Origin of the sequence: Agrococcus versicolor (genome assembly GCF_039531815.1) — a bacterium.
GTDB classification, from domain to species: domain Bacteria; phylum Actinomycetota; class Actinomycetes; order Actinomycetales; family Microbacteriaceae; genus Agrococcus; species Agrococcus versicolor.
Genome location: NZ_BAAAQT010000006.1, coordinates 605,667 through 655,460, shown reverse-complemented (window position 1 = coordinate 655,460; position 49,794 = coordinate 605,667). Strand labels below are relative to the sequence as shown.

General features: G+C 73.6%; 41 protein-coding genes and 2 tRNA genes. 20 read left to right on the top strand and 23 right to left on the bottom strand.

Annotated elements, in window-relative coordinates:
• Window positions 1-389: 389 nt before the first annotated feature.
• Window positions 390-1,088, top strand: a complete 699-nt coding sequence (locus tag ABD249_RS11435) for a M23 family metallopeptidase (protein ID WP_344343626.1) — start codon at window positions 390-392, stop codon at window positions 1,086-1,088.
• Between the two features lie 106 nt (window positions 1,089-1,194).
• Here the strand turns inward: ABD249_RS11435 and ABD249_RS11430 are convergent, their stop codons facing one another.
• The 5 genes from ABD249_RS11430 to ABD249_RS11410 all read right to left on the bottom strand — a co-directional run bounded on the left by ABD249_RS11430 (window position 1,195) and on the right by ABD249_RS11410 (window position 4,493).
• On the bottom strand, window positions 1,195-1,965 hold the full coding sequence (locus ABD249_RS11430) for a hypothetical protein (protein WP_344343624.1): 771 nt from the start codon (window positions 1,963-1,965) through the stop codon (window positions 1,195-1,197).
• 11 nt (window positions 1,966-1,976) lie between these two features.
• A complete protein-coding gene (nrdH, locus tag ABD249_RS11425) occupies window positions 1,977-2,225 on the bottom strand; it encodes a glutaredoxin-like protein NrdH (RefSeq protein WP_344343622.1) in 249 nt (82 codons plus the stop codon).
• 344 nt (window positions 2,226-2,569) lie between these two features.
• Complete coding sequence (locus ABD249_RS11420; RefSeq protein WP_344343620.1) at window positions 2,570-2,887, bottom strand: hypothetical protein; 318 nt, start codon at window positions 2,885-2,887, stop codon at window positions 2,570-2,572.
• Window positions 2,884-3,243, bottom strand: coding sequence for a P-loop NTPase family protein (locus ABD249_RS11415; protein ID WP_344343618.1), 360 nt, complete (start codon window positions 3,241-3,243; stop codon window positions 2,884-2,886). Before ABD249_RS11415 ends, ABD249_RS11420 begins: the two co-directional genes overlap by 4 nt.
• A 356-nt stretch (window positions 3,244-3,599) precedes the next feature.
• The gene (locus ABD249_RS11410; RefSeq protein WP_344343616.1) at window positions 3,600-4,493 is read right to left on the bottom strand and encodes a hypothetical protein; all 894 of its coding nucleotides are present in this window, start codon (window positions 4,491-4,493) and stop codon (window positions 3,600-3,602) included.
• Here ABD249_RS11410 and ABD249_RS11405 point away from each other — a divergent pair.
• Complete coding sequence (locus tag ABD249_RS11405; RefSeq protein WP_344343614.1) at window positions 4,461-4,892, top strand: hypothetical protein; 432 nt, start codon at window positions 4,461-4,463, stop codon at window positions 4,890-4,892. The two genes, ABD249_RS11410 and ABD249_RS11405, sit on opposite strands and share 33 nt — an antisense overlap.
• A gap of 353 nt (window positions 4,893-5,245) precedes the next feature.
• Here ABD249_RS11405 and ABD249_RS11400 read toward each other — a convergent pair whose 3' ends face one another.
• The 5 genes from ABD249_RS11400 to ABD249_RS11380 form a co-directional block, all read right to left on the bottom strand.
• A complete protein-coding gene (locus tag ABD249_RS11400) occupies window positions 5,246-6,253 on the bottom strand; it encodes an LLM class flavin-dependent oxidoreductase (RefSeq protein ID WP_344343612.1) in 1,008 nt (335 codons plus the stop codon).
• Window positions 6,254-6,286: 33 nt separating this feature from the next.
• Window positions 6,287-7,468, bottom strand: coding sequence for an acetyl-CoA C-acyltransferase (locus ABD249_RS11395; protein ID WP_344343610.1), 1,182 nt, complete (start codon window positions 7,466-7,468; stop codon window positions 6,287-6,289).
• Window positions 7,469-7,511: 43 nt separating this feature from the next.
• The gene (locus ABD249_RS11390) at window positions 7,512-7,925 is read right to left on the bottom strand and encodes a VOC family protein (protein WP_344343608.1); all 414 of its coding nucleotides are present in this window, start codon (window positions 7,923-7,925) and stop codon (window positions 7,512-7,514) included.
• Between the two features lie 79 nt (window positions 7,926-8,004).
• Window positions 8,005-8,340 carry a DUF7882 family protein gene (locus ABD249_RS11385; RefSeq protein ID WP_344343606.1) on the bottom strand — a complete coding sequence of 112 codons (336 nt, stop codon included), beginning with the start codon at window positions 8,338-8,340 and terminating at the stop codon, window positions 8,005-8,007.
• 47 nt (window positions 8,341-8,387) lie between these two features.
• Entirely contained in the window at window positions 8,388-8,663 is a 276-nt protein-coding gene (locus ABD249_RS11380) for a hypothetical protein (protein WP_344343604.1), read from the bottom strand.
• A gap of 297 nt (window positions 8,664-8,960) precedes the next feature.
• Between ABD249_RS11380 and ABD249_RS11375 the strand changes: the two genes are divergently transcribed.
• The 8 genes from ABD249_RS11375 to ABD249_RS11340 all read left to right on the top strand — a co-directional run bounded on the left by ABD249_RS11375 (window position 8,961) and on the right by ABD249_RS11340 (window position 18,125).
• Entirely contained in the window at window positions 8,961-9,050 is a 90-nt protein-coding gene (locus ABD249_RS11375; protein ID WP_144717453.1) for a potassium-transporting ATPase subunit F, read from the top strand.
• Entirely contained in the window at window positions 9,050-10,741 is a 1,692-nt protein-coding gene (gene kdpA / locus ABD249_RS11370) for a potassium-transporting ATPase subunit KdpA (RefSeq protein WP_344343600.1), read from the top strand. The genes ABD249_RS11375 and kdpA overlap by 1 nt, the downstream gene beginning before the upstream one ends.
• Window positions 10,738-12,891 (top strand): potassium-transporting ATPase subunit KdpB, encoded by a 2,154-nt coding sequence (gene kdpB, locus ABD249_RS11365; protein WP_344343598.1) that lies wholly within the window; start codon window positions 10,738-10,740, stop codon window positions 12,889-12,891. Before kdpA ends, kdpB begins: the two co-directional genes overlap by 4 nt.
• 9 nt (window positions 12,892-12,900) lie before the next feature.
• Complete coding sequence (gene kdpC, locus ABD249_RS11360; protein WP_344343596.1) at window positions 12,901-13,512, top strand: potassium-transporting ATPase subunit KdpC; 612 nt, start codon at window positions 12,901-12,903, stop codon at window positions 13,510-13,512.
• A 108-nt stretch (window positions 13,513-13,620) separates the two neighbouring features.
• The gene (locus ABD249_RS11355) at window positions 13,621-16,113 is read left to right on the top strand and encodes a sensor histidine kinase (protein WP_344343594.1); all 2,493 of its coding nucleotides are present in this window, start codon (window positions 13,621-13,623) and stop codon (window positions 16,111-16,113) included.
• Window positions 16,110-16,823 carry a response regulator transcription factor gene (locus tag ABD249_RS11350; protein WP_344343592.1) on the top strand — a complete coding sequence of 238 codons (714 nt, stop codon included), beginning with the start codon at window positions 16,110-16,112 and terminating at the stop codon, window positions 16,821-16,823. Before ABD249_RS11355 ends, ABD249_RS11350 begins: the two co-directional genes overlap by 4 nt.
• On the top strand, window positions 16,820-17,668 hold the full coding sequence (locus tag ABD249_RS11345) for an SDR family NAD(P)-dependent oxidoreductase (RefSeq protein ID WP_344343590.1): 849 nt from the start codon (window positions 16,820-16,822) through the stop codon (window positions 17,666-17,668). The genes ABD249_RS11350 and ABD249_RS11345 overlap by 4 nt, the downstream gene beginning before the upstream one ends.
• A 253-nt stretch (window positions 17,669-17,921) precedes the next feature.
• Window positions 17,922-18,125 (top strand): cold-shock protein, encoded by a 204-nt coding sequence (locus tag ABD249_RS11340; RefSeq protein ID WP_344343588.1) that lies wholly within the window; start codon window positions 17,922-17,924, stop codon window positions 18,123-18,125.
• 75 nt (window positions 18,126-18,200) lie between these two features.
• On the opposite strand, the gene ABD249_RS11335 is transcribed toward ABD249_RS11340, so the two are convergent.
• A complete protein-coding gene (locus ABD249_RS11335) occupies window positions 18,201-19,772 on the bottom strand; it encodes an FAD-dependent oxidoreductase (RefSeq protein WP_344343586.1) in 1,572 nt (523 codons plus the stop codon).
• A 77-nt stretch (window positions 19,773-19,849) separates the two neighbouring features.
• Here ABD249_RS11335 and ABD249_RS11330 point away from each other — a divergent pair, with 77 nt between their 5' ends.
• Both ABD249_RS11330 and ABD249_RS11325 read left to right on the top strand, forming a co-directional pair.
• On the top strand, window positions 19,850-20,404 hold the full coding sequence (locus ABD249_RS11330) for a helix-turn-helix domain-containing protein (RefSeq protein ID WP_344343584.1): 555 nt from the start codon (window positions 19,850-19,852) through the stop codon (window positions 20,402-20,404).
• A gap of 132 nt (window positions 20,405-20,536) precedes the next feature.
• Entirely contained in the window at window positions 20,537-22,564 is a 2,028-nt protein-coding gene (locus tag ABD249_RS11325; RefSeq protein ID WP_344343582.1) for a bifunctional metallophosphatase/5'-nucleotidase, read from the top strand.
• Between the two features lie 63 nt (window positions 22,565-22,627).
• Here ABD249_RS11325 and ABD249_RS11320 read toward each other — a convergent pair whose 3' ends face one another.
• Complete coding sequence (locus ABD249_RS11320; protein ID WP_344343580.1) at window positions 22,628-23,236, bottom strand: TetR/AcrR family transcriptional regulator; 609 nt, start codon at window positions 23,234-23,236, stop codon at window positions 22,628-22,630.
• A 128-nt stretch (window positions 23,237-23,364) separates the two neighbouring features.
• Window positions 23,365-23,826, bottom strand: coding sequence for a GNAT family N-acetyltransferase (locus tag ABD249_RS11315; RefSeq protein WP_344343578.1), 462 nt, complete (start codon window positions 23,824-23,826; stop codon window positions 23,365-23,367).
• Between the two features lie 345 nt (window positions 23,827-24,171).
• Between ABD249_RS11315 and ABD249_RS11310 the strand changes: the two genes are divergently transcribed.
• From ABD249_RS11310 to ABD249_RS11275, 8 genes are all read left to right on the top strand, one after another.
• Window positions 24,172-24,525, top strand: a complete 354-nt coding sequence (locus tag ABD249_RS11310) for a DUF6804 family protein (protein ID WP_344343576.1) — start codon at window positions 24,172-24,174, stop codon at window positions 24,523-24,525.
• A 38-nt stretch (window positions 24,526-24,563) separates the two neighbouring features.
• Window positions 24,564-24,890, top strand: a complete 327-nt coding sequence (locus ABD249_RS11305) for a glutaredoxin family protein (RefSeq protein WP_344343574.1) — start codon at window positions 24,564-24,566, stop codon at window positions 24,888-24,890.
• A 44-nt stretch (window positions 24,891-24,934) separates the two neighbouring features.
• Entirely contained in the window at window positions 24,935-26,008 is a 1,074-nt protein-coding gene (locus tag ABD249_RS11300) for a 3-oxoacyl-ACP synthase III (RefSeq protein ID WP_344343573.1), read from the top strand.
• A 16-nt stretch (window positions 26,009-26,024) separates the two neighbouring features.
• Complete coding sequence (locus ABD249_RS11295) at window positions 26,025-28,814, top strand: alpha/beta fold hydrolase (protein ID WP_344343572.1); 2,790 nt, start codon at window positions 26,025-26,027, stop codon at window positions 28,812-28,814.
• Window positions 28,811-29,779, top strand: coding sequence for an NAD-dependent epimerase/dehydratase family protein (locus ABD249_RS11290; RefSeq protein ID WP_344343571.1), 969 nt, complete (start codon window positions 28,811-28,813; stop codon window positions 29,777-29,779). Before ABD249_RS11295 ends, ABD249_RS11290 begins: the two co-directional genes overlap by 4 nt.
• Window positions 29,780-29,834: 55 nt before the next feature.
• Window positions 29,835-29,907: transfer RNA gene (locus ABD249_RS11285), tRNA-Leu, on the top strand.
• Between the two features lie 246 nt (window positions 29,908-30,153).
• Window positions 30,154-31,770, top strand: coding sequence for an Ig-like domain-containing protein (locus ABD249_RS11280; protein ID WP_344343570.1), 1,617 nt, complete (start codon window positions 30,154-30,156; stop codon window positions 31,768-31,770).
• A 124-nt stretch (window positions 31,771-31,894) separates the two neighbouring features.
• Window positions 31,895-32,197: a DUF427 domain-containing protein gene (locus ABD249_RS11275; RefSeq protein WP_344343569.1), complete on the top strand. Its 303-nt coding sequence runs from the start codon at window positions 31,895-31,897 to the stop codon at window positions 32,195-32,197.
• A gap of 246 nt (window positions 32,198-32,443) precedes the next feature.
• Here the strand turns inward: ABD249_RS11275 and ABD249_RS11270 are convergent, their stop codons facing one another.
• The 10 genes from ABD249_RS11270 to ABD249_RS11225 form a co-directional block, all read right to left on the bottom strand.
• Window positions 32,444-33,319, bottom strand: a complete 876-nt coding sequence (locus ABD249_RS11270; RefSeq protein WP_425546329.1) for an oxygenase MpaB family protein — start codon at window positions 33,317-33,319, stop codon at window positions 32,444-32,446.
• Between the two features lie 203 nt (window positions 33,320-33,522).
• Window positions 33,523-33,599 (bottom strand) — tRNA-Pro (locus ABD249_RS11265).
• Between the two features lie 74 nt (window positions 33,600-33,673).
• On the bottom strand, window positions 33,674-34,171 hold the full coding sequence (locus ABD249_RS11260; protein WP_344343565.1) for an NUDIX domain-containing protein: 498 nt from the start codon (window positions 34,169-34,171) through the stop codon (window positions 33,674-33,676).
• A 371-nt stretch (window positions 34,172-34,542) separates the two neighbouring features.
• Window positions 34,543-36,033 carry a S10 family peptidase gene (locus ABD249_RS11255; RefSeq protein ID WP_344343563.1) on the bottom strand — a complete coding sequence of 497 codons (1,491 nt, stop codon included), beginning with the start codon at window positions 36,031-36,033 and terminating at the stop codon, window positions 34,543-34,545.
• A gap of 97 nt (window positions 36,034-36,130) precedes the next feature.
• Complete coding sequence (locus tag ABD249_RS11250) at window positions 36,131-36,913, bottom strand: 4'-phosphopantetheinyl transferase superfamily protein (protein WP_344343561.1); 783 nt, start codon at window positions 36,911-36,913, stop codon at window positions 36,131-36,133.
• Complete coding sequence (locus tag ABD249_RS11245) at window positions 36,910-37,707, bottom strand: ABC transporter permease (protein ID WP_344343559.1); 798 nt, start codon at window positions 37,705-37,707, stop codon at window positions 36,910-36,912. The genes ABD249_RS11250 and ABD249_RS11245 overlap by 4 nt, the downstream gene beginning before the upstream one ends.
• Window positions 37,704-38,693 (bottom strand): ATP-binding cassette domain-containing protein, encoded by a 990-nt coding sequence (locus ABD249_RS11240; protein WP_344343557.1) that lies wholly within the window; start codon window positions 38,691-38,693, stop codon window positions 37,704-37,706. Before ABD249_RS11240 ends, ABD249_RS11245 begins: the two co-directional genes overlap by 4 nt.
• Complete coding sequence (locus ABD249_RS11235) at window positions 38,690-38,899, bottom strand: MbtH family protein (protein ID WP_344343555.1); 210 nt, start codon at window positions 38,897-38,899, stop codon at window positions 38,690-38,692. The genes ABD249_RS11240 and ABD249_RS11235 overlap by 4 nt, the downstream gene beginning before the upstream one ends.
• Window positions 38,896-49,359, bottom strand: a complete 10,464-nt coding sequence (locus tag ABD249_RS11230) for an amino acid adenylation domain-containing protein (protein WP_344343553.1) — start codon at window positions 49,357-49,359, stop codon at window positions 38,896-38,898. Before ABD249_RS11230 ends, ABD249_RS11235 begins: the two co-directional genes overlap by 4 nt.
• 83 nt (window positions 49,360-49,442) lie before the next feature.
• On the bottom strand, window positions 49,443-49,673 hold the full coding sequence (locus ABD249_RS11225) for a hypothetical protein (RefSeq protein ID WP_344343551.1): 231 nt from the start codon (window positions 49,671-49,673) through the stop codon (window positions 49,443-49,445).
• Between the last annotated feature and the right edge of the window lie 121 nt (window positions 49,674-49,794).

The following is a 49,794-nucleotide window of genomic DNA, read 5'->3' as shown; positions in this document are numbered from 1 at the left end:
CATCTACTCCCGCGACGCAGGCGCCACCTGGGCGAACGTCGCGCTTCCGAGCTGACATCACAGCTCGACCGATCCACCACTGCGCATCTGCGGGCCCTGCCCGAGATCGATCCCGACGCGCCACCGCGTCGACGGAAGGTACGACCTACGTGAACACCCCACCCCACGACCAGCCGCGAACCCGCCGCGAACGACTCGACCGCGAAGCGGCGACAGCCGCAGCACTTGCCACCATCACCCCCCTCCCGACAGCAACGAGACGCCCGGCGGACACCACCACCCAACGCCCGAGAGTCGTCGCGGCATCTCGGCCGGCGGGCGCGTCCAGGCCGCACCGGCGGCGCCCAGCACGGCGTCGCCTCGTCGCTGGTGCAGCGTCGACCATCGCCATGGCCTTTGCGCTCACCGCGACGATCCCCGCAATGGCAGGCCCCGGAATCACCGACACTGCCGAGCTGCCGTTCTCGTCCTCCGCCAGCCAGGAGGTGCTGATCGATCAGGGACGGACTGACGTCATCGTCGAGAGGTTCGAGTTCGAGGTTCGTCAGGACCTGGAAGCCGCAGCGCAGCTCGACGAGGCCGAGGTGCAACGCCTCGAAGCAGCCCAAGATTCGGAGTCTGTCGACGACGTCGACGGCGGCCTCTCCACGTCCTACCTGCAGACACCGTTCCCGAGCCGATCGGACCTCCCGATCTCGAGCCCATTCGGCCCCCGCTGGGGCCGCTTCCACATGGGTGTCGACATCCCACTAGCCCTCGGCGAGCCGATCTACCCCATCGCGAACGGGGTCATCACTGCCGTCTTCCAAGGCAACCACCCCGGCGGAGGCGGCTACATGGTCATCGTCGAGCACAACATCGACGGGCAGATCTACGAATCCTGGTACGCACACATGCAAGCCGGCTCCGTCGACGTCCAGGAGGGCGACGTCGTCACGCTCGACACGCTCGTCGGAGCCGTCGGATCCACCGGCAACTCCACAGGACCGCACCTTCACCTCGAGGTGAAGAACCCCGACGATATCTCCATCGACCCCCTGCGGTGGATCACGACGCGTGAGGAGATCCTGCCGCCGGCTGGCTACTGACACCCCACCGTCCGATCGCAATCGCACGAGAACCTCGGACGGCAAGCGGGCCACAGCACCTGCCCCGCAAACATTCCCCTCATCGGGACACACGAGCCGCCTGCGATCACCGGTCCACCGGCTCCGGCGTCGGGTCCGAACGTCCGCGGAGGCTGGCGACGTCGGCTCCCGCGCCGAGCTGCGCGTGGATCGCGTCGTGCTCGCTCATGTCGCTCGTGTCGACCGCATCCATGCGCGCGAGGATCGCCGCTGCGCGATCGGCAGGGTTCATCGCCTGCACGTAGAGGCGGTCGGCATCGCGTTGCGCCTGCTGCAGCTGCGGCAGCATCGCCGCGCGGCCGTGGTCGACGCCGAGCATGTAGATCGCCATCACGTCGTACGGCACCTCGTGCAGCTCGAGGGTGCCGCTGACGAGTCCCTGCCATGCCGCTTCGAGGTCGATCTGCTCGACCTGCGCCGCTCCCCCGTCGCTGGTCGTCGACGTCGTGGTGGCGACGGCACGTGCTCGAGCGCGACCGCGCGGTGCGATCGTGACGTCCTGGCCGATGACGTCGTAGCCGATGACGGCCGGCTGGGTGATGGTCCGGTTGATGCCACCACGGGCGGTGGTGCCCCATGGCTTCTCGGTGACGTCGCCGGCGAACACGATCGCGACGTTCCCCGCCTCCGCTGCCACCTCCGCGATCCGCTCGGCGCGCTTGCCGGTGACGCGCACGCGGTATTCGGTGGGCGGTGTCTTGTGCCAGGCGCCGGCATCGTCGCGGTAGTCGCCGGAGACGAGCACGCGCAGGTACGCGTACGCGCGGCCGGTCTTGTCATCGTGGGCGAGCGTCGGTGGCTCTGCCAGGTTGCCGGATGCGGCGATGAACGTACCCATGCTCCTGCTCCCTAGGCGGCCGTGGCCGGCAGGCGGTCGATGAGGTCGGGGCGGAAGCCCGACCAGTGGTTTTCGGGCTCGTCGTCGACGACCACGACGGGTGCTGCGCGGTAGCCGAGCTCTTCCACGACGTAGAGCATCGCTGCCTCCACCTCGGTCACGTCGACGACGCGGTACTGGATGCTCTTCGCGTCGAGTGCTCGGTAGGTCATGGTGCACTGCGGGCACGCTGGCTTGCTGTACACGGTCACGGTGGTCATCTGTCCCTCAACCCCAATCGTTCTTTCGCCTTCGCGGTGCTGTGCACCGTGGCGACCGGAGGGAGTGGAGCGCGGAACGCTCCGAACGCCCGAGCGCATGCGAGGCCCGACAGGGCGGCCCGTGAGGGTCGGGGTTCGTGCGTGGGCAGCGTGCAGCGACGGGAGGGAGTTACGCTCCGCGGAGCGCGAAGGCGAACGAACGAAGAAGCGCCGGCGCAGCCGGCTCGATCCGGCCGGCCTTGCCGGCTGCCGCAGTCCGCTGCGGCGCCCCTCGTTGCCATGGCCTCACTCTGCCGCGCGTGCATGGTCGTGGGCTGGCACGGGGAGGGACCGTGCTTGTCGCGTCAGGAACGCGCCTCGAGCACGGCGAGGCCGGCCTCGAGCGCTCGGAGGACCATGTAGTGCTTGCTGCGGTCGTCGGCGGCTGCGAGCCGCTGCAGGCGGACCGGGAGGTCCGAGTCCGGGAACCGGACGAGCATCGTCAGCGAGACGCGGCTGGCCTCCTCGTCGATGGCCGACGTCGGCGCCGGCCGGGCCGGGCCGTCCAGTGTGACCGGCTTGGGCGTCGCCGCGGCGGGCGCGGGCTCCGGTGCCGCACCCTCGGCGAATGCGGCGATCGCCGCGGCGCGATCTTCCTCGGGCGTGCGCCTCTTGATGGTCATGCCTGCTCCCCCATTCCGGCCTGGAGCTCTGCGGTCAGTTCCAGGATCTCTGCGCGTGCCTTGGCGTTGTTCCACTCGACCACTCCCCTGCCCTCACCGATGACGTCGCGGTATGCATTCCGCTCGTGGATCTGCGTGCTGAGCGGGCGCAGCCCGGGGTAGTCGCTGAGGTAGTCACCTGCCTCGCCCTGCTCGGTGCCGAAGGCGTACGTCGGCACCTGGTTGAGCAGGGAGCGGGCGTCGAGACTCGGATTGAGGTCGCGCGCCTGCTCGACCACCTCGCTCATGTGCGGGAGCGTGTCGAGGTCGAGCTGGCTAGGGCGGACGACGACGAGCAGCTGGTCGGCCGCGATCATGCCCGTGGGCATCTCGCGGCTGTCGTGGCCGGCGACCTCGCTCAGATCCTGGACCTGCTCGAGAAGGCGCGGAAGATGATGCCCCCGGGGCAGCCCACCAGCTAACCTCCAGCGCGCTTAGCGTCACACCGGCGCCAACACCTACGCCGATACTTTCGGTACGCCGCTGGATGATTGACCGCCGACCGGAAGCGATCGTTCGCGGCACGCCATGCGTCTCAGAACCAATGGTGTCGCGCCGTCCTACGGCACACAGTTGCGAGGCGTGGTTACGAGACTCACAGGCACCGAAGAATGCCGGCGTTCAACGGGACGGCTGGGAGAGCGTTCTGGTCACTACGAGACGTCGCGTAACTCTAGGGAGACGAGACGCTCGGACTCTCATCGAGCCTGGCGAGGATGCGGTCGAGCCCTGGGGCCCAGCTGCCTGGGATGTAGAGCGGTCCGCCGAGCATGGACGATGCGATTCGTCGCAGCTCGTTCGGGGAGTCCCAACCAATGGAGGCTTCATCTTGACGTTGCTGATCGTGGAACGCGACGGTGCTTGTCTCGATGCAGAGATTGCGCACCGCCGACGCTGCCCAACCGCCACGCGTCCCAAACTTCTTGCTCCAACGGCCAAGCTCGCGACGTTGGAGAGATCTCGCAAGAGCGACGGCATCGACGTCTTCTGCGTCGCGGATGCGCTCCAGCACGGAATCGAGTTCTGGATCGCGCTCCTCCGTGCGCCACCGATATCGGAGCAGAGGCGAGGTGGCGACTTGCCCGCTAATCCAATCGTCACCCTCCACCGCGGCCTCGTTCGCCGAAAGGACGGTTCGCCCCGGCGTCCGCTCGCCCATGGCGTCGCACAGGAAGTAGTCCGTCGGCTGCTCCGGGATGAGGGTTGCGGCGATCGGACCCCACAGATGACGGGGTGCGACCTCGACACCCGTGCGCTCGAGCGATCCGTAGGTCGTGCTGCCATCTCCGCATCGATGGTTCAGCCCGCCGAACATCACGAGTGCGGCACCCGCCCAACCCGTCCCATCGTCGAATGTGACGATGACGCCGCGCTCGACGTCACCAGAACGGTCGGGTTCCGAGAAGACAAGCCCGAACTCCACCGGTTCAGCAGCGTCCTGGGTACGACGACGGAACATCGCCCCAGCGTGCCACGCCAACGGTCTGCAGGCGACGCCCGCAGGCGAGAGGAGGCCGCGTGCGATCATCGGCACATGGACGATGCTGACGCCGCCGCCCTTGAGCATGAGCGCCGCGTCTTGGATCGACTCGAGGAACGCGCTCGCGTGCTCGTCGGCGATCGTGGGACCGTCGAGCGCTTGAGCTGGTCGGATGTCATCTGGGTCGTCGACATCACCCCCGCGAACCTGAATGCTCGACGAATCAGAATCGTGGCCGAGCAGCGCCTTCTCGTGAGCGTAGGCGACCGCGGCGGTCAGTTCGAGCTCAGCTACAGCGCGGACGACGAAGCCTTCGCCGCACAGGTCATCGAGTCCGTGATCGCCGGACGGGTCTACGAGACCCTTGGGGTGTGGGGAACGACGACGCACGTCGAGTTCGAAGATGGCCAGCGCACGTCCGAGACGGCTATCGCTGTCTGGAAGCGCCCCGGCAGGTCGAAGCGCCGACCCTACGAGCCGTATTGACGGGGACGCTCATCACTCGACGCGCGGCAAACAAGCCACCCGCCGCCACGCGCGCGCAAGCTACCTTTCAACGCCGTCGGCTACGGTCGGGCGCATGCGATCCGGTCGTCGCGACCCTCTTCCAGCGAGAGCGCTCCTAGCCGCTGAGCGCCGTGCGGCCCCGCGGCCGCGCCAAGAACGTCGCCAGAACCCCGTTCCGATTGCTTCGCGTACTGAAACCCGCGGAGCTTCTCGCACGGCATTCTGATCGTCACGCCGACTGGACACCGAAGACGATGAGCACGAGGCTCCACGCGACGGCAGGACCCGCCAGCGCCTCGAGCGACACCGGCGAGCGAGCCGGTCCGGTCGCGCTAGACCGACACGGCCGCGCGGGCGCCGGCGAGCAGGTCGAGCGCGCGCACGCGCTCGTCGGTGCGGGTGCCGTGCACGGCGAGCATGACCTCGTCGGCCGACGCCTCCTGCGCGAACGCCTCGATGGCAGCCATGGCGTCCTCGCCCGTGCCGACGACGGAGCGCCGCATCATCGCGAGGATCTGCCTGCCCTGCGGCGACTCGGCGAGCACGTCGAGGTCCTCGTCCGACAGCGACTCGGCCGCCGCGACGCCGCGCAGCAGGAAGCCGCGCACCCGGCTGCGGCGCACGACGGCCTCCATCTCGAGCGCCTCCTCGCGCGTGGGCGCGACGATGGCGTTGAACGCCGCGATGACGAAGGGCTCGGCGAGCTGCGCCGACGGCTGGAAGGACTCGCGGTAGACGCGCACGGCCTGCAGCAGCAGGTCGGGTGCGAAGTGGGAGGCGAACGCGTACGGCAGGCCGTAGGCGGCGGCGAGCTCGGCGCCGAAGAGCGACGAGCCGAGGATCGTGATGGGCACGTTCGTGCCGGCTCCCGGCACGGCCTGCACGCCGTCGACGATCGACGCGCCCGACAGGTACCCCTGCAGCTCGCGCACGTCGTGCGGGAACTGCTCGGCGGCGCGCGGGTCGCGACGGAGCGCCTGCACCGTGCGCTGGTCGGTGCCCGGCGCGCGTCCGAGGCCGAGGTCGATGCGGCCCGGGTGCAGCGCGGCGAGGGTGCCGAACTGCTCGGCGATCGTCAGCGGCGAGTGGTTGGGCAGCATGACGCCGCCCGAGCCGAGCCGGATCGTCGAGGTGTGGGCGGCGACGTGGGCGATGAGCACCGACGTCGCGCTCGAGGCGATCTGCGGCATGTTGTGGTGCTCGGCGTACCAGACGCGATCGAAGCCGTGCCGCTCGGCGGCCTGGGCGAGCGCGACGCTGCCGTGCAGGCTGTCGGCGACGGACTCCTGCTGGCTGACGGGAGCGAGGTCGAGGATGGAGAGGCGCACGTCATCGGTCAACGTGCGCCCCCCGCCCCTCATTCCACGGACGCGTCAGAGCGCCTCGAGCACGACGGCCGTGCCCTGCCCGCCGCCGCCGCAGATGCCGATCGCGCCGAGCGATCCCGTGCCCGCCTCGTGCAGGCGCCGCGCGAGGTGCCCGACGATGCGCGCGCCGGATGCGCCGATGGGGTGGCCGAGCGCGATCGCTCCACCGTTCGCGTTCACGATCTCCGGGTCGATGCCGAGCTCGCGCGTCGAGACGATGCCGACGGCGGCGAACGCCTCGTTGATCTCGACGGCGACGAGGTCGGAGGCGGCGGCGTCGATGCGGCCGAGCGCCTGCAGGATCGCGTTCGACGGCTGCGCGTGCAGCGAGACGTCGGGTCCGGCGACGAACCCCGTCGCGCGCACCTTCGCGAGGCCGGCGATGCCGTGCTCGGCGGCGTAGCGGCTCGAGACGAGCACGACGGCGGCGGCGCCGTCGGTGATCTGCGACGCGTTGCCTGCCGTGATGGTGCCGTGCTCGCGGTCGAACGCGGGACGCAGGCCTGCGAGGGACTCCTCGGTCGTGTCCGGGCGCACGCCGTCGTCGGCGGAGACGAGGACGGTCTCACGCCCCTTCCGCACCTCGATCGGTGCGATCTCGTCGTCGAGGCGGCCCGCCTCCTGGGCTGCGGCCAGCCTGCGGTGGGATGCGGCGGCGAATGCGTCCTGCTGCTCGCGCGTCACGCCGAGGCCCTCGTTGAACGACTCCGTCGAGGCGCCCATCGAGCGGCGCTCGAAGGCGTCGGTGAGCCCGTCGTGCTCCATGGTGTCGACGAGCTCGAGGGCACCGAAGCGCGACCCGGTGCGCATGGGTGCGGCGTGCGGGGCGAGCGACATCGACTCCTGGCCGATCGCGAGCACGACGTCGGCCTCGCCGAGCTGGATGAGCCGGTGACCCGCGACGACGGCCTCGGCGCCCGAGAGGCACACGGCGTTGATGCCGAGCGCCGGCACCGTCATCGGCACGCCGGCGGCGACCGCCGCCTGCCGCGGCGGGTTCTGCCCCACGGCCGCGGGCAGCACCTGGCCGACGATCACGGTCTGGACGGACTCGGGCGAGACGCCGGCCTTCGCGAGCGCCGCGGCTCCCGCGTGCCCTCCGAGGGCCGTCGACGTGGTCTGTGCGAGCTGCCCGAGGTAGCGGGCGAACGGGGTGCGGGCGTATCCGGCGACGATCGTGTCGATCATGGCTGCTCCTTCGCAGTGGCGGTGGAGCCAGCCTACGACCGCGCTACTCGGTGGGCTCCGGCACGACGTTCACGAGCCACTGCACGCCGAAGCGATCGACGAGCATGCCGAAGAGGTCGCCCCACGGCGCCTGCTGCAGGTCCTCGAGGATCGTCGCGCCCTCGGCGAGGCCCTCCCACCACGAGCGCAGCAGCAGCTCCTCGTCGCCCGAGAGCGACACCTGCTGCGTGCCGCGATCGATGGGCATCGCGTCGGCGATGTCGGCGCCCATGATCGTGTGGCCCTGCTCGGTGCGCAGCTGCGCGTGCATGACCTTCGTCGCCTCGTCGGGCGAACCCATGCCCGACTCGCCGAACGTGCTCGACTCGAGCGAGCCGCCGAGCACGTGGTGGTAGAACGCCATCGCCTCCGCGGCCGTGCCGGGGAAGGACAGGTAGGGGTTGAGCACCGTCGTCATGGTCGACCTCCTCGTCGTGCCGCCATGGTGCACCCGCGCGGGGGTGCGGCGCCACCCGTCGCGCCCACGGGCGCCGAGGTCACCGCTCGGGCGGGGCCTCGCCGCGATGGATCGCCTCGGCCTCGGTCTCGGACACGAGGACCAGGCCGCGCGCGGTGTTGGCCATCTCGGCGAGCACCTCGAGCCACACGGGGTTCAGCTGCGGCGGCCGCGAGCCCGCGAAGCGGAACTCGAGCGGCACCGACGGCGACAGCCACAGGCTCACGCGGCCGGAGCCCGAGTCGGGCTCGACCGTCCACGACACGAGGAACGCCTCCTGACGGCGCAGCTTCGACGCGATCACGGTCTTCAGATGCGCGAGCATCCGATCCTCGATCTGGTACTCGGTCGCGCCGGCGTAGGTGAGATGTCCCATCGCGCCCACGGTAGCGGCAGCGACGGCGCTTCGACAGATGCCGCGCGCTAGCGGCCCTCGCCCTCCTCGTACCACTGCGCCGCGGTGTCCTCGTCGCCGCGTGCGGGCGCCTCGCCGCTCCACTGCTCCGCGGCGTCGGACGTCGCCTCGTCGGCTCCCCCGGCGTCGCCGCCCGTCCACTGCGACGGGACGTCCTGCTCCGCGCCGCCGTGGTGCGAGCCGTCGCCGGCGTCGGCCTCCCACTGCTCCGCGCGGTCGCGGTGCCCGCCCGCGGCGGCCTCCGTCGTCTCGTCCTCGGTCCGCCCTGCGTGCTCGTCGCCCATGGTCGACCTCCTCTGCTGGCGACGGTACGCGTCGAGCGTCGAGCCGTCCCGCGCTTGACATGCGGCGCACCGAGGTCGTGAGGATGCGCGCGCAGGGCGTGAGGGAATCGTGAGGATCGCCGCGGCGCGGCTCGCCGAGGCGTTGGATCGCCTCCGGTGCCAGGCACCCGCGTCCGCAGATCCCGGCGCGTCCCGCACAGCAACGGAGTCACCCACGATGCTCGACCTCATCGTCGTCGCGAGCGCCATCGCGATCTTCGCCCTCCTCGGGCTCGCCGTGCGGGGGGTCGAGCGGCTGTGATCGTCTTCGAGATCCTCGCCGCCGTGCTCGCCGTCGCAGCGATCGGCATGCTCGTCGCCGCCCTCGTCCGCCCGGAGCGGTTCTGATGGACGCGACCGCCTCCGCCTGGCTCTCCGGCGGGCTCAGCCTCCTCACGGTGCTCGTGGCGCTCGCGCTCGTGCACCGCCCCCTCGGCGACTTCCTCGCGCACACCTACACGTCGAAGCGGGATCTGCGCATCGAGCGCGGCTTGTACCGCGTGATGGGCGTCGACTCCTCGTCGGAGCAGACGTGGCAGGCCTACGCCCGCGCCATCCTCGCCTTCTCGCTCGTCGGCCTGCTCGCGGTGTACCTGCTGCAGCGGCTCCAGACCGTGCTGCCCTACTCGCTCGACCTGCCTGCGGTCCCGGAGGTGCTGTCGTTCAACACGGCGGCGTCGTTCACGACGAACACCAACTGGCAGTCCTACTCGCCGGACGTGACCCTCGGCTACACGGTGCAGCTCGCCGGCCTCGTCGTGCAGAACTTCGTCTCGGCCGCCGTCGGCATGGCCGTCGCCGTCGCGCTCGTGCGCGGTCTCGCGTACCGCCGCTCCGGCACCATCGGGAACTTCTGGGTCGACCTGACGCGCGGCACGATCCGCGTGCTGCTGCCCATCTCGCTGCTCGGCGCGCTCGTGCTGCTCGCGGGCGGCGTCATCCAGAACCTCGCCGGCTTCCAGGACGTCGGCACCCTCGCAGGCCTCACGCAGGTGCTGCCGGGCGGTCCCGTCGCATCCCAGGAGGCCATCCGGCTCATCGGCACGAACGGCGGCGGCTTCTTCAACGCCAACTCGGCGCACCCGTTCGAGAACCCGGCGGCGTGGACCAACGTGCTGCAGATCCTGCTGCTGCTGCTCATCCCCTCCGCGATGCCGCGCATGTTCGGCACGATGGTCGGCGACAGGCGGCAGGGCTACGCGATCGTCGCCGTCATGGGCGCGCTCTTCCTCGCGATCTGGGCGGCCGCCATGGCGTTCGAGATCGGCGGGGCCGGCACGGCGCCGCAGCTCGCCGGTGCTGCGATGGAGGGCAAGGAGGCGCGCTTCGGCATCGCAGGCTCGGTGCTGTTCGGGATCGCCACGACCGGCACGTCCACCGGTGCCGTGAACTCGATGCACGACTCGTACACCGCCCTCGGCGGCATGATGCCGCTGCTGAACATGATGCTCGGCGAGGTCGCCCCCGGCGGCGTCGGAGCCGGGCTGTACGGCATCCTCGTGCTGTCGATCATCGCCGTGTTCATCGCGGGCCTGCTCGTGGGACGCACGCCCGAGTACCTCGGCAAGAAGATCACGGCGACGCAGATCACGCTCGCGAGCCTGTACATCCTCGTCACGCCCGCGCTCGTGCTCATCGGCACCGCGCTGTCGTTCGCGATCCCCGCCGTGCGCGAGGACGTCGAGGGCACGTCGATCTGGAACCCCGGCGTCCACGGCCTCACCGAGGTGCTCTACGCCTTCACGTCCGCCGCGAACAACAACGGCTCCGCATTCGCAGGGCTCACCGCGAACACCGACTGGTTCAACTCGGCGCTCGGCGTCGCGATGCTGCTCGGCCGGTTCCTGCCGATCATCCTCGTCCTCGCGCTCGCCGGCTCGTTCGCCGCGCAGGACCACGTGCCGGCGACCGCCGGCACCCTGCCCACGCACAGGCCGCTGTTCGTCGGCCTCACCGTCGGCGTCATCATCCTCGTGACCGCGCTCACCTACTTCCCGGTGCTCGCGCTCGGTCCGCTCGCAGAAGGGCTGGTCGCATGACCACCGTCACCCAGGTGCCCGAGCAGGCACCCGCCTCCACCCCCGCGCCCAAGCGCGCCGGCATCGGCTGGGATCAGGTCCGCCAGGCCATCCCCGGCGCGTTCCGCCGCCTCTCGCCGCGACATCTCTGGCGGAACCCCGTCATGCTCATCGTCTGGGCAGGCGCCGTCCTCACCACGGCGATCGCGATCGCCGAGCCCTTCCTGGGCGGCTCCGGGGACTCCGGCGGCACGCAGGTGCCCGGGGCGTTCACCGCGATCATCGCCGTGTGGCTGTGGCTCACCGTGCTCTTCGCGAACCTCGCCGAGGCGATCGCCGAGGGCCGCGGCAAGGCGCAGGCCGACACGCTGCGCCAGACGCGCACGAGCACGATGGCGACGCGGGTCGACTCCTACGACGCCGATGCCGACGTCTCGGTCGAGCGGTCGGCGACGAGCGAGGTCGCGTCGAGCGACCTGCGCCTGGGCGACCACGTGGTCGTGACGGCCGGCGAGCTCGTGCCCGGCGACGGCGACGTGGTCTGGGGCGTCGCATCGGTCGACGAGTCGGCGATCACCGGCGAGTCGGCGCCCGTCATCCGCGAGTCGGGTGGCGATCGCAGCGCGGTCACCGGCGGCACGCGCGTGCTCTCGGACCGCATCGTCGTGCGCATCACCGCGAAGCCCGGCGAGACCTTCGTCGACCGCATGATCGCGCTGGTCGAGGGCGCGGCACGCCAGAAGACGCCGAACGAGATCGCGCTGAGCATCCTGCTCGCCTCGCTGTCGATCGTGTTCGTGCTCGTGACGCTCACGCTGAACCCGATCGCGTCGTACGCGGCCGAGCCCGTCGCGCTCGCCGTGCTCATCGCCCTGCTGGTCTGCCTCATCCCCACGACGATCGGGGCGCTGCTGAGCGCGATCGGCATCGCCGGCATGGACCGGCTCGTGCAGCGCGGCGTGCTCGCGATGTCGGGCCGCGCCGTCGAGGCGGCCGGCGACGTCACGACGCTGCTGCTCGACAAGACAGGCACCATCACCTACGGCAACCGTCGCGCGACCGACGTCGTGCCCGTCGCGGGCGTCGGCCGCGAGGAGCTGCTGCAGGCGGCGGCGCTGTCGTCGCTCGCCGATCCCACCCCCGAGGGACAGTCCATCGTCGAGCTCGCACGGACCGAGGGGACGGCGTTCGACGAGCGCACCCCCGGCGAGATCGTGCCGTTCACGGCCGAGACCCGCATGTCGGGCCTCGACCAGCCCGACGGCACCCGCATCCGCAAGGGTGCCGGGTCGGCGGTGCGGGCCTGGCTGACGGCCGAGGGCGCGCCGCCGTCGGATGCCGATGCGCGCGAGCTCGAGGCGGCGACCGACGCGATCTCGTCGTCCGGCGGCACGCCGCTGGTCGTCGCGGTCTCGGCGCCCGGCTCGGCCGCTCGAGCCCTGGGCGTCGTGCACCTCAAGGACGTCGTGAAGGACGGCCTCACCGAGCGGTTCGCCGAGCTGCGAGCCATGGGCATCCGCACCGTGATGATCACGGGCGACAACCCCCTCACCGCAGCGGCGATCGCGAAGGAGGCCGGCGTCGACGACTACCTCGCCGAGGCCACGCCCGAGCAGAAGCTCGCGCTCATCCGCACGGAGCAGGAGGGCGGCAACCTCGTCGCGATGACGGGCGACGGCACGAACGACGCACCCGCGCTCGCGCAGGCCGACGTCGGGGTCGCGATGCAGTCGGGCACGTCGGCGGCGAAGGAGGCCGGCAACATGGTCGACCTCGACTCCGACCCGACGAAGCTCATCGACATCGTGCGCATCGGCAAGCAGCTGCTCATCACGCGCGGGGCGCTCACGACGTTCTCGATCGCCAACGACGTCGCGAAGTACTTCGCGATCATCCCCGCGATGTTCATGGGGGTGTTCCCCGGGCTCGGCGTCCTCAACGTCATGGGCCTGTCGTCGCCCGCGTCGGCGGTGCTGTCCGCCGTGATCTTCAACGCGCTCGTCATCGTCGCCCTGATCCCGCTCGCCCTGAAGGGCGTGCGCTACCGGCCGGTCGCGGCGTCCGCGCTGCTCGGCCGCAATCTCCTCGTCTACGGGCTCGGCGGCCTCGTCGCACCCTTCATCGGAATCTGGCTCATCGACCTCGTCGTGCGCCTCATCCCCGGCTTCTGAGAGGCATCCATGTCCACCACCAGGACCACCACCCGAACCCTCTGGGTGTCGCTGCGCGCCGTCGTCGCCTTCACGGTCATCACCGGCGTGCTCTACACGGCCGTCGTCACGGGCATCGGGCAGCTCGCCCTCCCGTCGCAGGCGAACGGCTCGCTCATCCGCGACGACGAGGGGCAGGTCGTCGGCTCGTCGCTCATCGGCCAGCCGTTCGTGGACGCCGACGGCGAGCCGCTGCCCGCGTACTTCCAGCCCCGCCCGTCCGCGGCAGGAGACGGCTACGACGGCGGGGCATCCTCCGGGTCGAACTACGGCCCCGAGAGCCCCGAGCTCATCGCCGCGATCGAGGAGCGACTCGCCCAGGTCGCAGACCTCGAGGGCATCGCCGTCGAGGACGTCCCGGCCGACGCCGTCACGGCCTCCGCCTCCGGCCTCGACCCGCACATCTCGCCCGAGTACGCGGCCATCCAGGTCGACCGGGTCGCCGAGGAGCGCGGCCTCGACACGAGCGTCGTCGAGGATCTCGTCGCGGCGCATACGACCGTGCCGCCCGCCGGCATCGGCGGGTCGCCGGTCGTGAACGTCCTCGAGCTGAACGTCGCGCTCGACGGTCTGGCCGGCTGACCGTGGCACGGTGGGGGCTGCGCGGGATGCTCGACGCCGGCTCCATCGGCGAGGCGAGGGTCGACGTGCTAGGAATCGACCAGTCTCGGGACGAGCGGGAGGGCTGACATGGCACGGGGGCGGCTGCGGGTGCTGCTGGGCGCCGCCCCTGGCGTCGGCAAGACCTACGCGATGCTCGAGGAGGGCAGGCGGCTCGGGCTCGAGGGCTCCGACGTCGTCGTCGCCCTCGTCGAGACGCACGGCCGCGCGGCGACCGCGCAGATGGCGGAGGGGCTCGAGCTCGTGCCGCGCCGCACGCGATCGCACCGCGGCATGGTGCTCGACGACATGGACGTCGACGCCGTGCTGCGCCGGGCACCCGACGTCGCCCTCGTCGACGAGCTCGCCCACACGAACGCGCCCGGCGGCCGCCACGAGAAGCGGTGGCAGGACGTGCACGACCTGCTCGCCGCCGGGATCGACGTCATCTCGACGGTGAACATCCAGCACATCGAGTCGCTGCACGACGTCGTGCAGCGCATCACGGGCATCGTGCAGCGCGAGACGATCCCCGACCACGTGCTGCGCGAGGCCGACACCGTCGAGGTCGTCGACCTCTCGCCGCAGGCGCTGCGCGATCGGCTCGCCGGCGGGCGCGTCTACCCCGCCGAGCGCATCGACGCCGCGCTGTCGAACTACTTCCGGCTCGGCAACCTCACGGCGCTGCGCGAGCTCGCGCTGCTCTGGCTCGCCGACGAGGTCGACCAGGCGCTGCAGCGCTACCGCGCCGAGCAGGGCATCGACGCCCCGTGGGAGGCGCGCGAGCGCGTCGTCGTGACGCTCACGGGCGGACGCGAGGGCGAGACGCTGCTGCGCCGCGGCGCGCGCATCGCCGCCCGATCGTCCGGTGGCGACCTGCTCGCGGTGCACGTCACGACGCAGGACGGGCTGCGCTCGGGCGACCCCGACGCGCTCGCACGGCAGCGCGCGCTCGTCGAGGAGCTCGGCGGCACCTACCACCAGGTCGTCGGCGACGACGTGCCCGAGACGCTCGTCGGCTTCGCGCGCGCCGTGAACGCGACGCAGCTCGTCATCGGTGCCTCGCGCCGCGGCAGGCTGCAGACGGCCCTCACCGGCCCGGGCATCGGGCAGACGGTGATCGCGAAGGCCGGCTCGATCGACGTGCACGTCGTGACCCACGCCGCGGCGGGCGGCCGGCTGCGACTGCCACGGCTCGGCGGCGCGCTGTCGGCGCGGCGCCGACTCGCGGGCCTCGCCGTGGCCCTCGGCGTCGGACCGCTGCTCTCGTGGGCGCTGTGGAGCGTGCGCAGCACCGAGTCCATCACGAGCGACGTGCTCGCCTTCCAGCTGCTCGTGGTCGTCGTGGCGATCGTCGGCGGGCTCTGGCCGGCGGTCTTCGCCGCCGTCATGAGCGGCCTCGCGCTCGACTACCTGTTCATCGAGCCCCTCCTGACCGTCACGATCGACGATCCGCTGCACGCGGCGGCCCTCGCGCTCTACGTCGTCATCGCCGTGCTCGTGAGCATCGTCGTCGACCGTGCCGCGCGGCTCACGCGCGCCGCTCGCCGCGCCGCCGCCGAGTCCGAGCTGCTCGCGACCGTCGCCGGCAGCGTCCTGCGCGGCACGGGCGCCGTGCAGGCGCTCGTCGATCGCACGCGGGAGGCGTTCGCGCTCGACGGCGTCGCGCTCGCGGAGGACGAGCGCACGGTCGCGAGCGCGGGCGCGACGCTCGGCGTCGGCACGCGCGTGCCCGTCGGCGCCGACGCGTCGCTCGTGCTGCACGGGCGCGACCTCGACGCGAGCGAGCGCCGCCTGCTCTCGGTGATCGTCGCGCAGCTCGAGGCGGCGCTCGAGCGCGACGACCTCGTCGAGACCGCGAGCGAGGTCGCGCCGCTCGCCGCGACCGACAAGGTGCGCACGGCGCTCCTCGCCGCGCTCAGCCACGACCTGCGCCGACCGCTCGCCGCCGCGGGCGCCGCCGTCGGCGGCCTGCGCGCCGCGAGCGCGACGCTGACGGAGACGGACCGCGCCGAGCTGCTCGCGACGGCGGAGGAGTCGCTCGGCGCGCTCGCGACCCTCCTCACCGACCTGCTCGACGTCTCCCGCGTGCAGGCGGGCGTCCTCGCGGTCTCGAACGTGCGGCTCGATCCGGCGGACGCCGTGCTGCCCGCGCTCGACGAGCTCGGCCTCGCCGTCGACGACGTCGAGCTCGACCTCGATCCCGCGGGGACGCTCGCGACCGCCGACCCGGTGCTGCTGCAGCGCATCGTCGTCAACCTCGTGGCGAACGCGCAGCGCCACGCTCCTGCGGGCTCCCGCGTGCGGATCGCGACGAGTGCGTTCGCCGACCGCGTCGAGGTGCGCGTCGTCGACCACGGCCCCGGCATCCCGCCCGAGCGGCGCGACGACGTGTTCGTGCCCTTCCAGCGGCTCGGCGACGTCGACAACGCGACGGGGCTCGGCCTGGGGCTCGCGCTCTCGCGCGGCTTCGCCGAGGGCATGGGTGGCAGGCTCGACGCCGAGGACACGCCGGGCGGCGGCCTCACGATGGTCGTGACGCTGCGTGCGGCGGATGCGGAGCACGAGGGAGGCGCGACATGAGGATCCTCATCGCCGACGACGATCCGCAGCTGCTGCGGGCGCTGCGCATCACGCTCGGCGCCACGGGCTACGACGTGACGACGGCCGCCGACGGCGCCGAGGCGGTCGCCCGGGCGATCGAGGAGCACCCCGACCTCGTGATGCTCGACCTCGGGATGCCGCGGCTCGACGGCGTCGAGGTCATCGAGGCGATCCGCGGCTGGTCGGCGACGCCCATCCTCGTCGTCTCCGGCCGCACGGGCGCCGCCGACAAGGTCGAGGCGCTCGACGCCGGCGCCGACGACTACGTCACGAAGCCGTTCCAGATCGACGAGCTGCTCGCCCGCATCCGGGCGCTCACGCGGCGCATCCCCGCGGTCGAGGCCGATCCGGTCGTCGCGTTCGGCGACGTCGTCGTCGACCTCGCCGCCCGCACGGTCGTGCGGGCGGGCGCGCCCGTGCGGCTCACCCCCACCGAGTGGCAGCTGCTCGGCATGCTGCTGCGCAGCCCCTCGCGCCTCGTGACGCGGCAGGCTCTGCTCGAGGAGATCTGGGGCACGCGGCACGTCCGCGACGCCGGATCGCTGCGCCTGTACGTCTCGCAGCTGCGCAAGAAGCTCGAGCCCGAGCCCGCCCACCCGCGGCACCTGCTCACGGAGGCCGGCATGGGATACCGCTTCGAGCAAGGGTCGCCGGACGCCCCCGCCAACGTGCAAGGCTCGACCCCGTGAGCACCATCCTCGTGACCGGAGCATCCGACGGCATCGGCGCGGTCGCCGCGCGCCTCCTCGCCCAGCAGGGGCACCGCGTGCTCGTCGCCGGGCGCGACCCCGACCGCACGGCGTCCGTCGCGAAGGCCGTCGGCGGGCAGGCGTTCGTCGCCGACCTCACGCGACTCGCCGACGTGCGCGCCCTCGCCGACGACGTGCTCGAGGCGACCGACGGGCGCCTCGACGTGCTCGCGAGCAACGCCGGCGGCATCCTCGGCGCCAGGCGCATCACCGAGGACGGCAACGAGGCGACGCTGCAGGTCAACCACCTCGCACCCTTCCTCCTCACGCACCTGCTCGCCGACGCGCTGCGCGCCGGCGACGGCATCGTGGTGCAGACGGCGAGCGCCGCGCACCACGCCGGACGCATCGATCCCGGCGACCTCGTGCTGCGGCGCGGCTACTCCCCCTCGCGCGCCTACGCGAACGCGAAGCTCGCGAACGTCCTGTTCGCGCGCGGCGTCGCGGCGCACCTGCCCGGCCTGCACGCCGTCGCCTTCCACCCGGGCGTCGTCGCCACGTCGTTCGGCACCGGCTCGACGAGCCCGCTGCGCTGGATCTACCGCGGCCCGCTGCGGCGCCTGCTGACGACCGACGAGCACGCGGGCGAGACGCTCGCGCTCCTCGCCGCCGGCACGCCCGGCGCCGACTGGACCCCCGGCGTGCCGTGGACGGACGGCGCGTACTACGACCAGCGGAGGCTCGGACGGGCCTCGCGACGCGCCCACGACACGGACCTCGTGGAGGCGATCTGGCGGGCCAGCGCGGCCGCCGTCGGGATTCCTCCGCGTCATGGCTCGACGTAGAGCCCGGTTGCGCGTAGGCTATGAGCACGGGCCCTGCTCATCGGGTCCGCCACGAGGGTCATCTCGCCGGCGTCGTCCGGCAGCGTCGGTGACTGTCGCTGCAGCCTTCGCGACGCCCGACCCCCCGTCCATCTCCGAGCCGACACCGGCTCCCCATCGACTCGTCGTGCACATCGCACGACGGACACGCATCGAAGATTCGCTGCGACACCAAGAGGTCGGCATCGCCGACCACGACACGAAGGAATGACGTATGGCCACCGGCACCGTCAAGTGGTTCAACTCCGAGAAGGGCTTCGGGTTCATCGCACCCGAGGACGGCTCGGCAGATCTCTTCGCGCACTTCAGCGCGATCGTCGGCTCCGGCCGTCGCGACCTGTTCGACGGCCAGGCCGTCGAGTTCGACGTCGAGCAGGGCCAGCGCGGCCCGCAGGCGACGAACATCCGCGCCCTCTAAGCAGGACACGCATCACGGCGGGCTCGCACCTTCGGGTGCGAGCCCGCCGTCGTCGTACCGGGCGACGCGCGGCGGCTACCGCGTGCGCCGCAGCAGCACCACGGCATCCGCGAGCGTGACCTCGCTGCCGTCGGGGGCGACGACGTCTCGCGCGCGGACCTCCGCGATCGCGACGTCCCATCCCGCGCCGAGCGCGAGCTCCTCGACGATCCCGTCGGGTCCCGGCAGCGCATGGCCGGCCGCGTGCATGTGCGCGGGCGCCCACGCCGGCGTCGCCGCGTGCGCCACGACGAGCACGTGGCCGCCGACGACGACGCGCGCCGCCTGCCTGCGCACGATCGCGCCGCGATCGAGGTGCACGGGCGACTGCAGATAGCTCGCGGCGACGAGGTCGACGTCGCCCGCCGCCTCCCACGCACCGAGGTCCGCGGCCTCGACGGCGGCTCGGTCCGTCAGCCCAGCGCGATCGATCGTGCGGGCGGCGCGAGCGATCGCGGTCGGCGACACGTCGACGCCCGTGACGCTCCAGCCCTGCTCGGCGAGCCATGCGACGTCGCCGCCCTCGCCGCAGCCCAGGTCGACCGCGACGCCCGGCGTCAGGCCGCCGGCGACGTCCACGAGCACCGCGTTCGCGTGGCCGGACCAGTGGCGGCGTGCCGCGTAGCGCTGCTCCCAGTAGGCGGCGGGGGCGACGCCGGGCGCGACCTCGGACTCCGCGGCGAGCGCTGCGACGGCCGCGGCGGCGTCGACCGCGACGAGCGTCGCGTTGAGCCCGGCTCCCGCCATGGATCCGGCCCCCATCGCGAGCGGCACGTTGCCGAACGGCACGACGACGTTGCCCGCCGCGAAGATCCGCGGGTGGCTCGTCGCGCCACGCGGGTCGACGTCGAGCACGCTGCCTGCGAGCCCGTCGACGCGGGCGAGGCCGAGATCCGCGACGGCTCCGTCGTGCGGCTCGAGCGCGCCGCCCGTGAAGATGGCGTCGATCGCGTGCTCGACGCCGTCGACCGTCCGCACCGCGGCGATCGCGGTGCCCTCCCCCAGCACCGCCTCGACCTCGGCGCGCACGATCCGGATGCCGCGAGCGCGCAGCCGCGCCACGACGTCGGCCGGCAGCTCGCCCGCCGCGTGGACGAACGCGACGACGTCGTCGGTCCACTGCCGCAGCAGCTCGATCTGGTGCACGCTCGCCGCGCTCGTGGCGAGCACGCCGATCGTCCGATCCCGCACCTCCCAGCCGTGGCAGTAGGGGCAGTGCAGCACCGTGACGCCCCACCGCTCGGCGAGCCCGGGGATGGGCGGCAGCGCGTCGGTGACGCCCGTCGCGAGCACGATGCCGCGCGCTGCGACCGTCGAGCCGTCGGCGAGCATCGCGACGACGCCGTCTGGGGCATCCTCGACGCGCACGACGTCGCCGGCTCGCACCTCGACGCCGTAGGCGGCGACCTCGTCGCGTCCGCGGGCCAGGAGGCTCGCGGGGTCGATGCCCTCGTGGCCGAGCACGCCGTACATGTGGGCTGCGAAGCGGTTGCGGGGGCTGCCGGCGTCGAGCACGAGGGTGCGGCGCCGAGCACGGCCGAGCATGAGGGCGGCGGAGAGGCCGGCGGTGCCGCCTCCGATGACGAGGGCGTCGTAGCGAGGTTCCATGCCTCCACCATCGAGCGGCCATGAGAGGATGGCAAGCGCGCTTGCGGATTCGGCAAGCGCAGGAACGAGGAGGACGCATGGACGCGCTCGAGCAGGTGGGTGCGCGGCTGCGCGCCGCGCGGCAGGCGCGCGGCTGGACGCTCGACGACCTCGCAGGGCGTGCGCGCATGTCGGCGAGCACCCTCTCGCGGCTCGAGTCCGGCAAGCGGCAAGCCTCGCTCGAGCTGCTGCTGCCGCTGACGACCGAGCTCGGCATCCGCATCGACGACCTCGTGACGCGCGAGCAGCCCGACCCGCGCGTCCGACGCGCCGTGACGCATCGCGACGGCATGGTGCTCGCTCCCCTCTCGCGCGAGCGCTCGAAGGTCCAGGCGCTGAAGGTCACGTACCTGCCGGGCCACGCGTGCGGCGAGCCGCGCGTGCACGAGGGCTACGAGTGGCTCTACGTGCTCTCCGGCAGGCTGCGCCTCGTGCTCGGCGATCGGGAGGTCGTGCTCACGCGCGGCGAGGCGGCGGAGTTCGACACGTCCGTGCCGCATGCGATGACGGTCGTCGGCGCGCGGCCCGTGGAGGTGCTGAGCATCTTCGACGAGACGGGCGCTCGCATGCAGACGCACACCGCCGAGGCCTGATTGCTCGGCGTGTCCCCGCGAGATCCTCGGCGTGTTCATCCGCCGGTCATGGAGGATGCGTAGGTTCGGGGACATCCCCTGCGCAGGACCGTCGCATCGCGACGCTCGCGCCGTTCCATCGAGAGGACCTCCATGCCCGCTCGCAGACGTGCCGCCGCCACCGCGGCGCTCGCCATCGCAGCCCTCCTCGCCGCGCCCGCGGCAGCCGTCGCGGCACCGCCGCCCGGCGGCGTCACCCTCACGCTCATGGCGACGACCGACGTGCACGGCCACGTCGCCGACTGGGACTACTTCCGCGACGCGCCCTATCCCGCCGAGGATGCCCTGGGCCTGGCCCGCATCGGCACCGCGATCGACGAGGTCCGCGCCGAGCAGGGCGAGGAGTCCGTCGTCGTCGTCGACAACGGCGACGCGCTGCAGGGCACGCCGTTCACCTACCTCTACGGGTACGGCGACGAGCGCGACGCCGTGCTGTCGGACGCCATCGAGCACCCGATGGCGCAGGCGTTCGACGCGATCGGCACCGACGTGCAGGTCGTCGGCAACCACGAGTACAACTACGGCCTCGACCTGCTCGAGGCCTACGAGGGCGACCTCGACGCTCCCCTGCTGGGCGCGAACGTCATCGACGTCGACACGGGCCAGCCGTACCACCAGCCGTACGAGATCGTCGAGCGCGTCATCGACGGCCAGACCGTGCGCGTCGGCGTCCTCGGCCTCGTCACCCCGGGCGTGCGCGTCTGGGACCGCCAGCTCGTCGAGGGCGAGCTCGTCTTCCAGGACATGGTGACGGCCGCCCAGCAGTGGGTGCCGGAGGTCGCGCAGCAGTCCGACGTCGTCGTCGTCCTCGCCCACACGGGCCAGGGCACCGTGGCGGACGCGTCGTACGACGCGCAGGCGCTGCCCGAGGACGTCGCGGGCAACATCGCGAGGATGGTGCCCGGCATCGACGTGCTCGTCGCCGGCCACAGCCACCGCGACGAGCCGCAGACGGTCGTCACGAACGTGGACGGCGAGCCGGTGCTCATCACGCAGCCCGCCTACTGGGGCACCTCCGTCAGCGAGGTCACGCTCGAGCTCGCTCCCGTCGCCGACGGCTTCGAGGTGTCGTGGGCGGACGGGTTCGCGCCGGCCGTGACGCCCCACTACGGCTCCGACGTCGCGGTCGAGTCGCAGACGGTGCTCGATGCGATCGGCGACGAGCACCAGGCGGCGATCGACTACGTGAACACGCCCGTCGCGCAGTCGACGCAGGCGCTGCCCGCGGCGACCTCGCGCTACGAGGACACCGCGATCATCGACTTCATCAACCAGATCCAGCTCGAGACCGTCGACGCCGGCCTCGAGGGCACCGAGTGGGCGGACGCGACGGTCATCTCGCAGGCGTCGCCCTTCTCGCGCACGGCGCAGTTCCCCGAGGGGCAGGTCACGATCCGCGACATCGCAGGGCTCTACATCTACGAGAACACGCTCACGGGCGTCGAGCTCACGGGTGCGCAGCTGCGCGACTACCTCGAGTTCTCGGCACGGTACTTCGTGCAGACCGAGGTGGGGGCGACCTTCGACCCCGCCACGGGCACGAACGCCGTCACGCCGGATCGTCCGGAGGGCGTGCCGGACTACAACTACGACATCGTCGCGGGCGTCGAGTACGTCATCGACGTGTCGCAGCCGGTCGGGTCGCGCATCCTCGGCCTGTCGCACGCCGACGGCACGCCCGTGACCGACGACGAGACGTTCGTCATGGCCGTCAACAACTATCGGCAGTCCGGCGGCGGCGCGTACCCCCACGTCGCGGCGGCGCCCGTCGTCTACGACGAGCGACTCGAGATCCGGCAGCTGCTCATCGACTGGGCGAGCGAGCGAGGCACGATCGACCCTGCCGACTTCTTCGTGCAGAGCTGGTCGCTGACGACCGATGCGCGGGTGGACCCGAGCCAGCCGCCCGTCGACCCGACGCCGTCGGAGCCCGCACCGTCCGTGCCGGCACCGTCGACGCCTGCCGCGCCGGGCGCTGGCGACGACGTCGCCCCGGGCGCGGGAGGACAGGGCTCGCTGCCGCAGACCGGCGCGGAGCCGACGTGGGCGCTGCTCGCCGCGGCGCTCGCGCTCCTCGTCGGCGGCCTGCTCGTGGCGCGCCGACGCACGACGGTCGGCTGAGTCCGTGCGGGCCTGAGCGCCCGAGCGACGGGCCGGATGCGCTGCGCATCCGGCCCGTCGTCGTCAGCCGACGATGCGTCGGCAGGCGCCGCGCGCCACGAGGTGCGCGTGCTGCAGGAACGTCGGCTCGCCGGCGGCGCGGTCGCGGAAGGCGAGCTCGACGAGCGCGTCGACCATCGGGCCGGCCGTGTCGAGCGCGACGGCGGCGAGCGCATGCTGCACGCCGTGCTCGCGTACGAGGGCGTCGACGACCGGCGAGGCGACCTCGCTCCACTGGATGCGGGCGCGGTCGGGACCGAGGTCGATGCGGTCGCCCATGCCGAGCGAGCGCACGGCGGGCTCGACGCGGTAGTGCTGCGCGACGGTGTCGACGAAGGCGTCGATCGCCTGCTCGAGGGTCGGCTGTCCCAGGCGGAACGCATCGTCGAGGCGCTGCTGCAGCCGCTCGCGGCTGCGACGGCCGAGCTCGACGAGGATCGCGACGCGATCGGGGAAGTAGCGGTAGACGCTGCCGATCGCGAGACCGGTCTCGTGCGCGATCGCCGTGGTCGTGAGGCGCTCCGCGCCCCCCTCCTCGACGAGTCGCGCGGCGGCGTCGACGATCTGCGCGACGCGCCGCGCAGCCACCGCGGACTGGGGCGCGCGCGGGGCGCTGGCGACGTCGGGCGTCATGATCATGGTTCGTGGCACGATGAGACCTCCGAACCTATGACGGCCCACGGATGCCGCTCGTGACGGTCCGAGGGCGAAGTGTCCCCCGAACGCGATGCGCCCGGGCCTCGTGCGGCGACGTCCGGGGGTCAGCGGATGCTGCGTCGCACCGCGAGCGTGCGGTCGTCCGTCGCGGGGTCGACGATCACGAGCCCGTGCCGCTCCAGGAAGCGCTGCGGGTCGACGTCTGCCTCGCCGACCTCGGTCGCGAGCACGGTGGCACCGCGACGTGCCGCCTCGGCGACCACGAGCGCGAGCACGGCCGAGCCGACGCCCGCGCGGCGCGCGTCGACGGCGACGAACACCTCGTCGAGCACCGCGATCGTGCCCGACCAGACGTTCGGTCGCAGCGTGACGAGGCCGACGGCGATGGACGGCGTCCCCGCGACGATCGCGAACGTGTCCTCGCGCTCGAGCAGCGCCGCGAGCCGCTCGGCGAGCACCTCGGCGCGGGGCGCGGGCGTCGCCCGCTCGGCCCTGGCCTCGTGCAGCAGGCGCGCGACGTCGCGCGCGTCGCCGCCCGTCGCGAGCCGTGCATCCTCGCCAGCCATGCTCCGAACCCTACGCCCGGACGCAGCCGCCGTGGGCGAGGATCTCGCGGCAGGCAGTGCAGCCCGGACCGCCGCGATCACGGCTGAGCGGCGCGTCGAACGCGTCATCCGGCCGACACCCCGCTCACGCGCGGATGCGGCGGGCCACCGGATCGCACGGTCGCGACGCCGTCCCTCCGCAGGAGCGCGACGGGCTGGCACCGCCGCACTCCACGCCCGCGCCGGGGTCGACCCGTACGGTCCGCGTCCGCGAGCCTGACGGGAGACGTGTCCGATGCCCACCGCGCGGTGCGAGAGGATCGACGGGTCGATCCCGACCGGATCCCGACCAGCCCGAGGAGTGCCATGCCGTCGTCGCGCCAGCCGCGCACGAGCCCCGCGACGCCGGAGTTCCAGCGCAACGCCATCGCGCCGGGCGTGCTCGGCGCCGTCGCGGCCTTCGTCGGTCCTGCGCTGCTGGGCCAGGGCATCCACATCGTCGTCGTGTTCGCCATGGCGATCCTCGCGGTCATCGTCGCGGTCTTCGCCGGGCAGGCCGGCCACTGGTGGTGGATCCCGCCGATGGCGGCGATCGCGATCGCCTGGAACCCGCTGTACCCCTTCGAGATGGCCGGACCGTGGTGGATCGGCGCGCACGTCGTCGCCGGGCTCGTCTTCCTCACCGCGGGCGCGCTCGTGAAGGCGCGCGTCGAGGACTGAGGCGGAATGGCACCGCGGCGGGCCGGGTTGTCCCCTGCATGGAGCACGAGACCGACGACGCCCCCGGCGGGTCCCCGACGGTGCGCCTCGAGCTGTTCTCCACCTCGTTCTGCGGCGCCTGCCGCCAGACGCGCGCGGTGCTCGAGCGGGCAGCGGGCCTCGTGCCCGGCGCCGTCGTCACCGAGCACGACCTCGCGCTCGAGCCGGAGCTCGGCGAGCGCATGGGCATCGTGCAGTCGCCGACGACCATCGTCCGCGACGCGTCGGGCCGCGAGCTGCTGCGCGCCGCCGGGGTCCCCTCGGTGCCGCAGGTGCTCGTCGCCGCCGAGCAGGCGCTGTCGGGCGCACGGCGACCTGGTTCGTGAGCACAGGTCGCATGCCGCACGGCGACCATGCGGACAGGCGTAAAATGATTCGTCTTGACCAAGCGAACCAGCCGGGTTCGCACGACGGAGGTCCCGTGGCCGGCAACGCCACCACCCGCTTCGACAACGTATCCCTGCTGTCGGTCGCGAGCACCCTGCCCAGTCGGGTGACCACATCCGACGACATCGAGGGTCGCCTCGCGTCCGCGCTCGCGCGCCTGCGCCTGCGCCCGGGGCTGCTGCGCCGCGTCGCCGGCGTGCTCGAGCGGCGCAACTGGTCCGAGGGCGAGTCGTCCGACGACGCGACCGTCGACGCCGGTCGCCGCGCGCTCGCCGAGGCGGGCGTCGACCCCTCCGAGGTCGGGCTCATCATCAACACGTCCGTCTCGCGACCGCACCTCGAGCCGTCGGTCGCCGTGCGCCTCCACAACGGCCTCGGCCTGCCGAGCTCGGCGATCAACTTCGACGTCGCGAACGCGTGCCTCGGCTTCGTCAGCGGCCTGAGCCTCGCCGCCGGCATGATCGAGTCCGGCCAGATCCGCTACGCGATGGTCGTGAACGGCGAGGACGCCGACGAGATCCAGACGAACACCATCCGCCGCCTCGTCGACGCCGACGGCGACCGCGAGGCGTTCATGAGCGAGTTCGCCTCCCTCACGCTTGGGTCGGGCGCCGCGGCGGCCGTGCTCGGTCGTACCGACGAGCACCCCGACGCGCACCGCATCCTCGGCGGCGTCACGCGCGCCGCGACGCAGTTCCACGACCTGTGCGTCGGCAGCGTCGACGGCATGTTCACGGATGCGAAGGCCCTGCTGAAGGGCGGGCTCGACCTCGTCGTGTCGGCGTGGAAGGAGGCCTCGAGCGAGTGGGACTGGGCGACCATGGACCGCTACATCACGCACCAGGTCTCGTCCGTCCACACGAACGCGATCGTGAAGGCCGCCAAGCTCGACCGCTCGCGCGTGCCCACGACGTACGAGCGCCTCGGCAACGTCGGCCCCGCCTCCATCCCCATCACGCTCGTCGAGGAGCAGGCGACGCTCGCGAAGGGCGATCGCGTGCTGCTCATGGGCGTGGGCTCGGGCCTCAACACCGCGATGCTCGAGCTCGCGTGGTGACGGCATCCGCGACCGCATGACCGCCGCATCGCTCCCGCCCGAGGGGCTCCCCGGGCTCGACGCGCGGTGGAGCCGCGTCGTGCGCGTGCCCGGCCGCGGCATCGACGAGGGCATGACGCGCGGCTGGCACTGCCTCGACACCGCCGCGGTGCTCGAGGAGGCCGGCGCCGAGATCGTGGGCACGATCCTCGCCGTGCACGGCAACCCCACCTGGTCGTACCTGTGGCGTCACGTCGCGGCCGCGACCGTGCGAGCCGCCGAGGCCGGGGCGCCCGCATGGCGGGTCGTCGCCGTCGACCAGCTGGAGATGGGCTGGTCCGAGCGCACCGGGCTGCACCGGCCGCTGACGCAGCGCGTCGCCGACCTGGCAGCCCTCACCGACGCCATCCGCCTCGACGGCCCCGTCGTCACCCTCGGGCACGACTGGGGCGGCGTCGTGTCGATGTCGTGGGCTGTCGACCACCCCGAGTCGCTCGCCGGCGTCATGCTGCTGAACACGGCCATCCATCACCCCGAGGGCGTGCCGATCCCTGCGCCGCTGCGCCTCGCCGGCGCACGCGGCATGCTCGCGGCCTCGACCGTCGGCACCACGGCCTTCCTCGACACGACGCTCGCCCTCGCGACGCCGGCGCTCGAGCCCGCCGTGCGCGCCGCCTATCGCGCCCCCTACGACTCGGCGGCACGCCGCGGGGGCATCGGCGGCTTCGTCGCCGACATCCCCGTCGACGCCCGTCATGAGAGCCACGCCGAGCTCGCGCGCATCGCCGACGGCATCGCCCGGCTCGACGTGCCCGCGCTCATGCTGTGGGGTCCGCGCGACCCGATCTTCTCCGACCGCTACCTCGACGACCTCGTCGACCGGCTGCCGCACGCCGACGTGCACCGCTTCGAGGGCGCGAGCCATCTCGTCGCGGAGGATCGGCCGATCGCGGAGGCGATCGTGGCGTGGCTCGCGGACGGGGCCGTCGGCTCGGGCGGGGCGGGCTCGGATGCTGCCGCGCCGGATGCCGCACCGCACGGCGGCGCGCGCTCGCGAGCCTCGCCGGTCGCGACCGACGCGACGCACGCGACCGACGCCTTCACGCCGATCTGGCACGGCCTCGACGCGCGTCGCGACGACGACGCGATCGCCGTGATCGACATGGCCGGCGGCGACGGCCGCCCGCCCCGCGAGGTCTCCTGGCGCATGCTCGACGACCGCGTGCGACGCATCGCCGCGGGCCTGTCGAGCATGGGCGTGCAGCGCGGCGACCGCGTGTCGCTGCTCGTGCCGCCCGGACCGACGCTCACCGCCGCCCTCTACGCGTGCCTGCGCATCGGCGCCGTCGTCGTCGTGGCGGATGCCGGTCTCGGCGTCCGCGGGCTCACGCGTGCCGTGCGCGGCGCGTGGCCCGACGTCGTGATCGGAGAGGTCCCGGGCCTCGCGGCGGCTCGAGCGCTCGGCTGGCCCGGCCTCCGCGTCTCCGCCCGCCGCCTGCCCGCGGCGGCTGCCGCGGCGCTCGGCGTCGCATGCTCGCTCGGCGACGTCGCGGCCCTCGGCGCCGACGCGCCGCTGCCGGCCGCACCCGGCCCGGACGACGAGGCCGCGATCCTCTTCACCTCCGGGTCGACGGGGCCCGCGAAGGGCGTCGTCTACCGCCACCGGCAGCTGTCGGCGCTGCGCGACGTGCTCGCCGAGCACTTCGCCATCACGCGCGACACCGGCCTCGTCACGGGCTTCGCCCCGTTCGCGCTGCTCGGCCCCGCCCTCGGCACGCGCTCGGCGACGCCCGACATGGACGTGTCGTCGCCGCGCACGCTCACGGCCCGGGCGGTCGCAGCGGCCGTGCGCGCATCCGAGGGCAGCATCGTCTTCCTCTCCCCCGCCGCGATCCTCAACGTCGTCGCGACCGCGGGCGCGCTCACGGATGCGGACCGCGCCGACCTCGCGACCGTCCGCACCTTCCTCTCCACGGGGGCGCCGGTGTCGCCCGAGCTGCTCGCCTCCGCGCTCGCGCTCATGCCGAACGCGACGCCCCACACGCCCTACGGCATGACCGAGTGCCTCCTCGTCACCGACGTGACGCTCGACGGCATCCTCGCCGCGGCGACGCAGCCCGACGCGGGCGTGTGCGTGGGCACGCCCATCGGCGCGAACCGCGTGCTCGTGAGCGCGCTCGACGCCGACGGGGTCGCCTCGGGTGCACCGAGCGACGAGCCCGGCGTGCTCGGCGAGATCGTCGTCTCGGCGCCGCACCTCAAGCAGGGCTACGACCGCCTCGCGCTCACCGACCGCGCCGCCGAGCGCGCGACGCCGCTCGCCCCGCTCCCCACCCACCCGCTCCCTGAGGAGGGAGCGCAGCCCGACCCCCCGCTCCCTGAGGAGGAAGCGCAGCGACCGTCTCGAAGGGCCCGCTGGCACCGCACCGGCGACGTCGGCCATCTCGACGCGCAGGGTCGCCTGTGGGTCGAGGGACGCCTGCCGCACGTGCTCGTGACCGCCGACGGCCCCGTGGCGCCCGTGGGGGCCGAGCAGGACGTCGAGCGCGTGCCCGCCGTGCGCCGCGCCGCCGTCGTGGGCGTCGGGCCGCAGGGCCTCCAGCAGGCCGTCGCCGTCGTCGAGGTGCACGAGGGTGTGACGCGCGCCGGTCTCGCCGAGGCCGCGCTCGCCGCCGACGTCCGTGCTGCGACGGCGCAGCCGATCGTCGCGGTGCTCGCCGTGCCATCGCTGCCGACGGACATCCGCCACAACTCGAAGATCGACCGCACGCGCCTGTCCGCGTGGGCCGACCGGCTGCTCGCCGGCGAGCGGGTGGGCGCGCCGTGATCGTGCTCGTCACGGGCGCGTCCGGATTCCTCGGCCGGGCGGTGGCGACCGAGCTCGTCGCGAGCGGCCACGAGGTGCGCACGCTGCAGCGGCGACCCTCGGGCGTCGCCGGCGCCACCGACGTCCTCGGCACGGTGACGGACGCGGGCGCGGTCGCACGCGCGGTCGACGGCGTCGAGGGCGTCGTGCACCTCGCGGCGAAGGTGTCGCTCGCCGGCGACCCGGCGGAGTTCCGAGCCGTGAACGTCGAGGGCACGCGCACGCTGCTCGACGCGGCACGGGATGCCGGCGCGACGCGCTTCGTGCAGGTGTCGTCGCCGTCGGTCGCGCACGCGGGATCTGCGCTCGTCGGCGTCGGCGCCGAGCCGGCATCGCCCGAGCACGCGCGCGGCGACTACGCGCGCACGAAGGCCGAGGCCGAGCTGCTCGCCCTCTCGCGCGACGCGGCCTCGTTCGCCGTCGTCGCGATCCGCCCGCACCTCGTGTGGGGTCCGGGCGACGCGCAGCTCACCGAGCGCATCGTCGACCGCGCCCGCCGCGGCAGGCTGCCGCTGCTCAACGGCGGCACGGCGCTCATCGACTCGACCTACGTCGACAACGCCGCCACGGGCATCGCCGCCGCGCTGCGCCGTGCCGAGACCGCCCACGGTCGCGCGTTCGTGCTCACCAGCGGCGAGCCGCGACCCGTCGGCGACCTCATGGCGGGCATCTGCATCGCCGCCGGGGTGACGCCGCCGCGCTGGAGCATCCCCGCCGGTCTCGGTCGAGCGGCAGGATCGCTCGTGGAGCGCGTCTGGGCCGTGCGGCCAGGAGTCGACGAGCCGCCGATGACGCGATTCCTCGCCGAGCAGCTCTCGACGGCCCACTGGTTCGACCAGCGCCCCATCCGCGAGGCGCTGGACTGGACGCCGTCGGTGACGCTCGACGAGGGGCTGCGGAGGCTCGCGGCGGCATACGTGCGCTGAGCGCCGCGCACGCCCTCCTGGGTGAGAGGATCGGCGCGGCGAGCCTGCGGCACGCGCCCCCGTAGCCCAATGGCAGAGGCAGGCGACTTAAAATCGCTCGAGTGTCGGTTCGAGTCCGACCGGGGGCACGACGCCGCTCCGCGACGCCGTGCACGCCGGTGCGCGGCTCGCTCACCCTCGCACGGGGCAGCCCGCCCCCTCCGCCCGACCCCGCCTGGATGCCGGGAGTCGCGGTCTCAGCCGTCCGACCCCGGCCGCGCCGTCCTCTGGCGCCATGATCGGGTGTCGTCGGCTCCGAGCCAGGCATTGCGTCTTTGTTGACGTCTTCGGGCGCTGACGCCGGCGAGCGCTCGACGGCGCATACCGTGACGCCCATGACCGCACTGCTGCGTCGCCTCGCCCTCTGCGCATCCATCGTCCTGCTCGCGGCCGTCGGCCTCGCGACGTCCGCCGCGCCCGCGCAGGCAGCCACCACGACCTTCACGTACACGGTGTCGCCCTCGGATCCCGTGGCCTCGCGCGTCGGAGGGTCCGCGACCCCGTGCGCGCTGCCGGCGGTCGGCGTCGACGTGCACCACTCGACGGCCCTCGTGACGGTCGACGTGTCGGGCGGCTACCTCGGCTCCGACCTCTACCTCAGCGGCGGCGACGGGCTCATCGCCTTCTACGACGCGCCGTTCGACCCGGCGGATCCGACGGCGGGCTGCGTGGGATCGATCGACGACGCGAGCTTCGGCACCGCGGTCATGCTCGAGGCGGGCACGACGTACGTCCTCTTCCAGTCGACCTACTACGCGGGGTCGACGGGCGAGTTCGGCTTCGAGATCACCGGACCCGGCACCCTCTCCGTCGTGAGCGCCGCTGCCGCGCCGACCTCGACGACCGTGACCTCCGACGCCGGCACGGTGACGCTGCCAACTGCCGCGGTGCTCACCGCGACCGTCACCGGCACCTCGCCGACCGGCACGGTCGAGTTCCGCGACGGCTCGTCCTCGCTCGGAACAGCGCCCGTGGTCGCAGGCGTCGCGACGCTGTCGGCCGTCCTGCCGCCCGGCGTGCGGAGCATCACGGCGAGCTACGCCGGCGACGCCGGCAACGCACCGTCGACCTCGCCGCCGTACCTGCAGACCGTGCTTCCGGGGTCGACCGCGACGACGGTGTCCGTCACGTCGGAGGCGAACCCGGTCACGGCCCCGGCGGCCACGGTGCTGACCGCGACCGTCAGCGGCGCCTCCCCGACCGGCACGGTCGAGCTCTTCGACGGCACCACGTCCCTCGGCATCGCAGACGTGGTCGACGGCGTCGCCTCGTCGTCGGTCGCGCTGCAACCCGGCGTGCACAGCATCACGGCGAGCTACGCCGGCGACGCCGCGAACGCCCCGTCGACCTCGCCGCCCTACCTGCAGACCGTCCTGGCAGCCCTCGCCCCCTCGACGACCTCCATCGCCTCGGGCGCGAACCCGATCACGACCCCGGCGGCGACGGTGCTGACCGTGACCGTCGCCGGCGACTCGCCCACCGGCACGGTCGAGGTCCTCGACGGCACGATCCCGCTGGGCACCGTCGCCCTCGTCGACGGCAGCGCGACGCTCTCGGTGACGCTGCCGGTCGGCTCGCACGCGATCACGGCGGTCTACCCGGGCGACGACCGGAACGCGGCGTCGACCTCCGCGACCCTCGTGCAGGTGGTGTCGGCGGCTGCGGCGCCGACCGAGCCCACGACCGAGGCGCCGACGCCCGGGGCGCCGGCACCCGGGTCACTGGCACCCGGGTCGCCCGCACCCCAGGCGTCTGCCGTGCCGACGCCCGGGGCGGCCGCGCCGACTCCGCGCACGCCGACCGCGCCTGTCGTCCGCGGATCCTCCGTCGCGACGCTGCCGGCGACGGGTGCGGATCCGGTGCCTCCCGGAGCGCTCGGGCTGCTGCTGCTCGCCGCAGGTGGTGCGTGCGTGCTCGTCCGGTCACGCCGGCGCGCGTCCAGCACCGCGTAGGGCTGCGCGGCGGCCCCGTCCATGCCGAGCCTCGCTGCGATGCGAGCCATGGCCTCCGCCGAGACTCGTCGGCTACCGTGCAGACAGGGCCGGACGGCCCACCGCAACGAGACGGAGCGAAGCCATGCAGGCAATCATCGACGGTGTCGTCGTCGCCGACGCACCCACGGAGGACCTCGTCAGCATCGAGGGCAACCACTACTTCCCGCCGTCGTCGCTCGACGCAGCGGCGTTCAGCGACAGCGACACGCCCTACACGTGCCCGTGGAAGGGCGTCGCGCAGTACCACGACGTCGCCGCCGGCGGCACGACGCACCACGACGCCGCGTGGAGCTACCCCGAGCCCTACCCCGCATCCTTCGACCGGGTCGGCTCGGACTACAGCGGCTACGTCGCGTTCGACAAGCGGCAGGTCACGTTCGCCTGAGCGAGCGCGACCCTCGTCCGACCGCGTCGTACGCGCCCGGACACGACGAAGCCCCGATGCGATCCGCATCGGGGCTTCTGCCGTCGCCGATGACGCGCCTCCCCGCCGGGCAGCCGGCGACCACGCACGGATCCGACCAGCGACCCATCCGCGAGGCGCTCGACCGGACGTGCGTCGCGTCGCTCGACCAGGGCCCGGCGCAGCTCGCGGCGTCGGACGCGCGCCGGAGGGCTCCGCTGGACGGCGCTACAGCCCCAGCCGGCGCAGGCGGAGCCGCGCCATGTCCTGCGCGCGGGGGCCGGAGCCCAGGGCGCGCTCGGCCACGCGGAGGATGACGCGGGTCGCCGTCCGCACCGGCAACCACGAGCGACGCAGACCGAGCATGCGTCGCACGCGCGGCGGGAGGGTCGCGACGGCTGCGGCGAACAGCACGCGGTAGGCGAGACCCATGAGCCCGGGGAACGGAGGCTTCCGCAGGAAGCGCACGACGTCGTCGACGCGCTCGTCGCGGCGCAGCTCGCCACGGTCGAAGAAGCCGTCGATCTCCGCGCGCAGCGCGGCCTCCGTGACGGGCGGGGCGGTCACGCGCATCAGGCGCCCGGCGGTGGCCCAGTCCGCGACGTACGCGTCGGCGCCGCCGGGGATCGGGCGCCCGTACGCCTGGTGGCTCCGCAGGAACGCGTCGGTGAAGGCGAGGTGCACCCATCGCACGAGGTCGGGCGCGTCGGCGCTGTAGGGGCGCTCGGCGCCGTCGCCCGCGACGTACTCGCCCCGCACGCGTCCGTGGTAGCGGCCGACCCGGGCGGTCTCGGCATCCGACTGCGTCCTCGACCCGTAGGTGAGGGTGATGACCCAGCGGACGGTGCCCGTCAGGCGCGCGATCGGCTCCTCGCGGTAGCGCGACCAGTCGTGCACGCCGGCGAGGGCGCCAGGATGGAGCGCCTGCAGGAGCAGCGCGCGGATGCCGGCGACCAGCGTGCCCATCCCGGCGTGGACGGTCCACGCCGGACCGTCCTCGACGAAGTACCCCGCGTCGTCGCCGTCCGCGATCGCTCGGACGTAGGGCGCCATGCCGGTCGGGTCGCCCGCGAGGGCCGTGAGCAGTCGGCCGCGGATCCGCATCAGGAAGGGAGGAGCCGAGTCGGACGTCACTCCCCCAGCCTGCCACCGCGGCGGCCGGCGGGCCCGGCGGCGGACGGGGCCTGATGACGCTCTGCGCGATCAGGCGCCGGCGGTCGCACACGACGACAGAGGCCCCACCCGAGTGGAAGTCGGATGGGGCCTCTCGCCGTGTGGCTCCTGGGGACGTCGCCCCGAGGACCATGTGGTCGGGCTGACAGGATTTGAACCTGCGACCCCTTGACCCCCAGTCAAGTGCGCTACCAAGCTGCGCCACAGCCCGTGGCTGGCACGACCTCGCGGTCGAGCCTTGGAGAGTCTAGCCGCTTCCACGCCTCGTGCGTGACACGCATCCGCTCAGGCGGTGCGCTCGCGGAGCGTCGCGAGGAGGCCGGGCCAGGCGGCGGCGAACGACGGGTGCAGCTCGAGCGCATCCATCTCGTCGATCGGCACCCAGCGCAGGGCATCCGACTCCGCATCGCCGATGATCGGCTCGAACCGACGCGTGGCGCGGGCGACGATGGTCGTGTACGTCCACACGTCGAGGTCGAGCACGTGGTCGAAGATCGTCTCGATCGCGTCGCGCGGCACGGACGCCTCCTCGGCTGCCTCGCGCAGCGCGCCGTCGAACGCGCTCTCGCCGAAGCGCCGCGCGCCGCCAGGCAGCCCCCACGTGCCGCCGTGGTGACCCCATGCGGCGCGGAGCTGCAGCAGGACGGCGTCATCGTCGGGCCACCACGCGAGGAGTCCGGCAGCCCCCGCGAGCCCCCAGACGCGGCGGCCACCGGGCAGCTGCACCCAGTCGTCGGCGGGATCGCGCAGATGGCGCGGCGGCATGGGCGGGCGATCGGGCATCCCTCGACGCTACCGCCCGGGCGTGCGCGTCGGAGGGGGTGGCGTCGAGTGGTCACGTTCTGTGCTCGTGCGGCGTGCGCGTTGGCGTCTCACGCCGCACCCGTCCTGACTGGTCACGTTCTGCGGACCGAGGGCGCGAGCGGTCACGATCTTCGCGGCGCCGCGATCGATTGGTCCAGATCTGGACCCCTCGCCCGTCGAACGGTCCAGAACTGGACCTCTCGGTCGCACGATGCGACCAGTCGACGCGGGACGCGACCAGTCGACGCACGACGCGACCAGTCGACGCAGGACGCGACCAGTCGGCGCAGAACGCGACCAGTCGGCGCAGAACGCGACCAGTCGACGCAGAACGTGACCGGCGGAGACTCTCAGCGCTCCGTCGCGCTTCGCACGAACGCAGCGAGGTCGGCCGCCTGCTGCACGCGGGACGGCTCGTGCACGTACATCATGTGGCCGGCCTCGTAGTAGCGGCGCTCGATGTTCGACCGCAGGGCCTCGGGGATGCGCAGGTGCGCGAGGTCGTCCTCGGCGCAGCCGAACGGCGTCGCGCCGTCGTAGTAGCCGAACGCCACGTGCACCTTCAGGTGCGGGTTCTGCCGCATCGCGCGCGACAGGCGATCCGTCACCGTCACCGAGCGGTTCTCGAACTCCTTGTACGACCACTCCTGGTTCACGCCCGGACCGAAGACGTGGAACGGGGAGGCGTCCTCGACGCCAAGCTCGGCGCGCAGGTAGTGCTGGAACGCCGCCGAGTACGGGCCGAGGATGGCGTCGATCGACGGATCCGCATCCATGTGCTCCGCGATCCCCGATGCCGCGAACCCCGTGAATCGGGAGTCGATGCGACCCACCGTGAGCCCCTCGTCGCGCCGCAGCTCGCCGAACCAGCGCCAGTGCTCCATGCGCAGGTCCGAGCGCGAGACGTAGTCCTCGGAGACGCCCGTGAGCCGTGCGAGCTCCGACACCGCCGCCGCCCGCTCCTCCGCCGACAGGCGCGCGCCGCGCGCGAGCACGTACGGATAGTCGCGCTCGGCGTACGCCTCGGCCTCGGCGACGACCTCCTGCAGCGTGCGCCCGGGGTGCTTGCCGTGGAAGTGGGCCGTCGCGGCGTAGAACGACAGGAAGCGCGGATATGCGGCATCCGACCCGGGCTCGAAGTCGTGCACGCCGAAGTTCAGCACCGCCGAGATGAGCATGAGGCCGTTGAGGTACATGCCGGAGCCCTGCAGGTGCTCGGCGAGCGCCGACGCGCGCGTCGTGCCGTACGACTCCCCCGCGAGCAGCTTCGGCGACAGCCAGCGCCCCTCGGCCGTGACCCACTGGCGGATGATCTCGCCCACCGACTCGACGTCGGCGGTGAAGCCGTGGAAGTCCTTCGCCGAGCCGCCCTCGACCACGCGCGACTTGCCCGTCGACACCGGGTCGATGAGGACGAGGTCGGAGACGTGGAGGATCGTGTCGACGTTGTCGGCGATGCCGTACGGCGGCGCGTGCAGGTCGCCCGCGTCGCCCATGACGACGCGTCGCGGCCCGAGCACGCCCATGTGCAGCCAGACGCTCGCCGAGCCCGGTCCGCCGTTGAACGCGAACGTCACCGGCCGCGTGAGCGGGTCGGCGCCGTCGAGCGTGTAGGTCGTCACGCCCACCTGCGCCGTCGCGACGCGACCCTTCGAGACGCCGCCCTCGACCCTGTCCTCGTAGAGGACGACGCGACCGGCCTTCGCCGTGTACGCGAGGTCGCCGCTCGGCGTCGACAGCACGTGCTGCGTCGTCACGAGCTCGTCGACGGCCTTCGGCGGAGCCGCCTCGGTCGTGGGTGCGGATGCTGCGGGCTTCGGGGTGTCGGCTGCGTCGCTCATCCCCATCGACCCTACTCGCGCCCGTGGGCGACGTGCGGGTCGCGCGAGGCGACCCGAGCCGGTCCGGCGCAGCGGCGTCGGGCGACGGCGTGGGCGCCTACGCCGCGCTCGGGCGAGCGTCGACCAGGTCGCCGATCGTCCATCGCCGGATGGGCTGCGGCGCCGCCGCCGCGAGCACGCCCCACGCATCGGCGGCGACCTCGATCGCCGTGACCCACGTGCCGGCCGCCTCGCGCACCTCGGTCGCGGCCACGGGCCGCCATGCACCGGGATCGAGCACCCCGGCACCGGTCGGCCAGCCGCCGGGCACCTCGACGTCGGAGATGCGCAGTCGTGCCGGCGCGTCGCGCAGCCCGAGCCCGGCCGCCTTCAGCACCGCCTCCTTCTCCGCCCAGATGCGGATGCGCGGCGAGATCCCCGCATCGCCGGCGGGCAGCCCGCCGCGCTCGTGGGGATGGAGGACGTAGTCGTCGAAGCCGGCCCAGAGCTCGTCGGGCACGACCTCGACGTCGACGCCGACGACGGCCTCCCGCTCGCCGACCGCGATCAGGACGTGGTCGCCCGACGTCGACGTCGAGACCGACAGGCCCGCCACGCTCGGCTGCCCGTGCTGGGCACCGCAGCGCGAGCAGGCACGGTCGATCGCGACGCCGGCGGCCGAGGAGAGCGGCCGACCGGCGCGCGCCGCGAGCAGCAGTCGCAGCGCGGCGCGGCCGGCGAGCGTGCGGCGCGCATCCTCCGGGCGCACCTTCGCATCCGCGGCGGCGAGGTCGCCCGCGTCGACGAGGGCGCGCGCGCCCGCCGCTCCACGTTCGACGTGCGCCAGCCGGTCGGCGAGCGCATGCACGTCGTCGACGGAGGCGGCGAGCACGTCGATCATCGGCGGCTGATGCGGCGGTACTGCGTCACGGCGATCGGCGCGAACACGGCGATGATCGCCACGCAGCACAGGAACGCGTAGAGCAGCGCGTTGTCGGCGGGCCAGCCGCCCGCCGTCGCGAATCCCGCCGGGGCGTCGTTGCCGAAGCCCTGCCGCACGGCCGTCGCGACCGCGGTCACGGGGTTCCACTCGGCGATGACCCGCAGCGGCCCGGGCAGCATGTCCGCCGAGACGAACGCGCCCGAGATGAAGCACACGGGGAAGAGCCACAGCAGGCCGAGGCTCTGCGCGACCTCGACGCTGCGCGCCGTCATGGCGATGAACGCGCCGATCCACGAGATCGCGAACGCGTACAGCAGCAGCAGCCCGAACACGACGACGATCTGCAGGACGTTCGACTCGAGCCGCCAGCCGATCGCGAAGCCGCACGCGACGATGACGAGGATCGAGATGATGCTCGTCACGAGGTCGGAGGTCGTCCGCCCCAGGATGACGCCGACACGCGACATCGGCAGCGCCCGGAAGCGGTCGATGAGGCCCGTCTGCAGGTCCTTCGCGAGGTACACGGCCGTGAACGACGAGTTGAAGGTCAGGGTCTGCGCCAGGATGCCGCCGATGAGGAACTGGCGGTAGTCGTCGCCGCCGAGCGCCCCGCCGAACACGAAGGCGAGGATCAGCACGAAGATGATGGGTTGCGCGACGCCGGTGACGAGTGCACCAGGGGTCCTGCGGACGCCGACGATGTTGCGGCGCGCGATGATGCCGCCGTCGCGGATGGCTCCTGCGATGCTCACGCGCGCACCTCCTGGGGATCGCGGGCGTCGGCGGCCTCGGCCGCGTCCGCCTCCTCGGTGGCCGGGAGGCCCGTGAGCCTGAGGAAGACCTCGTCGAGCGTCGGCTGCCGCAGCGCCGCCTCGGAGACCGGCACCTGCGCGCGGCCGAGCGCGTGCAGGACGTCGAGCAGCGCGTCGCTGCCCTCGGGCGCGGCGCCGGTGAGGCGGCGCGAGCGCGCGTCCACCTCGGCGTCGCGACCGGTCGCGCGCACGGCCGCGATCGCGGCATCCGTGTCGGCCCCGGGCGCGAGCACGACGTCGATGCGCGCACCGCCCGCCTGCGCCTTCAGCTCGGTGGCCGTGCCCTCGGCGATGATGCGTCCCGCGTCGATGACCGCGATCGCGTCGGCGAGCTGGTCGGCCTCCTCGAGGTACTGCGTCGTGAGCAGCACCGTGGTGCCGCCGGAGGCGAGCGACTCGATCGCGTCCCACGTGTCGCGGCGGCCGCGCGGGTCGAGACCCGTCGTCGGCTCGTCGAGGATCACGACGGGCGGGCGGGCGACGATTGCGCCGGCGAGGTCGAGCCTGCGCCGCATGCCGCCCGAGTACGCGCCTGCGCGCTTCGTCTCCGCGACGTCGTCGAGCCGGAAGTCGCGCAGCAGCTCGCGGGCGCGCGCCTTCGCGTCGCGTCGACGCATGCCGTACAGCTCGCCGACCATCGTGAGGTTCTCGAACCCCGTCAGCTTCTCGTCCACCGCCGCGTACTGACCGGAGACGCCCAGGCGCCGACGCACCTCGTGCCCAGCCGTGATCGCGGAGTGGCCCGCGACGATCGCCTCGCCCGCATCCGGGTCGAGCAGGGTCGTCAGCACGCGCACCGTCGTGGTCTTGCCTGCGCCGTTCGGCCCGAGCAGCCCCTGCACGGAGCCCTCGGGCACCTCGAGGTCGACGCCGGCGAGCGCCTGATGGTCGCCGAATCGCTTGGTGATGCCCTGGATCGAGATCACGAGGCGACGCGGTCGCTCTCGACGCGCGGGGTGATGTCGAGCCAGTGCTGCGACACGTACGCGAGGCTGTCGGCCTTCGAGGCGGGACCGAACACGGCCACCCACCCCTGGGGCACGTCTGCGAACTCGGGCCACAGCGAGTGCTGGCCGGCCTCGTTCACGAGCACCCGGAAAGTGCCGTCCTGGTCGTCGAATGGGTTCGTCATCGTCGCTCCTCGTTCACGTCGGTGTCGTCGTCCTCGGTCGTCGGGGGTCGTTCGGAGCCCTTCCGGAGATGGTTCGAAGTCGAAGGAGCCTCACCCTCCTGGGCGTGTCGCGGCGCCGCGAGGAGCCGGTCGAGCACGGGCGCGACGTCGTCGAGCGCGCGATCGGACAGCATGTCCTGGTGCCGCGCCCCGACGGCGCTGCTCGTGACGCCGGCCGTCGCGAACGGCATCCACGCGACCGGCGCCGGGCGGGTCTCGGGCACCTGCTCGGTGGCCTCGAACACGTGCATCCCGCCCTCCACGACGGGCACGGGGGCGGCGTCGAGCAGCTCGCCGAGCCGCAGGAAGCGTCGCACCATGCGCTCGACGGCCTCGGCGGGCACGTCGGCGAGCGGGCTCCCCGCCTCGTCGAGCAGCGCGAGCACGCGGTGCACGTCGAGCGCGCCCTCGGGCGGCACGACGCCGTTCGCGTCGAGGAAGCCGCGCCACATGTCGTCCGGATCCGCGACGCCGTCGAGCGCCGAGCCCTCGGTCGGGTAGGCGTCGAGCACCGCGAGCACGGCCACGTCGTCGCCCTCGGCCTGCAGGCGGGCCGCGAGGTGATGCGCGAGCCGCCCGCCGAAGGAGAAGCCCACCAGGTGGTACGGCCCGCGGGGCTGCTCGGCGCGGATCGCCGCGACGTAGACGTCGAGCAGCTCGTCGAACGATGCGGCGGTCGGCGGCTCGACCTCGTCGGGCGCGATGCCGGGCATCTGCACGCCGAGGATCGGCCTGCGGGTCTGCAGGCGCGACACGAGCGACGCGAACTTCCACGCCACCCCGCTCGCGGGATGCACGGCGAAGACCGGCTCGCCCTCCCCCTCTCGCCGCAGCGGGAGGATGGTGCGCAGGCTCTCGGAGACGTCGCCGCCGCCCGAGGTCGCGAGCGCCGCGAGGCCCGCGACGGTGGGCGCCTGGAAGAGCGCCTGCACGGGCAGGCTCGCCCCGAGCGCCGCGTTGATGGACTGGATGGTCGGCTGGGCGACGAAGGAGTGCCCGCCGAGCGCGAAGAACGAGTCGTCGGCGCGCACGTCGTCCACGCCGAGCGTCTCGGCGAAGGCCGCGGCGACCGCGAGCTCGGCCGCTCCCTCGGGGGCTCGTCCGTCGCCGCCGCCCACGCGCAGCTCGGGCAGCGCGCGCGCATCGACCTTGCCGTTCGGCGTGCGCGGCACGGCGTCGAGCGCGACGACGCCCACGGGCAGCATGTAGTCGGGCAGGCGTCCGCGCAGCCGGTCGACGAGGGTCGACGCGAGCGCATCGGCGTCCGTGCCGGCATCCGCGACGATCCAGGCGCCGAGGGCGGCGCCGCGAGCGGTGTCGATCGCGCGCACGACGGCCTCCGCGACGCCGTCGACGTCGCGCAGCAGCGCCTCGACCTCGCCGGGCTCCACCCGGTGCCCGCGGATCTTCACCTGTCCGTCGCTGCGCCCGAGCGAGACGACGCTCGGCCGCTCCCCCGGCTCGGCGTCGCGCACGACGACGAGGTCGCCCGTGCGGTACATCCGCGTGCCGTCGGCGGCGAACGGGTCGGCGACGAAGCGCTCGGCGGTCGTGTCCGCACGACCCGCGTAGCCGTGGGCGAGCTGCCCGCCGGCGAGCCACAGCTCGCCGACGCTGCCGACGGGCGCGGGCCGCAGCCGACCGTCGAGCACGTAGCCGACGGTCGCGACGGTCGTGGCGCCCAGCTCGGGCGTCTCGGCGTCGGCGACGCGCGCGACCATGGAGTCGACGCCCACCTCGGTGGGGCCGTACAGGTTCCAGGCGTCGACGGCGGGCCGGTCGCGCAGCCAGCGCCACAGCCCGGCGTCGAGCGCCTCGCCGCCGAGCAGCATCGCGAAGGGTGCAGAGGCGTCGCGCGCGTCGAGGACGTCGGCGAGCCGCGTCTGGGCCGCGAGCGCCGCGACGTAGCTCGGGGTCGTCTCCCACGCATCGATGCCGCGCTCGTCGAGCAGCGCGACGAGCGCCTGCGGGTCGCGGCGCGTCGCGTCGTCGACCACGTGGACCTCGTGGCCCGCGGCGAGCCAGACGATCGGATCCATCGCGGCGTCGAAGCCGACTCCCGTCGTGTGGGCGAGGCGCATCCGTCGCCCACCCGCGTCGGGCAGCAGCGTCGACCGGTGGCTCGCGAGGAGGTTCGCGAGCGCCAGGTGGGGCACCTGCACCGCCTTGGGCTCGCCCGTGGTCCCCGAGGTGAAGATGAGGTACGCGGCCGCGTCGAGCGGCACGGCGACGCGCGACGCGGGAGCGGCGTCGACGAGCCCGTCGATGCGCACGACGCGGCCCGCGTCGATCCCCGCGTCCGCTGCCGCTGCGGCGGTCGGCGCATCGTCGCCGTCGGCGTGCACGACGAGGCGCGCGGCGGCGGTGCCGAGCATCGAGACGACCCGCTCGTGCGGGAGCTCCGCGTCGACGGGCGATGCGACGGCACCCGCGTGCCAGACGGCGAGCAGCGCGGCGATCGTGTCGGCCGAGCGCGGCAGGCGCACGGCGACGACGTCGCCGGGCGTCACGCCGGCGGCGGCGAGCCCTCCCGCGATGCGGGCGACGCGCTCGGCGAGCGCCGCGGCGTGGAGCGTCGCGTCCGGTGCGACGATCGCGGTCGCGTCCGGGCGAGCGGCGGTCGACGCGGCGAGCGCGTCGAGCAGCGCGACGGGCGCGGCGTCGGCGGCCGGCCATCCGGCGAGCCGGTCGGCGCTCTGCGCCACCGGCACGTCTCGCAGCGGCTGCTGGGGAGCCTGCGCGGCGGCGGCGAGGAAGGCGATCCACCGGTCGACGAGCCCGCGCGCGGCGAGGTCGCCGAACATGGCGGCGTCGTGCTCGAGCACGCCCTCGACGTCGCCGCTCGGCTGCGGTCGCAGCGTGAACGACAGGTCGACCTTGGCGGCGCCGGTCGTGTCGGGCTCCATGGGGGTCGTCGAGACGCCCGGCAGCTCGAGCGCGACGCCCGTGGGCTCCTCGACCGAGAGCATCGTCTGGAACAGCGGGTGCCTGCCGAGGCGGCGCTCGGGTGCCATCGCCTCGACGATGCGCTCGAACGGCACCGACTCGTGCTCGATCGCGTGCAGCGTCGCGGTGCGCGCCCGGGCGATCGCCTCGGCGAGGCTCGGGGCGTCCGAGAGGTCGAGCCGCAGCGGCAGCGTGTTGACGAAGAAGCCGACGAGCTCGGCGACGTCGGGATCCGTGCGACCCGCCGACGGCGAGCCGATCACGACGTCGTCGCCGGCGCCGATGCGGTGCAGGTAGCCGGCGAGGCCCGCGAGCCACGCGTGGAACCCGCTCGCCCGCGCCTGGCCGGCCGCGGCCTGCACGGCGGTGGCGACGGCCGCGGGGATCGTGAAGCGCACCTGCCGAGCGGCACGCGAGGCCGTCTCGGGCCTGCGGCCGTCGGCGGGCAGCTCGAGCTCGTCCGGGATGCCGGCCAGGCGCGTCGTCCACGCCGCCAGCGAGGCGTCGTGCCTGCCGCCGTCGGCGTCCTCGAGCGCCCGCTGCATGCGCGCGAAGTCCGCGTACTGCACGGCGAGCGGACGCTGCGCGCGGGCGGTGCCGCCCGTGCGGGCCGCATAGGCGGTGGCGACGTCGCGTGCGAGCGGCGCGAGCGATGCGCCGTCGGTGGCGACGTGGTGGATGACGAGGTCGAGCCGCCACCGACGGTCGCCCACCGCGACGAGCGCGGCGCGCACCGGCTGGTCGACGACGAGGTCGAAGCCCGCGGCGGTGTCGATCGCCTCGGTGCCGAGGATGCCCGTGCGTGGCGCGTGGATGCGCTGCACCGGTCGTCCGTCGACCTCGGGGTAGGTCGTGCGCAGCACCTCGTGGCGAGCGACCAGGTCGTCGATCGCATGGCCGAGCGCCGGGACGTCGAGGTCGCCCTCGATCGTCGCCTGCAGCACGACGGCGTACTCCGCCGACGCCGGGTCGAGCCGGTTGAGGAACCACAGCCGCGCCTGGTTGGGCGACAGCGGCAGCGGCTCGCCGTCGACGCGCGGGTGCTCGGCGGCCCAGGCGCGCAGCGCGGGCGCCTCGTCCGCACGCTCCTGCGCCGGGCCTGCGCCGCCGCCGGCGCCGATCGCGGCGAGCATGCCCGCGGGCGTCGGAGCGTCGAAGACCGTGCGCAGCGGCAGCGTCGCGCCGAGCTCGTCGCGGATGCGGCCCATGAGCGACACCGCGAGCAGCGAGTGCCCGCCGAGCGCGAAGAAGTCGTCGTCGAGGCCGACGTCGCGCACGGAGAGCACGTCGCCGACGATGCGGCACATCGCGCGCTCGTCGTCCGTCTCCGGCTCGCGGGAGCCGCCCGAGGCCGTCGGCTCGGGCAGCGCGGCGAGGTCGACCTTGCCGTTGGGGGTGAGCGGGATCGCGTCGACGACCGCGATGGCCGCGGGCACCATGTGCTCGGGCAGCTCGGCGGCGGCCGTGCGGCGCACGGCGTCGGCATCGACGTCGCCGGCGACCCACGCGACGAGCCGTGCGGACTCGGCGGTGCCGACGACGCGTGCGACGGCCGCGCGCACGCCGGGGGCGCGCTCGAGCGAGCGCGCGACGTCGCCCACCTCGATGCGATAGCCGCGCAGCTTGACCTGGTCGTCGTCGCGGCGCAGGAACTCGAGCTCGCCGGTGACGCGGCGGCGCACGACGTCGCCCGTGCGGTACATGCGCGTGCCGTCGCCGGACGGATCGGCGACGAAGCGCCCGGCCGTCTCGGCGCTGCGCCCGCGGTAGCCGTGCGCGAGGGTCGCGCCCGACAGGTAGAGCTCTCCCTCGACGCCGTGCGGCACCGGCTGCAGCAGGCGGTCGAGCACGCGCGCGGTGACGGTGGCGACGGGCGCGCCGATCGTGACGGCGCCCGGGAGGATGCGTGCGACGACGGCGTCGACGGTCGCCTCGCTCGGGCCGTACAGGTTCCAGCCCTCGACCGCGTCGGCGCTCGCCAGCGCATCCCAGAGGGACTGCGGCACGGCCTCGCCGCCCAGCGCGACCGTGAGGGGCGTCGCGCGCTCGGCGATCGCGTCGAGCAGGCCGACCGCGACGAGCTGCTGCGCGTAGGAGGGGGTGGTCTCGAGCACGTCGACCTCGCGCTCGGCGATCGTGCGCACGACGGCCTCGGCATCGGTGCGCGTCGCGTCGCTCGCGACCTCGAGGGTCGTGCCGGCGACGAGCCAGAGGATCGGGTCCCACGCGGCGTCGAAGCCGAGGCCCGAGAGGTGGAGCATGCGGGGTGCGCGGGCGAGGCGGGCGCGCACGGGGCCGATCATCGCGTCCTCGTGCTGCGCGAGCACGGTCGCGAGCGCACCGTGCGCCACCTGCACGCCCTTGGGCGCACCGGTCGTGCCGGAGGTGTAGACGAGGTAGGCGGCGTCGGCCGCCACGGGCGCGGTCGGCGACGGCGCCTCGGACCCGGCCGCCTCGACGTCGCGGGTGGCGACCACCGGCGGAGGCGCTGCGAGGTCGGAGGCCTCGACGATGCGCGACGCGCGGTCGGCGTCCTCGGCGACGATGAGCGTCGCCTCGGCGCCGACGAGGATCTGCCCGATGCGGGCGTCGGGGTAGGCGACGTCGATCGGCACCGCGACGGCGCCGGCACGCAGCGCGCCGAGCACGACGACGATGGCGTCCGAGGATCGCGGCAGCGCGATCGCGACCCGATCGCCGCAGGCAACGCCCGATGCCGCGAGGCCCGCGGCGACGCGATCCACGCGCGCGCCGAGCTGCGCGAAGGTCGTCGTGCCGGCGGCGTCGACGAGCGCGTCGACGTCCGGCCGCGCCGCGATCGTCGCCTGCAGGCGGTCGAGCACGGTGCCCGAGACCACGAGCGGACGACCGGCGGCCTGCTCCTCGAGGACGCGCCGCGTGGCGTCGTCGACGGCGGGGATGTCGGAGACGCGGCGATCCGGCGACGCGACGAAGCTCGCGAGCACGCGGTCGAGCGCGTCGCGCATCCGCTCCGCCGTCGCGGCGTCGAAGAGCGCGCGGTCGTAGCCGAGCGTCGCCACGAGAGGGCCGTCGTCGCCCTCGGGGGTCGACACGTCGATCAGCAGGTCCGCCTTCACGCCGGCGCTCGTGACCTGCCCGGGCACCGTCACGGCGACGTCGCCGAGGTCGAGGGACGCCGGCTCGGTGCTCTGGAGCGTGAGCAGCACCTGGAACAGCGGCGGCCGGTCGGCGACGCGCGCCGGCCGTAGCGCGTCGACGACGGCGTCGAACGGCACGTCCTGGTGCGCGTACGCCTCGGTGTTGCTCGTGCGCACGCGCTCGAGCAGCTCCTCGAGCGTCGGATCGCCCGCAAGCGACGTGCGTAGCACGACCGTGTTGACGAAGAAGCCGACGAGGTCGTCGAGCTGCGGGTCGGTGCGACCGGCGACGGGCGTCCCGACGACGACGTCCTCCCCCGCACCCTGCTGCTCGAGCATCGCCGCGACGGCGGCGTGCAGCACGATGAACAGGCTCGTGCGATGGTCGCTCGCGAGCTCGCGCACCGCCGCGTGGCGGTCGGCGTCGAGCGAGAGCGCGACCTCGCCGACGCCCTGCTGCGCGGGATCGCTCGCGTCCGCGGCCCCTCGGGCGCGGTCGCGCGGCAGGGAGATCTCCTCCGGTGCGCCCGCGAGCGCGCGGCGCCAGTGCGCGAGCTGCGTCGAGAGCTCGCTGTCCGGGTCGTCCGCCGACCCCAGGTGCTCGCGCTGCCACAGCGCGAAGTCGGCGTAGTCGACGGCGAGCGGCGACCAGCCGGGCTCGCTGCCCGCGGCGCGTGCGACGTACGCGGTGCCGAGGTCGCGGGCGAAGGGCGCGAGCGACCAGCCATCGGACGCGATGTGGTGCATCGTCGCGACGAGCACGTGCCGCTCGTCGGCGACGCGCAGGAGCACGGCGCGCAGCGGCGTCTCGGCCGTGACGTCGAACGGGCGCGTGGCCTCCTGCCGCACGACGGCGTCGACGCGGTCGGCAGGCACGTCGATCGCCGTGAAGGGCGGCGCGGCGTCGGGGCCGTCGAGGATGCGCTGCACGGGCTCGCCGTCGACCATCGGCACGATGGTGCGCAGGGGCTCGTGGCGCTCGACGACGTCGACGAACGCCGCACGGAGGGCGGCGACGTCGAGCGGGCCGTCGAGGTGCAGCACGACGGGGATGTCGTACGCGGCCGAGTCGGGCTCGAGCCGGTTGAGGAACCACAGCCTGCGCTGCGCGAGCGACACGGGCAGCGGATCGGGCCGCGTCGCGCGCGAGAGGCGCGACGGGCGCGCCTCGAGGCCGACGTCGCCGGCCCGCTCCGCCAGCGCGGCCACCGTCGGGCGCTCGAAGACGTCGCGCACGGTGATCTGCCGGTCGAGCCGCTCGGAGAGCGCGGCCGCGAGGCGGGTCGCGAGCAGCGAGTGCCCGCCCGCGGCGAAGAAGTCCTCGTCGATGCCGACGGCGCCGAGGTCGAGCACCTCGGCGAAGGCCTCGGCGACGATGCGCTGGGTCGTCGTGCGGGGCTGCTGCGCCGGGTCGGCGCTCGAGCGCTCGGGCGTCGGCAGCGCACGGCGGTCGAGCTTGCCGTTCGGGGTCATGGGGAGGTCGCTGAGCGCCATGATCGTCGAGGGCACCATGTAGTCGGGCACGCCGCCGCGCATCGACTCGCGCACCGCGGCGCCGAGCCCGTCGAGGTCCCCGTCGGCCGTGACGTAGCCGACGATCCTCGCCGTCGCGCCCTCGCCCTGCACGACGGCGGCGGCGCGCGTGACGCGGTCCTGCCTGCGCATCGCCGCCTCGACCTCGTCGAGCTCGACGCGGTAGCCGCGGATCTTCACCTGGTCGTCGATGCGGCCGACGAAGCGCAGCGAGCCGTCGCGCCGCCTGCGCACGACGTCGCCCGTGCGGTACATGCGCGAGCCGTCGTCCGAGAACGGGTCGGCGACGAAGCGCTCGGCGCTGAGGTCCGGCCGTCCGACGTAGCCGAGCGCGACGTTCGCGCCGGCGAGGTACAGCTCCCCGACGGCGCGATCGGGCACGGGGGCGAGGCTCGCGTCGAGGATGTAGTGGCGGGCGTTGCGCACCGACGAGCCGATGTGCGGCTGCATGCCGGGCTCGATGACCGCGATGAGGCTGTCGACCGTCGTCTCGGTCGGTCCGTAGAGGTTCACGGCGTGGATGTCGTCGCGCGCCGCGAGCGCGTCCCACAGCGCGGGGCCGACGGCCTCGCCGCCGAGCGCGATCTCCGTGGGATGCCTGGGCGCGTCGAGCATCCCGACCGCGAGCAGCGCCTCGGCGAAGGACGGGGTCGTCTCGATCGCATCGATGCGGTGGTCGGCGAGCAGTCGCACGAGGCGCGCCGGGTCGCGACGGGCGTCGTCGTCGATCATGTGCAGCTCGTGGCCGGCGAAGAGCCACAGCAGCGGATCCCACGCCGCGTCGAACGAGAGGCCCGCGGTGTGCGCGACGCGCACGGGGCGGCCGAGCCGCGCGGCGGCGGGCTCGAACATCTCGGCGCGATGCTGCTGGAACAGGTTGCGCAGCGCGATCCGGTCGACGCCGACGCCCTTCGGCCGGCCGGTGCTGCCGGAGGTGAAGACGACGTAGGCGAGGTCGGAGTCGGCGGCGATCGGCAACCCGGCGGGATCGACGGGCTCGCGCCGCCACGACGTGGTGTCGGCGTCGATCGCGAGGGTCGGCACCGCCCAGTCGGCGCCCGCGGCGCGGTCGCGCTCGAGCTGCCCCGTGCTCGTGAGCAGCAGCACGGGGGCCGCGTCCTCGACCATGCCCACGACGCGGTCGATCGGGTACTCGGGGTCGAGGGGCACGTACGCGCCACCCGCGCGCAGCACGGCGAGCACGAGCATCGGCAGTGCGGCGCTCCGCTCGATGCGCACGGCGACGCGAGCGCCCGGCCCCACGCCCTGCGCGACGAGATGGCGCGCGAGGCGCGTCGCATCCGCGTCGAGCATCGAGAACGTCGCCATGCCGTCTGCCGCGACGACCGCCGGCTCGTGCGGACGTCGCGCGACGGCGCTCGCGAACGCCTCCAGCACCGTCTCTGCCGCGATGCCGACCTGCGCGCCGGCGCCCTGGGCGAGCAGGCCGGTCGCCTCGTCGGCGGCGAGGATCGACGCGTCCGAGACGACGAGCCCCGGGTCGTCGAGCGCGTCGTCGAGGAGCGCGAGCAGCCGCGTCGCATGCTCGCGCAGGCTGTCCTCGCCGTGCACGTCGGCGTCGCCCTCGAGCTGCAGGACGGCGTCCGCCGCGTCGCTCTCGAGCCCGGACAGGACGATCGACAGGTCGTGGACCGGGCCGGTCGACAGGATGCGCACCTCGCCCGTCGCGTCGCCGAAGCGCAGCGCGTCGATGACGGGGAGCAGGTTGATGGAGGGGCCGGCGAACGTCGGCGCACCGGCGATGCGGTCGACGCGGAAGCGCTGGTGGCGCACGGCGCCGCGCACGACGTCGCCCGCGTGCGCGACGACGTCGGCGACGGTCGCGGTCGGCGCGACGTCGACGCGCAGCGGCAGGATCGCCGAGAGCATCGACGGCGTCGTCTTCGCGACGGCGCCGCGCCTGGCCGTGACGGGGAGCCCCACCGAGACGCGGGTCTCGCCGGTCACCTTCGCCATGTAGAGCGAGACGACCGCGACCACGGTCTTCGGCAGGTCGCGACCGAGGGCCGCGAGGCGCGCGATCCTCGGCGCCTCGAGGGGCACCGAGATCCGGACGACGCGAGAGGCGACGCCGCCGGTGGGGCCCTCGAGCCCCTCGACGACGGCGTCGTCGGCGAGCGCCTCGGTCCAGTAGGCCTCGTCGACGGCCCGCTGGTCGGACGCCTCGTACGCGTCGATCGACGCGTGCAGCTCGGCGAGCGACGGCAGCGGCGACGGTATGCGAGCCGCGACGCGCGCCACGACGCCGTCGACGAGCCCGAGCATCCGCCCGCGTGGCGTCACGCGAGCGAGGCGCGAGTAGACGCCGGCGAGGTAGCGCAGCGCCACGACGGCCCCGTACCCGTCGAGCAGGATGTGGTGCACCCGCTGGAAGAAGAGGGAGCGGTCGCCGGGGAGCACGAAGAGGATGGCGCCGAAGAGCTCGTCGCCCGTGAGGTCGCGAGGCGTCGCCATCTCGCGGTCCATGCGCGCGCGGGCCTGCGCGAACGCGGCCTCCGCCTCGACGGCGCGCAGGTCGACGACCTCCAGGAGGTCGGCCGTCGGGCTCGGCGGCGACGACACGGCGTACGGTCCGTCGCCGTCCTCGCGCAGGCGGAGGCTCACGGCCTCGAGGTCGGCGGCGATCTTCGCGACGGCGATGCGCATGAGCCGCGGCTCGATGCGGCCGCGCAGGTCGAGGTACTGCCCGATCTGGTACGTCGGGTTGTCGACGTCGAGCTGCTGGGCGTACCAGATGCCGCGCTGCGCGTCGGTGAGCGGGATGCGTCGTGCGCCTGCGTCGTGCGCTGTCGTGGTGGTCATGCGTGGCGCTCCTCATGCCGAGACCCCGCGCATCGCGCGGGGCCTCGTGCTCCTGCTGGTCCGGTCGGTCGAGGCGCTGCGGCCTACTGGAACTGGCCGATCTGCAGGAAGTTGAGGATGCCGCCGACGTCGACGAGCGGACCCTCGACGAGGGGACCCTCGATGAGCGCCCCCTGGGCGGTCGGGGTCGTGCCCGTCACGACGGACGAGGTGGGCTCGGCCGCCATCGCCGCGGGGCCGCCGATGGCGAGGCCGCCGATCGCGAGGGCTGCCGTGGCTGCCGCTGCGCTCAGGGTGCGAGTCGTCTTCTGCATGGGATCCTCCCCGTCGGTCCGTGTGCCCCGGTCGGGGCATGGACTGGTCGTTCGGGACGACCGGCGACGGGGTTTGGATCGCGCACGAGCCCGGGCGTTGCGAATCCTGAGCGTGGTTCAG

What these genes read in the sequence shown, in the direction of transcription:
- ABD249_RS11435 (WP_344343626.1), top strand. Translation starts at nt 390, where the DNA reads ATGGCCTTTGCGCTCACCGCGACGATCCCCGCAATGGCAGGCCCCGGA.
- ABD249_RS11430 (WP_344343624.1), bottom strand. Translation starts at nt 1,965, where the DNA reads ATGGGTACGTTCATCGCCGCATCCGGCAACCTGGCAGAGCCACCGACG.
- nrdH (WP_344343622.1), bottom strand. Translation starts at nt 2,225, where the DNA reads ATGACCACCGTGACCGTGTACAGCAAGCCAGCGTGCCCGCAGTGCACC.
- ABD249_RS11420 (WP_344343620.1), bottom strand. Translation starts at nt 2,887, where the DNA reads ATGACCATCAAGAGGCGCACGCCCGAGGAAGATCGCGCCGCGGCGATC.
- ABD249_RS11415 (WP_344343618.1), bottom strand. Translation starts at nt 3,243, where the DNA reads ATGATCGCGGCCGACCAGCTGCTCGTCGTCGTCCGCCCTAGCCAGCTC.
- ABD249_RS11405 (WP_344343614.1), top strand. Translation starts at nt 4,461, where the DNA reads ATGGACGATGCTGACGCCGCCGCCCTTGAGCATGAGCGCCGCGTCTTG.
- ABD249_RS11410 (WP_344343616.1), bottom strand. Translation starts at nt 4,493, where the DNA reads ATGCTCAAGGGCGGCGGCGTCAGCATCGTCCATGTGCCGATGATCGCA.
- ABD249_RS11395 (WP_344343610.1), bottom strand. Translation starts at nt 7,468, where the DNA reads ATGATCGACACGATCGTCGCCGGATACGCCCGCACCCCGTTCGCCCGC.
- ABD249_RS11390 (WP_344343608.1), bottom strand. Translation starts at nt 7,925, where the DNA reads ATGACGACGGTGCTCAACCCCTACCTGTCCTTCCCCGGCACGGCCGCG.
- ABD249_RS11385 (WP_344343606.1), bottom strand. Translation starts at nt 8,340, where the DNA reads ATGGGACATCTCACCTACGCCGGCGCGACCGAGTACCAGATCGAGGAT.
- ABD249_RS11380 (WP_344343604.1), bottom strand. Translation starts at nt 8,663, where the DNA reads ATGGGCGACGAGCACGCAGGGCGGACCGAGGACGAGACGACGGAGGCC.
- kdpA (WP_344343600.1), top strand. Translation starts at nt 9,050, where the DNA reads ATGGACGCGACCGCCTCCGCCTGGCTCTCCGGCGGGCTCAGCCTCCTC.
- kdpB (WP_344343598.1), top strand. Translation starts at nt 10,738, where the DNA reads ATGACCACCGTCACCCAGGTGCCCGAGCAGGCACCCGCCTCCACCCCC.
- kdpC (WP_344343596.1), top strand. Translation starts at nt 12,901, where the DNA reads ATGTCCACCACCAGGACCACCACCCGAACCCTCTGGGTGTCGCTGCGC.
- ABD249_RS11355 (WP_344343594.1), top strand. Translation starts at nt 13,621, where the DNA reads ATGGCACGGGGGCGGCTGCGGGTGCTGCTGGGCGCCGCCCCTGGCGTC.
- ABD249_RS11350 (WP_344343592.1), top strand. Translation starts at nt 16,110, where the DNA reads ATGAGGATCCTCATCGCCGACGACGATCCGCAGCTGCTGCGGGCGCTG.
- ABD249_RS11340 (WP_344343588.1), top strand. Translation starts at nt 17,922, where the DNA reads ATGGCCACCGGCACCGTCAAGTGGTTCAACTCCGAGAAGGGCTTCGGG.
- ABD249_RS11335 (WP_344343586.1), bottom strand. Translation starts at nt 19,772, where the DNA reads ATGGAACCTCGCTACGACGCCCTCGTCATCGGAGGCGGCACCGCCGGC.
- ABD249_RS11330 (WP_344343584.1), top strand. Translation starts at nt 19,850, where the DNA reads ATGGACGCGCTCGAGCAGGTGGGTGCGCGGCTGCGCGCCGCGCGGCAG.
- ABD249_RS11325 (WP_344343582.1), top strand. Translation starts at nt 20,537, where the DNA reads ATGCCCGCTCGCAGACGTGCCGCCGCCACCGCGGCGCTCGCCATCGCA.
- ABD249_RS11320 (WP_344343580.1), bottom strand. Translation starts at nt 23,236, where the DNA reads ATGACGCCCGACGTCGCCAGCGCCCCGCGCGCGCCCCAGTCCGCGGTG.
- ABD249_RS11315 (WP_344343578.1), bottom strand. Translation starts at nt 23,826, where the DNA reads ATGGCTGGCGAGGATGCACGGCTCGCGACGGGCGGCGACGCGCGCGAC.
- ABD249_RS11310 (WP_344343576.1), top strand. Translation starts at nt 24,172, where the DNA reads ATGCCGTCGTCGCGCCAGCCGCGCACGAGCCCCGCGACGCCGGAGTTC.
- ABD249_RS11305 (WP_344343574.1), top strand. Translation starts at nt 24,564, where the DNA reads ATGGAGCACGAGACCGACGACGCCCCCGGCGGGTCCCCGACGGTGCGC.
- ABD249_RS11300 (WP_344343573.1), top strand. Translation starts at nt 24,935, where the DNA reads ATGATTCGTCTTGACCAAGCGAACCAGCCGGGTTCGCACGACGGAGGT.
- ABD249_RS11295 (WP_344343572.1), top strand. Translation starts at nt 26,025, where the DNA reads ATGACCGCCGCATCGCTCCCGCCCGAGGGGCTCCCCGGGCTCGACGCG.
- ABD249_RS11280 (WP_344343570.1), top strand. Translation starts at nt 30,154, where the DNA reads ATGACCGCACTGCTGCGTCGCCTCGCCCTCTGCGCATCCATCGTCCTG.
- ABD249_RS11275 (WP_344343569.1), top strand. Translation starts at nt 31,895, where the DNA reads ATGCAGGCAATCATCGACGGTGTCGTCGTCGCCGACGCACCCACGGAG.
- ABD249_RS11270 (WP_425546329.1), bottom strand. Translation starts at nt 33,319, where the DNA reads ATGCGGATCCGCGGCCGACTGCTCACGGCCCTCGCGGGCGACCCGACC.
- ABD249_RS11260 (WP_344343565.1), bottom strand. Translation starts at nt 34,171, where the DNA reads ATGCCCGATCGCCCGCCCATGCCGCCGCGCCATCTGCGCGATCCCGCC.
- ABD249_RS11255 (WP_344343563.1), bottom strand. Translation starts at nt 36,033, where the DNA reads ATGAGCGACGCAGCCGACACCCCGAAGCCCGCAGCATCCGCACCCACG.
- ABD249_RS11250 (WP_344343561.1), bottom strand. Translation starts at nt 36,913, where the DNA reads ATGATCGACGTGCTCGCCGCCTCCGTCGACGACGTGCATGCGCTCGCC.
- ABD249_RS11235 (WP_344343555.1), bottom strand. Translation starts at nt 38,899, where the DNA reads ATGACGAACCCATTCGACGACCAGGACGGCACTTTCCGGGTGCTCGTG.
- ABD249_RS11230 (WP_344343553.1), bottom strand. Translation starts at nt 49,359, where the DNA reads ATGACCACCACGACAGCGCACGACGCAGGCGCACGACGCATCCCGCTC.
- ABD249_RS11225 (WP_344343551.1), bottom strand. Translation starts at nt 49,673, where the DNA reads ATGCAGAAGACGACTCGCACCCTGAGCGCAGCGGCAGCCACGGCAGCC.